General features: G+C 44.8%; 57 protein-coding genes (1 of these 57 running past the window's edge). 17 read left to right on the plus strand and 40 right to left on the minus strand.

What is annotated here, in order from left to right; genetic code table 11:
- Nucleotides 1-335: 335 nt before the first annotated feature.
- The gene (locus IR173_RS07355; RefSeq protein WP_237039011.1) at nucleotides 336-512 is read right to left on the minus strand and encodes a hypothetical protein; all 177 of its coding nucleotides are present in this window, start codon (nucleotides 510-512) and stop codon (nucleotides 336-338) included.
- 478 nt (nucleotides 513-990) lie between these two features.
- Between IR173_RS07355 and IR173_RS07360 the strand changes: the two genes are divergently transcribed.
- From IR173_RS07360 to IR173_RS07375, 4 genes are all read left to right on the plus strand, one after another.
- Nucleotides 991-1,239, plus strand: a complete 249-nt coding sequence (locus IR173_RS07360) for a 2TM domain-containing protein (protein ID WP_237039012.1) — start codon at nucleotides 991-993, stop codon at nucleotides 1,237-1,239.
- 28 nt (nucleotides 1,240-1,267) lie between these two features.
- Entirely contained in the window at nucleotides 1,268-1,897 is a 630-nt protein-coding gene (locus tag IR173_RS07365) for a hypothetical protein (protein ID WP_237039013.1), read from the plus strand.
- Nucleotides 1,898-1,972: 75 nt separating this feature from the next.
- Entirely contained in the window at nucleotides 1,973-2,560 is a 588-nt protein-coding gene (locus tag IR173_RS07370; RefSeq protein WP_237039014.1) for a hypothetical protein, read from the plus strand.
- A gap of 9 nt (nucleotides 2,561-2,569) precedes the next feature.
- Entirely contained in the window at nucleotides 2,570-2,863 is a 294-nt protein-coding gene (locus tag IR173_RS07375) for a winged helix-turn-helix domain-containing protein (RefSeq protein ID WP_237039015.1), read from the plus strand.
- 201 nt (nucleotides 2,864-3,064) lie between these two features.
- Here IR173_RS07375 and IR173_RS07380 read toward each other — a convergent pair whose 3' ends face one another.
- The 4 genes from IR173_RS07380 to IR173_RS07395 form a co-directional block, all read right to left on the minus strand.
- Nucleotides 3,065-3,835: a carboxylesterase family protein gene (locus tag IR173_RS07380; RefSeq protein ID WP_237039016.1), complete on the minus strand. Its 771-nt coding sequence runs from the start codon at nucleotides 3,833-3,835 to the stop codon at nucleotides 3,065-3,067.
- Entirely contained in the window at nucleotides 3,832-4,182 is a 351-nt protein-coding gene (locus IR173_RS07385) for a Spy/CpxP family protein refolding chaperone (protein WP_237039017.1), read from the minus strand. Before IR173_RS07385 ends, IR173_RS07380 begins: the two co-directional genes overlap by 4 nt.
- Before the next feature lie 59 nt (nucleotides 4,183-4,241).
- Nucleotides 4,242-5,909 (minus strand): SUMF1/EgtB/PvdO family nonheme iron enzyme, encoded by a 1,668-nt coding sequence (locus tag IR173_RS07390; RefSeq protein ID WP_237039018.1) that lies wholly within the window; start codon nucleotides 5,907-5,909, stop codon nucleotides 4,242-4,244.
- Between the two features lie 73 nt (nucleotides 5,910-5,982).
- Nucleotides 5,983-6,186 carry a hypothetical protein gene (locus IR173_RS07395; RefSeq protein WP_237039019.1) on the minus strand — a complete coding sequence of 68 codons (204 nt, stop codon included), beginning with the start codon at nucleotides 6,184-6,186 and terminating at the stop codon, nucleotides 5,983-5,985.
- Between the two features lie 307 nt (nucleotides 6,187-6,493).
- Between IR173_RS07395 and IR173_RS07400 the strand changes: the two genes are divergently transcribed.
- Nucleotides 6,494-7,495, plus strand: coding sequence for a malate dehydrogenase (locus IR173_RS07400; protein ID WP_237039020.1), 1,002 nt, complete (start codon nucleotides 6,494-6,496; stop codon nucleotides 7,493-7,495).
- A gap of 78 nt (nucleotides 7,496-7,573) precedes the next feature.
- On the plus strand, nucleotides 7,574-9,634 hold the full coding sequence (gene dnaG, locus IR173_RS07405; protein ID WP_237039021.1) for a DNA primase: 2,061 nt from the start codon (nucleotides 7,574-7,576) through the stop codon (nucleotides 9,632-9,634).
- A 188-nt stretch (nucleotides 9,635-9,822) separates the two neighbouring features.
- Here the strand turns inward: dnaG and folE are convergent, their stop codons facing one another.
- The 14 genes from folE to IR173_RS07475 form a co-directional block, all read right to left on the minus strand.
- Nucleotides 9,823-10,416, minus strand: a complete 594-nt coding sequence (gene folE / locus IR173_RS07410) for a GTP cyclohydrolase I FolE (RefSeq protein WP_237039022.1) — start codon at nucleotides 10,414-10,416, stop codon at nucleotides 9,823-9,825.
- A gap of 1 nt (nucleotide 10,417) precedes the next feature.
- On the minus strand, nucleotides 10,418-10,876 hold the full coding sequence (locus tag IR173_RS07415) for an SPOR domain-containing protein (protein ID WP_237039023.1): 459 nt from the start codon (nucleotides 10,874-10,876) through the stop codon (nucleotides 10,418-10,420).
- Nucleotides 10,877-11,041: 165 nt separating this feature from the next.
- Nucleotides 11,042-11,797: a triose-phosphate isomerase gene (gene tpiA, locus IR173_RS07420; protein WP_237039024.1), complete on the minus strand. Its 756-nt coding sequence runs from the start codon at nucleotides 11,795-11,797 to the stop codon at nucleotides 11,042-11,044.
- A 29-nt stretch (nucleotides 11,798-11,826) separates the two neighbouring features.
- A complete protein-coding gene (locus tag IR173_RS07425; protein ID WP_237039025.1) occupies nucleotides 11,827-13,134 on the minus strand; it encodes a BT_3928 family protein in 1,308 nt (435 codons plus the stop codon).
- Complete coding sequence (locus tag IR173_RS07430; RefSeq protein ID WP_237039135.1) at nucleotides 13,124-13,666, minus strand: DUF1599 domain-containing protein; 543 nt, start codon at nucleotides 13,664-13,666, stop codon at nucleotides 13,124-13,126. The genes IR173_RS07425 and IR173_RS07430 overlap by 11 nt, the downstream gene beginning before the upstream one ends.
- A 113-nt stretch (nucleotides 13,667-13,779) precedes the next feature.
- Nucleotides 13,780-14,670 carry a M23 family metallopeptidase gene (locus tag IR173_RS07435; RefSeq protein WP_237039026.1) on the minus strand — a complete coding sequence of 297 codons (891 nt, stop codon included), beginning with the start codon at nucleotides 14,668-14,670 and terminating at the stop codon, nucleotides 13,780-13,782.
- A gap of 20 nt (nucleotides 14,671-14,690) precedes the next feature.
- A complete protein-coding gene (gene ndk / locus IR173_RS07440; RefSeq protein ID WP_237039027.1) occupies nucleotides 14,691-15,155 on the minus strand; it encodes a nucleoside-diphosphate kinase in 465 nt (154 codons plus the stop codon).
- A 221-nt stretch (nucleotides 15,156-15,376) separates the two neighbouring features.
- Complete coding sequence (gene recG, locus IR173_RS07445) at nucleotides 15,377-17,473, minus strand: ATP-dependent DNA helicase RecG (protein WP_237039028.1); 2,097 nt, start codon at nucleotides 17,471-17,473, stop codon at nucleotides 15,377-15,379.
- 1 nt (nucleotide 17,474) lies between these two features.
- Complete coding sequence (locus tag IR173_RS07450; RefSeq protein WP_237039029.1) at nucleotides 17,475-18,134, minus strand: 2-C-methyl-D-erythritol 4-phosphate cytidylyltransferase; 660 nt, start codon at nucleotides 18,132-18,134, stop codon at nucleotides 17,475-17,477.
- A gap of 98 nt (nucleotides 18,135-18,232) precedes the next feature.
- The gene (locus tag IR173_RS07455) at nucleotides 18,233-18,784 is read right to left on the minus strand and encodes a DJ-1 family glyoxalase III (protein ID WP_237039030.1); all 552 of its coding nucleotides are present in this window, start codon (nucleotides 18,782-18,784) and stop codon (nucleotides 18,233-18,235) included.
- A 3-nt stretch (nucleotides 18,785-18,787) separates the two neighbouring features.
- Entirely contained in the window at nucleotides 18,788-19,681 is an 894-nt protein-coding gene (locus IR173_RS07460; RefSeq protein WP_237039031.1) for a TonB family protein, read from the minus strand.
- A gap of 63 nt (nucleotides 19,682-19,744) precedes the next feature.
- Nucleotides 19,745-20,164, minus strand: a complete 420-nt coding sequence (locus IR173_RS07465; RefSeq protein ID WP_005941395.1) for an ExbD/TolR family protein — start codon at nucleotides 20,162-20,164, stop codon at nucleotides 19,745-19,747.
- A 6-nt stretch (nucleotides 20,165-20,170) separates the two neighbouring features.
- On the minus strand, nucleotides 20,171-20,887 hold the full coding sequence (locus IR173_RS07470) for a MotA/TolQ/ExbB proton channel family protein (RefSeq protein ID WP_005941398.1): 717 nt from the start codon (nucleotides 20,885-20,887) through the stop codon (nucleotides 20,171-20,173).
- Entirely contained in the window at nucleotides 20,887-21,600 is a 714-nt protein-coding gene (locus tag IR173_RS07475) for a pyridoxine 5'-phosphate synthase (protein WP_237039032.1), read from the minus strand. The genes IR173_RS07470 and IR173_RS07475 overlap by 1 nt, the downstream gene beginning before the upstream one ends.
- Nucleotides 21,601-21,718: 118 nt before the next feature.
- Here IR173_RS07475 and IR173_RS07480 point away from each other — a divergent pair, with 118 nt between their 5' ends.
- The gene (locus tag IR173_RS07480; protein WP_237039033.1) at nucleotides 21,719-22,591 is read left to right on the plus strand and encodes an NAD kinase; all 873 of its coding nucleotides are present in this window, start codon (nucleotides 21,719-21,721) and stop codon (nucleotides 22,589-22,591) included.
- A 238-nt stretch (nucleotides 22,592-22,829) separates the two neighbouring features.
- Here IR173_RS07480 and IR173_RS18215 read toward each other — a convergent pair whose 3' ends face one another.
- Nucleotides 22,830-22,970 (minus strand): hypothetical protein, encoded by a 141-nt coding sequence (locus tag IR173_RS18215; RefSeq protein WP_394800649.1) that lies wholly within the window; start codon nucleotides 22,968-22,970, stop codon nucleotides 22,830-22,832.
- 242 nt (nucleotides 22,971-23,212) lie between these two features.
- Between IR173_RS18215 and IR173_RS07485 the strand changes: the two genes are divergently transcribed.
- Together IR173_RS07485 and IR173_RS07490 are read left to right on the plus strand one after the other, a co-directional pair.
- Nucleotides 23,213-23,842 (plus strand): HU family DNA-binding protein, encoded by a 630-nt coding sequence (locus tag IR173_RS07485; RefSeq protein ID WP_237039034.1) that lies wholly within the window; start codon nucleotides 23,213-23,215, stop codon nucleotides 23,840-23,842.
- A gap of 45 nt (nucleotides 23,843-23,887) precedes the next feature.
- A complete protein-coding gene (locus tag IR173_RS07490; protein ID WP_237039035.1) occupies nucleotides 23,888-25,219 on the plus strand; it encodes a M64 family metallopeptidase in 1,332 nt (443 codons plus the stop codon).
- 4 nt (nucleotides 25,220-25,223) lie between these two features.
- Here IR173_RS07490 and IR173_RS07495 read toward each other — a convergent pair whose 3' ends face one another.
- The 7 genes from IR173_RS07495 to folP form a co-directional block, all read right to left on the minus strand.
- Complete coding sequence (locus tag IR173_RS07495) at nucleotides 25,224-28,307, minus strand: AAA family ATPase (protein WP_237039036.1); 3,084 nt, start codon at nucleotides 28,305-28,307, stop codon at nucleotides 25,224-25,226.
- A gap of 18 nt (nucleotides 28,308-28,325) precedes the next feature.
- Nucleotides 28,326-29,564 (minus strand): exonuclease SbcCD subunit D, encoded by a 1,239-nt coding sequence (locus IR173_RS07500; protein WP_237039037.1) that lies wholly within the window; start codon nucleotides 29,562-29,564, stop codon nucleotides 28,326-28,328.
- A gap of 64 nt (nucleotides 29,565-29,628) precedes the next feature.
- The gene (locus tag IR173_RS07505) at nucleotides 29,629-31,977 is read right to left on the minus strand and encodes a beta-galactosidase (protein WP_237039038.1); all 2,349 of its coding nucleotides are present in this window, start codon (nucleotides 31,975-31,977) and stop codon (nucleotides 29,629-29,631) included.
- Between the two features lie 79 nt (nucleotides 31,978-32,056).
- Entirely contained in the window at nucleotides 32,057-33,187 is a 1,131-nt protein-coding gene (locus tag IR173_RS07510; protein WP_237039039.1) for a glycoside hydrolase family 43 protein, read from the minus strand.
- A 398-nt stretch (nucleotides 33,188-33,585) separates the two neighbouring features.
- Nucleotides 33,586-34,674, minus strand: coding sequence for a DUF3810 domain-containing protein (locus IR173_RS07515; RefSeq protein ID WP_237039040.1), 1,089 nt, complete (start codon nucleotides 34,672-34,674; stop codon nucleotides 33,586-33,588).
- A gap of 6 nt (nucleotides 34,675-34,680) precedes the next feature.
- On the minus strand, nucleotides 34,681-35,445 hold the full coding sequence (gene cdaA / locus IR173_RS07520) for a diadenylate cyclase CdaA (protein ID WP_237039041.1): 765 nt from the start codon (nucleotides 35,443-35,445) through the stop codon (nucleotides 34,681-34,683).
- A 32-nt stretch (nucleotides 35,446-35,477) separates the two neighbouring features.
- Nucleotides 35,478-36,335 carry a dihydropteroate synthase gene (folP, locus tag IR173_RS07525; protein ID WP_262914280.1) on the minus strand — a complete coding sequence of 286 codons (858 nt, stop codon included), beginning with the start codon at nucleotides 36,333-36,335 and terminating at the stop codon, nucleotides 35,478-35,480.
- Between the two features lie 118 nt (nucleotides 36,336-36,453).
- Here folP and IR173_RS07530 point away from each other — a divergent pair, with 118 nt between their 5' ends.
- The gene (locus IR173_RS07530) at nucleotides 36,454-37,749 is read left to right on the plus strand and encodes a UDP-N-acetylmuramoyl-tripeptide--D-alanyl-D-alanine ligase (protein WP_237039042.1); all 1,296 of its coding nucleotides are present in this window, start codon (nucleotides 36,454-36,456) and stop codon (nucleotides 37,747-37,749) included.
- 240 nt (nucleotides 37,750-37,989) lie between these two features.
- Here IR173_RS07530 and IR173_RS07535 read toward each other — a convergent pair whose 3' ends face one another.
- From IR173_RS07535 to IR173_RS07550, 4 genes are read right to left on the minus strand one after another with little or no spacing between them, the layout of a single operon-like run.
- Nucleotides 37,990-39,021, minus strand: coding sequence for a GNAT family N-acetyltransferase (locus IR173_RS07535; protein ID WP_237039043.1), 1,032 nt, complete (start codon nucleotides 39,019-39,021; stop codon nucleotides 37,990-37,992).
- Nucleotides 39,005-39,907, minus strand: coding sequence for a DUF2156 domain-containing protein (locus tag IR173_RS07540; RefSeq protein WP_237039044.1), 903 nt, complete (start codon nucleotides 39,905-39,907; stop codon nucleotides 39,005-39,007). The genes IR173_RS07535 and IR173_RS07540 overlap by 17 nt, the downstream gene beginning before the upstream one ends.
- 42 nt (nucleotides 39,908-39,949) lie before the next feature.
- Nucleotides 39,950-40,645 carry an LrgB family protein gene (locus tag IR173_RS07545; protein WP_237039045.1) on the minus strand — a complete coding sequence of 232 codons (696 nt, stop codon included), beginning with the start codon at nucleotides 40,643-40,645 and terminating at the stop codon, nucleotides 39,950-39,952.
- Entirely contained in the window at nucleotides 40,626-40,979 is a 354-nt protein-coding gene (locus IR173_RS07550) for a CidA/LrgA family protein (protein WP_237039046.1), read from the minus strand. The genes IR173_RS07545 and IR173_RS07550 overlap by 20 nt, the downstream gene beginning before the upstream one ends.
- 201 nt (nucleotides 40,980-41,180) lie before the next feature.
- On the opposite strand from IR173_RS07550, the gene pta reads away from it, so the two are divergent.
- Together pta and IR173_RS07560 are read left to right on the plus strand one after the other, a co-directional pair.
- Complete coding sequence (gene pta / locus IR173_RS07555) at nucleotides 41,181-42,194, plus strand: phosphate acetyltransferase (protein ID WP_237039047.1); 1,014 nt, start codon at nucleotides 41,181-41,183, stop codon at nucleotides 42,192-42,194.
- Nucleotides 42,195-42,214: 20 nt separating this feature from the next.
- Nucleotides 42,215-43,414: an acetate kinase gene (locus IR173_RS07560; protein ID WP_237039048.1), complete on the plus strand. Its 1,200-nt coding sequence runs from the start codon at nucleotides 42,215-42,217 to the stop codon at nucleotides 43,412-43,414.
- 79 nt (nucleotides 43,415-43,493) lie between these two features.
- Here the strand turns inward: IR173_RS07560 and IR173_RS07565 are convergent, their stop codons facing one another.
- From IR173_RS07565 to IR173_RS07575, 3 genes are read right to left on the minus strand one after another with little or no spacing between them, the layout of a single operon-like run.
- Nucleotides 43,494-45,671: an alpha-galactosidase gene (locus IR173_RS07565; RefSeq protein WP_237039049.1), complete on the minus strand. Its 2,178-nt coding sequence runs from the start codon at nucleotides 45,669-45,671 to the stop codon at nucleotides 43,494-43,496.
- A 34-nt stretch (nucleotides 45,672-45,705) separates the two neighbouring features.
- Complete coding sequence (locus IR173_RS07570; protein ID WP_237039050.1) at nucleotides 45,706-46,473, minus strand: UDP-2,3-diacylglucosamine diphosphatase; 768 nt, start codon at nucleotides 46,471-46,473, stop codon at nucleotides 45,706-45,708.
- A gap of 4 nt (nucleotides 46,474-46,477) precedes the next feature.
- Nucleotides 46,478-46,798 (minus strand): iron-sulfur cluster assembly protein, encoded by a 321-nt coding sequence (locus IR173_RS07575; protein WP_237039051.1) that lies wholly within the window; start codon nucleotides 46,796-46,798, stop codon nucleotides 46,478-46,480.
- Between the two features lie 177 nt (nucleotides 46,799-46,975).
- Here IR173_RS07575 and IR173_RS07580 point away from each other — a divergent pair, with 177 nt between their 5' ends.
- The 4 genes from IR173_RS07580 (at nucleotide 46,976) to IR173_RS07595 (ending at nucleotide 49,771) form a co-directional block, all read left to right on the plus strand.
- A complete protein-coding gene (locus IR173_RS07580) occupies nucleotides 46,976-47,176 on the plus strand; it encodes a hypothetical protein (RefSeq protein WP_237039052.1) in 201 nt (66 codons plus the stop codon).
- 12 nt (nucleotides 47,177-47,188) lie between these two features.
- Nucleotides 47,189-47,755 carry a 6-pyruvoyl trahydropterin synthase family protein gene (locus IR173_RS07585; RefSeq protein WP_237039053.1) on the plus strand — a complete coding sequence of 189 codons (567 nt, stop codon included), beginning with the start codon at nucleotides 47,189-47,191 and terminating at the stop codon, nucleotides 47,753-47,755.
- Between the two features lie 143 nt (nucleotides 47,756-47,898).
- Nucleotides 47,899-48,447, plus strand: coding sequence for a cupin domain-containing protein (locus IR173_RS07590; protein WP_237039054.1), 549 nt, complete (start codon nucleotides 47,899-47,901; stop codon nucleotides 48,445-48,447).
- Nucleotides 48,448-48,568: 121 nt separating this feature from the next.
- Nucleotides 48,569-49,771 (plus strand): glycoside hydrolase family 88 protein, encoded by a 1,203-nt coding sequence (locus IR173_RS07595; RefSeq protein WP_237039055.1) that lies wholly within the window; start codon nucleotides 48,569-48,571, stop codon nucleotides 49,769-49,771.
- A 74-nt stretch (nucleotides 49,772-49,845) separates the two neighbouring features.
- Here the strand turns inward: IR173_RS07595 and radC are convergent, their stop codons facing one another.
- The 3 genes from radC to efp form a co-directional block, all read right to left on the minus strand.
- Entirely contained in the window at nucleotides 49,846-50,535 is a 690-nt protein-coding gene (gene radC, locus IR173_RS07600) for a RadC family protein (protein WP_237039056.1), read from the minus strand.
- Complete coding sequence (locus IR173_RS07605; protein WP_237039057.1) at nucleotides 50,535-51,524, minus strand: glycosyltransferase; 990 nt, start codon at nucleotides 51,522-51,524, stop codon at nucleotides 50,535-50,537. The genes radC and IR173_RS07605 overlap by 1 nt, the downstream gene beginning before the upstream one ends.
- 88 nt (nucleotides 51,525-51,612) lie before the next feature.
- Nucleotides 51,613-52,179, minus strand: a complete 567-nt coding sequence (gene efp / locus IR173_RS07610) for an elongation factor P (protein ID WP_237039058.1) — start codon at nucleotides 52,177-52,179, stop codon at nucleotides 51,613-51,615.
- A 201-nt stretch (nucleotides 52,180-52,380) separates the two neighbouring features.
- Between efp and rpmH the strand changes: the two genes are divergently transcribed.
- Entirely contained in the window at nucleotides 52,381-52,536 is a 156-nt protein-coding gene (gene rpmH / locus IR173_RS07615; RefSeq protein ID WP_005840676.1) for a 50S ribosomal protein L34, read from the plus strand.
- Nucleotides 52,537-52,594: 58 nt separating this feature from the next.
- Here the strand turns inward: rpmH and IR173_RS07620 are convergent, their stop codons facing one another.
- The 3 genes from IR173_RS07620 to IR173_RS07630 form a co-directional block, all read right to left on the minus strand.
- Entirely contained in the window at nucleotides 52,595-53,824 is a 1,230-nt protein-coding gene (locus IR173_RS07620) for an anaerobic sulfatase-maturation protein (protein ID WP_237039059.1), read from the minus strand.
- A 1,070-nt stretch (nucleotides 53,825-54,894) separates the two neighbouring features.
- Complete coding sequence (locus IR173_RS07625) at nucleotides 54,895-56,802, minus strand: alpha-L-fucosidase (protein ID WP_237039060.1); 1,908 nt, start codon at nucleotides 56,800-56,802, stop codon at nucleotides 54,895-54,897.
- A 440-nt stretch (nucleotides 56,803-57,242) separates the two neighbouring features.
- Nucleotides 57,243-57,671: the final stretch of an alpha-L-fucosidase gene (locus IR173_RS07630; RefSeq protein WP_237039061.1), read on the minus strand. Its footprint extends 1,437 nt past the window's final position; 429 of the gene's 1,866 nt are visible here — the last part of the coding sequence; its start codon lies off the right edge, out of view — the gene reads right to left on this strand; the stop codon is at nucleotides 57,243-57,245.

Here is a 57,671-nt window from a genome sequence, read left to right on the forward strand (position 1 = left end):
GTCAAAACGTGGATAATGCTGTCGTTTCGTTCGTAGGGGCGAGGTTCGCTCGCCCGAAAACAGTTTGCTTTGTGTCTTCGGGCAGGCAAACCCTGCCCCTACGGAAAACGGTAGGCTAAAAAGATGTGTAACACTATGGGAATTACTGAAGGCAGATTGTGAAGGGACGTGAAAAGCACGGCTGAAAGGAGGATGAGGGGATGTGTTGTCATTATTAACCATCTGATTGACAGTGCAATTTGATTAAAATGTAAGGATGAAGGGAGAAGAAGGAAGACCGGCTTAATGAGGGGATAATCCCACCCGCCACTGCATAAAAAACATACCCAGCTTTCTTAAAAGGTGCTGAGGTTTTTTGAAAACATAAAGAGCTCTTTAAAAAACACACCGAACTCTTTAAAAAACACACCGAGTTCTTTCGAAAACACACCGAGCTTTTTAAAAAACATACTGGCCGCTTTAAAAAACACACCGAGCTTTTTTGAAAACACACCGAGCTTTTTCGAAAACATCAAGGTCTTTTTTCAGCACTCTGTGTGGAATGCCTGTTCTTTTTTAATGTACATGTCGCATCGGTCTACACATACGGTGGCGTGAGCCTGCACGTACGTACGCATGAGCCTACACGTATATACGCATCGGCCTACACGGACGTACGCATAAGACTACACATATATATGTCATTATGACAGGCTCCGTCATATCCCGTATCCAGATTGGATTCATTTGTCCCCCCTCAGGTTCCGCAATATCTCATTCCAAAATTCGCCCCATTTGTCTCCCCTTTACAACTGAGGCCTTCTATCAATAAAAATTTTGCAAACAGCCAAATAAACTAAAGACCATTTACAAACAAGCACTTATATAAAATGTGAGAAACAACAAAAAAAGTTCTCTTAGAATTTGGTTTATATTATAAACTAGATTATATTTGCAAAGTAGTCATTAAAGATAAACTTTTATCACTCAGCATATAAATCATAAAAAAAAATGAAAACAAACCAGAGCAATGAGAAATCCGTTCCAACCGAAGAACAAATTGAAGCGGTATGCCAACAAAGAGCCCGTTATTTTTGGAATTGGCTCACTTGGTCATTAGTCTATTATGTCGTGATAAACCTGTTTTTGGTAGCCGTAAACTGGTTTACAAGTCCACATTACTGGTGGGTATTATGGGTTATAGCAGGTTGGGGAATCAGCCTGCTGATAACAGCCATAGAGAAAAGCATCAAATATTAATCAATCACAAACTAAAAAGAAAAACATTATGGAAGAAAGAAAATTAAATGAGAAAGAGAGTTTGGAACTCATCGCTCAAATGATTCAGAATAGCAAGAAAAACCTCCAAACAGGCAACGGAAACATACTTTTACTATGGGGGTATCTATGCACTGTTACTGCCCTTGTCGTATACATTTTAACCCTCTCTACCGACAATCCTACATGGAATTGGCTGTGGTTTGCCATTCCGGTCATCGGATATCCCATCACGTATTGGCAATTAAAAAAAGAAGTGAAACCTGTATTAACCTATACTGACAAAGTATTAAAAAATATCTGGAAAATTATTGGTGAATACGGTATCTGTGTCAGCATCATCTGTGCTCTTTACTTCAATACGATGGTTTTCATTTTACCGATGATTTTAATACTGGTCTCATTGGGAATGTGCATCACCGGAAGTATTATCAATGACAAGTTCACATATAACTGTTCAGGATGCGGCCTGGCAATAGGGGTAATGACATTGGCCCAGATTCTGAACCCAAGCCTACTTGACCTGAAATACCCTGCATTTGCCTTCGCATTTATCATCATGATGATTATCCCGGGGCATCGTCTCAACAAAGAAGCATCAAAAACTTCTTCCGAAAACACGTCTGCACCATCCAAATAAAAACAGACCGCGCGCCCTGTAAAAACAGAAAATGATAAGAAACAAACAAATGGTTTTATTAAAAACAAATAAATTATGGAAGAAAGAAAATTAAATGAGAAAGAGAGTTTGGAACTCATCGCTCAAATGATTCAGAATACGAAAAGCAGAATGGAGACAAATTGTGGAATGCCTTTCCTGCTATGGGGATATACCACCGTGTTTGTCAGCCTGTTAGTCTGGCTTCTGGTAACCAACACACAGAATAATTACTGGCAGTATCTATGGTTTATACTCCCTATTATAGGAGGAACAGGAACCTACCTCTCCGCACGCAATCAGCAGCCGACTGTCAAAAGTCATTTAGACAAAGTCATCAGTTACATTTGGCTAGTATTCGGCACGGCAGGCTTCTTGGTATCCCTACTCGCCATGTTCTTCTGGAAACTTCCCATCCTGTTCCTTGTTCTTCTGTTGATGGGCATGGGCACTACATTGACAGGACTGGTGATAAATTATAAAACTGTGACAATTTGTGGCACACTGGGAGCATTAAGTTCCATCGGATGCCTTTTCTATCAGGGTTTTAACCAAATATTGATATTCGCACCCGTGTTTATTTTCATGATGATTATCCCGGGACATGTACTGAACCATGCCGCCCGTAAACAAAAAAAATTATAACCTGCACCTATGTTCAAAGAATTAAATCCATTGCTACACTCCGAGCTTCGACTCGCCATTATGTCAATACTGGTTTCGGTGGAAGAAGCCGAATTCAGCTATCTGAAACAACAGACAGGAGCAACGGCAGGCAATCTGAGTGTACAGATAGACAAACTGAACAAGGCAGAATATGTGGAAGTCATTAAGACCTTCAAAGGCAAAATGCCTTGTACGATTTGTAAGATTACTCCGAAAGGCGTTGAAGCCTTTGAAGAATATGTAGACGCACTTAAAAGCTATATCACCCTTCCCGGAGGCTAACAAATGTGCTGCCACTGCTACATTCCCATCAATAGGGAGATACAGAAGCGATGGCAGCACAATATTATAAAATATATAGAATTTAAAAGATACAGATAACGATTTGGTAACAATTCTATGTTTCAGATTTATCTACCTGTTTATAAGCAACTTCCGCATAGAGTAAAACGGAATAGGTAACGGATTTGCAACGAGCGAAGTTCAGTAATACTCTCCATGTTTCAGGCGTTTATGCCCGAAAATCCAATCGAGACGTGTGTCAGTATAGCTGCCGGTGCAGGTCTTCACATGTGACCAACCTTGTTCAATATCAAACAATACCTCTCCACCCCGTTCTTGCAATTGTTTCACGAATGTACTGACACGCGGAATGGTCATCAGATTATCATCGCTTCCCATTACCGTACAAACAGGAGTATATGCCACAAGCCCGGCATCAGCGGTTTCAGGATTGCCCGCCACAGGCATCACAGCTGCAAATAAATGAGGATAGGCTGCTGCCATCAACCATGTTCCCGTTCCTCCCATTGAACCTCCAAGCAGATAGATACGGTTCACATCAACCTTATCCTCTTCCACATATTTATCTATAAGGGCTTTGATAGCCTCGTTTGTCCTGGCTCCCCATGTAAGGGAGTCAGGACATTGAGGAACAATCATTACGGAATGAATACGGTTTCTACGAAGATAGTCGGCAATTATATAAATCGCTTCTTCTGTCATTTGACTGACATTGTCGCTGCCCCGCTTGGGACTACCATGCAAGTAAACCACCAATGCCGGCTTTTGCTGCGTATCAACAACTGTTATTATAGTTTTCCTATAAGGAAAGACGGTATTATCGTAAATCCATTTGTCAAAACCAAAACCGGAATCTGTCATTTGATTTTGCGATGCAGCAGAAAGAATACTCATACAAAGAACTGCGGCAAAGACGGCTGTTCTTTGAAACCATACTTTACTAATTTTCATTCTTGGGGCTTATTACGTTTTCCGTTCTTCTTTTCAGCAATCGCCTGCTCCACCATTTGTTTGTAAATGGTCTGTTGTTCGGTTGTCAGTAGAAGAGCAATGTCGCTCGTCAGCTTTTCCATCGCCTCTTTACGTTTCTCACGTGGATATTTCTGTTTGTTGAAATCTGAATAAAGCTCACGGAGCTTTGTCTTCTGTTCTTCAGTCAAACTAAGTTTCTCGTCCAGCAATTTGATGCGCTGCTCTGTTCGTTGTTGTGCTGTCATTTGTTGGTTATTATTCTTTTGTGCAGACACTTGAAGGCTTGCAGCAATGGCGATAGCCATTATTAAAAATAATCTTTTCATACGTAAATTCTCCTTTTTTATTTGGTTATTCATAAGTTGATATTTATAAAATTGTGAATCTATCGTGCATTGGAGGCATCAGTCCTTACCACTCGGAAACCGACATTGGCATAACCTTGTGTGCCTGTTCTTACGACATCCGATTTCTCGCTACGGCAATCGTCGCGTTCTGAATCCCAACTGCCTCCTTTGATGATATACTGTCCGTTTGCATAGGTCGAGGAAGTCCATTCCCAGCAGTTACCCCAAAAGTCAATACCTCCACATGCACCTGTCGTCTGGCTATAGGCATCCACCGGTGTCAATCCCGTTTCCACGCGACCGGAGTTCATTGTAACATCCTTCGGCATGTGTCCGGCACCGAGAATCCATTCTTCATCGGTCGGAAGCCGATATACATGGGCGTTATCTTGAGCCGTAAGCCAGTCGCAATAAGCCGTAGCTTCGGCAATCGTAATGTTCACTACCGGATAATTATCCTTTCCTGCATCATACATGAATCCCTTTTCGAAGGCTGCGTATTCAGCATTGGTCACAGGTGCATAGCCGATGTAAGCATTCGGAGCCGATGCACCGCGCAGCACCATCCAGGCATCCTTCGGGTTTTCGTCATTTCGAGGGTCAATGAGTCGCAGGAACTGTTGCTCCAGCCGAATGTCGCGATTTTCAACCATTTCATCCACAATACCCTGCATTTCCGCTACGAGGTCGGAAGTCTTTGCTTCCCTCTCCAATTCACGAAGCTTGGCCTTCTTTCGTGCGACAACTTTATCATACCGTAATCCCATCTGATTCAAAAGAGCCAGCTTGTTGTCCTCTGTCTGGTTTTGCTGGTACTGGCGAAGAAGGGCTGTGGTCGTGGCATCCAGTTCCGGACGTTCTTCTTCCACAAGCGGTGCATCCGGGTCGTCAAACTCCAACTCGCTTTCCACCAAGTCGTCCGGGGTTATATAATCGGCTCGCTCTATCGTTTGATGTACACTGAAATAATGAGCTACCAAGCCGTCCTTGTAAATGGAAAGTCTATAACCTCCATAAACGTCACAAGGCAGGGTCGAGATATAATAATCCTTTCCGGGGATGAAACCGGACTCATTTGGAGCATTGAAGGTAATGATGGAATGGGCGTTTTCTATTTTATCAACTGTCGGTTTTCCCTGTTCATCCCATTTGATTCCGACCGTACCGGAAAGTGCATAGCCGTCAACGCTTTCAAGTTCAATACCTGTTACGCCCGACATCTGGAAGTTAAGCTTGATGCCACCGCAAACAGTCTGGAAATTCAAAGAATCAGATGTGGTACGGGCCACTGCCACTACCGACTTTTCATCATATCCATTCTCATTTCCGGTTTGAGTGGCAGGTATGGTTACAGTTAAACTTTCATCGTCTGAAGATACCCTGTTATCTGCCGGATAGATACCAAACAAAGGATTGTCATCAGTGAAAGTTCCTTCAATAGTACCTGACAGAATGGATGAACTGCCGGATTCTTGCGCTTCTGCAATAATAGTCTGTCCGTTATGAACCAGCATGATGGGGTCGCCTTCGCTCCAATTACTGTGAAGCCCGTCGGAAATAACAGCAGTAAGACTCTCGGAATTTGATTCCTGTTCTTGTTCCTGTTCATCGATAGATGCCACATCGTCATTCTGACATGCATTCATTGCAGCCAAAAAGAGGAATGAAAGGCAATACAAACTGAAAGTTTTCAAAATCTTCTTCATAATTGTTTATTGTTTTTGTTTTTTTCCCTTTTGAGAACGATGATACAGACGCTCCATCATCTTCCTTTCCAATTCAATTTCCATAAACGACAGGTTCTGATGCCGCAGGGCATTCTACTAAAGGACGGTTAAACAAGGTCGTGCCCGTTATCAACTGCGCAACGACAAAACGATGCTTGTGATGGTGACGATGGCGGGGTGAACGCACTGTTACACACGATTGCATCAGGAATATAACAGTTACTCCTAAAGCTAATAACTTACAAATCGGTTTCATACGCTATCATTTTTTTTGTTATACACATACCAGTTTATCTTATTTCGTTATATATTCATGTTTCACGTACCTCTTTGTGAGCCCTTCCAAATGGACGTTCTATATATAAGACCCGGTAAAGAAATAAAAGTAAAATAGAGCAAGCTGTTTTTTTTGATTAGATTCACTAATAACATTCTATTATCCGATATAATATTTTAGAATAAACACCCTATCGAAAACTTTCGTACCTTTGTACTCGGAAAGAGAAAACATACTCTCCTGCGAAAACGTTTATATTATACAAACTTTAAAATATAAAAGAATTATGGAATTTGTAACAAACGAAAAACTAACAATCGTAGGCGCTGCTGGAATGATCGGTTCCAATATGGCTCAAACCGCTATTATGATGGGCCTTACTCCTAATATTTGTTTATACGACCCTTATGCTCCGGGCTTGGAGGGTGTGGCAGAAGAACTGTTCCACTGTGGCTTTGAAGGCATGAACATTACGTTCACTTCCGATATAAAAGAAGCCCTGACCGGTGCTAAATATATTGTAAACTCGGGAGGTGCTGCCCGCAAAGCAGGCATGACCCGTGAAGACTTATTAAAAGGAAATGCTGCCATCGCCGAAGAATTCGGCAAAAATGTAAAAGCTTATTGTCCGGATGTAAAACATATCGTAGTCATCTTTAACCCGGCCGATATCACCGGTCTGATTACCTTATTATATTCAGGCCTGAAGCCTTCACAGGTCACTACTCTTGCCGCCCTTGACTCTACCCGCCTGCGTAGCGAACTGTCCAAGCATTTCGGTATCGCTATGGACCAAGTAGAAAACTGCCGCACTTATGGCGGTCACGGTGAGCAGATGGCAGTCTACGCTTCCACCGCAAAAGTGAACGGAAAGCCTTTATCCGATATCATCGGCACTCCCGAACTGACTAAAGAACAATGGGCTGAGATTCAGCAAAAAGTAACCAAAGGCGGTGCAAATATCATCAACCTGCGCGGACGTTCTTCTTTCCAAAGTCCTTCATACGTTTCAATCGAAATGATTGCTGCCGCCATGGGAGGAAAACCATTCCGCTGGCCGGCAGGTACTTATGTATCAAATGGCAAGTTTGACCACATCATGATGGCTTGGGAAACCTCAATAACCAAAGACGGCTGTCATTTGAAAGACGTAAAAGGTAGCCCTGAAGAAGAAGCCGCACTGGAAAAAAGTTATGAACACCTCTGCGCATTGCGTGACGAAGTCATTGCGATGGGTGTTCTTCCGCCTGTTTCCGAATGGAACAAGCTGAATCCGAATATCAAATAATCCCTGATTATAATATTCCGTTAAAAACGCCATCGGGCTCACCTCCGACGGCGTTTTTTTATTATCTTCGCATTCGCAATGATAGACCAACCCACCATAGACCGAATATTGGACGCTGCACAGATAGTAGATGTGGTATCCGAATTTGTCACCCTACGCAAGCGAGGTGTGAACTTTGTAGGGCTTTGCCCGTTTCATGATGACAAGACTCCATCGTTCTACGTGTCACCGGCCAAAGGATTATGCAAATGTTTTGCCTGTGGTAAAGGAGGAAACGTGGTTCACTTTGTGATGGAACACGAGCAGATGACCTACCCCGAAGCACTGCGCTGGCTGGCAAAAAAATACAATATAGAAATAAAAGAGCGTGAGCTTACCGATGAGGAGAAAGAAGTACAAAATGTACGTGAAAGCCTCTTCGTGGTAAATGAATTCGCACGTGATTATTTTCAAAATATCCTCTATAACCATGCTGATGGCAAAGCCATTGGTATGACCTATTTCCGCCAACGTGGTATTCGCGACGACATCGTGAAAAAATTCCAGTTGGGCTACAGCACCACGGCACACGATGCATTGGCACAGGAAGCCTTACGCAAAGGATATAAAAAAGAATTCCTGATAAAGACCGGCCTGTGTTACGAAAAAGAAGACGGCAGTCTGCGCGACCGTTTTTGGGGGCGCGTTATTTTTCCATGGTTCAACATCAGCGGAAAAGTATTAGGCTTCGGCGGACGCGTGTTGGACAGCCGCACCAAAGGAGTCAATCAAAAATACGTCAATTCACCCGAATCGGAAATATTCAGCAAACGAAAAGAGCTATATGGCATCTTCCAAGCAAAAGCAGCCATTGTTAAAGCTGATTGCGTTTACATGGTAGAAGGATACACCGATGTGATAGCCATGCATCAATGTGGATTGGAGAATGTGGTAGCCAACTCGGGAACTTCGTTGAGTGAACAACAAATCCGCCTGCTCCATCGTTTTACTGCAAATATCACGTTATTATATGACGGTGATGAAGCCGGTATAAAAGCCAGCATCCGAGGCATAGACATGCTGCTCGCAGAAGGGATGAATATCAAAGTCCTGCTCCTTCCTGACGGAGATGACCCTGACAGTTTTTCCCGAAAACACAATGCTACAGAGTTTAAGCAATACATTGCCGATCACGAAGAAAATTTCATTCGTTTTAAAACCAACTTATTACTAAAGGATGCTCAAAAAGATCCTGTCAAGCGAGCCGGTCTGATAGCTGATATGGCAAGAAGCATCGGACTGATTCCCAATGATGTGATTCGTTATGCCTGTGTAAAGGAATGTGCTACCATTCTGAATGTAAACGAACAGATTATCCTGAATGAGATAAAGAAGCATCTACTGCAACGTGATGATAACTATTTGGAACAAATCAAGAAAGAGAAAGATGCGACCGACAACAACCTTATGCTTTCTCCTTCCGCTGATATGGTCCCGCCTCCCATGGGAGCAGAGGACAACGTTCCCCCTCCTCCTTTCCCACCCGAGGAAGTAGAAGCACAATACCAGTCCTACATTCCCGAAGAAGGAAGGGAAAAGTATGTATTCTATGCCAAAGAACAACTACTGATAAAAACTCTAATCCGCTATGGAGAAAGGATTATGTGTTATGTAGAGACAGAAGAGAATGCAGAAACGCCACTTACAGTGATAGAATATATTTCAATGGACTTGAAACAGGATGAGTTGCAGTTTCACAACCCATTACATAGAAAAATATTGGCAGAAGCAGAGAGTCATCTGCATGACCAGAACTTTACGGCAGAGCGTTATTTCCTGGCACATCCCGATCCTACCATCAGCAGATTGGCTGCAGAGATGATAAATGACCGTTACCAACTAAGTAAATATCATTCTAAATCTCAAAAGATAATAACGGATGAAGAGCGTTTACATGAACTGGTTCCGCATCAAATCATCGATTTTAAACTGGCCATACTGGAAGAAGAAATGAAACATACATTGCAAGCATTAGGCAGGCCCGAAGTGGCTCAAGACGCCAACAAATGCTTGGAAATTATGGCTCACTACAAAGACTTGAGCGAACTATTGAAAGAGATGGCCAAACGTGCAGGCGACCGGGTGGTACTCAAAGCATAGGATTTCATTTATCACAGGAAGATTGTGCCAACATGAAATGCCTATCATTTGACCGGAGGGACAGATTGAATCCACACGAAAATGATTTACCGCATGCGTTCGGGCAGATTTAATCTGCCCTACAGCAACAATATGACATTACTTGGAAGTTTTGACACATTGTCCACAGTTGGTAGAGTTATAATAGGTCAGCGTTGATGACGAATAAGATTCATAAACTCCTCCCGAGTCTTAGCCTGATTGAATGCTCCGGTAAAATCAGAAGTAGTAGTGATGGCATTCTGTTTTTCCACCCCACGCATTTGCATACACATGTGCTTCGCTTCCACTACCACCATTACGCCTAATGGATTTAATGTTTCCTGAATGCATTCTTTAATTTGCAACGTCATACGTTCTTGCACCTGAAGACGGTGTGAAAAGACATCAACCACACGGGCTATCTTGCTCAAACCCGTAATATAACCGTTAGGGATATAAGCCACATGCGCTTTGCCATAGAACGGCAACATGTGATGCTCACACAAAGAGAAGAAATCAATATCTTTCACTATAACCATCTGGCTATATTCTTCTTTAAACTTAGCTCCCAACAAAATAGCATGGGGGTCTTGTTCATAACCGCGCGTCAGCGTCAGCATTGCTTTTGCCACACGTTCGGGCGTTTTCAGCAATCCTTCTCTTTCTACATCTTCGCCCAACAGCGATAAAATACTCTCATAATGGCCTTTCAACTGCGCAATCTTCTCTGCAGACCATTCGGGGTGCAATAGTTCTTCCATGTTAGTCTAGGGGGATATTAATTTGTTCACGAACAATAGATACTTCTTTAAAAGCACCGGTAGTCTTCAAACGACGCATGGCTGCGTCAGCTTCTTCGATACTGCGGAAATCACCTACACGGCATAGCCAACGAGGAGGCTGGAAATAAGCATAAACGGGCATATCCGGAAATTCCTCTTTTACCTTATTAGCCATATTGTTGGCTTCGTTGCGAGCCACGCGAGAATTGTTCCCGGCATAAACCTGAACCCGATATCCTCTGGCCTTCAATGTCTTTTGCTCACTTCCGACAGCACTCTTGGTATGGATTGTACCTATCAGACCTGTTATCTTAGAATCTTGATGAATGGTCACTGTACCCTCTCCGGCGCGACTATGCTGGAGACTTTCTACAATATTCTGCTGTGCAAAAGCAGAAAGACCAAAGGCTAAGAAGAATATGATAAAAATGTATCTCATGTCGTTTAATGAATTTAGAATATTGGAGGTGTGTCAAAATTCCAAAGTCACCGCCACATTGTTATTGCAGGAGCGGATTCAATCTATCCCTACAGCAAAATGACAGGTTGTTTTCATTTTGACACACCCGGGAAAGGCTACACCGGGCAGCCTTTAATTAACCAATTATTTGAATGCATCGATAATGCCCTTGAAGTCAGCGACCTTCAAAGCAGCGCCACCAATCAAGCCACCATCCACATCAGGATTAGCAAACAATTCTTTTGCGTTAGAAGGCTTGCAGCTACCACCATAAAGGATAGAAGTATTGTCTGCAACTTCTTTGCCATACTTGTCAGCAATTAAAGAACGAATAAATGCATGGATTTCCTGAGCCTGCTCAGCTGTAGCAGTCTTACCTGTACCAATAGCCCAAACCGGTTCGTATGCCAAGATAATCTTGCCAAAGTCTTCAGCAGACAAAGAGAATACTGATGCCAACTGAGCAGCAACTACTTCATTCTGTTTGTTAGCTTCGCGTTCTTCCAAAACTTCACCGATACAGAAGATAGGTTTCAGGTTGTTAGCCAAAGCCAGTTTTACCTTTTCTTCCAGAATAGCTACAGTTTCGCCATAGTAAGCACGACGTTCAGAGTGACCCAAGATTACGTATTCTGCACCGGTAGAAGCTACCATCTCTGCAGAAACTTCACCTGTATATGCACCTGATACTTTGTCTGCACAGTTTTCTGCACCGACACCGATAACAGCTTTATCAACAATAGGAGTAACCGAAGCCAAGTGAATAAACGGAGTACAGATTACTACGTCACAATTAGGTTTGTCAGCAGCCAATGCTTCGTTCAATTCTTTTGCAAGAGCAATACCTTCCTGAAGGTTCTTGTTCATTTTCCAGTTTCCTGCAACAATGTTCTTTCTCATTTTGTTTTTTTGTTAAAGGGTTAATGAAATTATTTTGTTTGATTCTCTTTCAATTTTATTCTCTTTTTCTTGTGATATTGTTCCCAAACGGCATCTACCATACTGAAGAACAGCAACGGAAATATAAACCATGCAAATACCAGAACCACCTTGTGGCTGAATGTCTTAGCATTCATCTGTGCCAACGGAAGCTTTTCCAAACGGTCGGTCAGCATATATTCGTCAGGCAGACTGTTCACACTCCATTTATTGATTACTACACCATTCTTCAACAACATCAATCCGGGATTAGACCGAATCATGGTCTTCAATGTAATATTATCCATCAAGCAGAAAGGATACTCCGCTCCGGTACGTTCTTGCCAGTCTTCAATGTCTTTATCGGGAGACGAAGTGAGACAGTAGAACTTATAATTATTTTCCACACTATAATCATAAAGCTCGTTTATCAAATCGATAGTGCTGTCGTCAGCTTGATTCAACTGGTGGGCTATCAACAGAAAAGTATACCCCTTATCGTCCAACACTTCTTCAGTGATATCCTCGCCATCCTCTTGCCTAATCATGGAAAAATCATGAATAGGCGGTTCATAACCCTGCTCCTTAACAACTGTTTTAGAGTCGACGAATGCCCATGTGCTATCAGGATAGTTTTCAAGTGAAAACTCTTTCTCCACGCCATCCTTTTTCAAGATAAAACGAGTTTCATAGACAGTGGGCTGAGCGCCTTCCGGAATTTCCATTCCTTTACGAATATCAGCACCGATATGGTAAGGTCTGAAATCGAAAACCGGCAATTCACGATAACAGTATAAAGTCATTCCCAATATATAAAGGAACGTATAAAGCGCAACAAGCCAGTCAAAACGTTTAGTTACCAATGGAGTAATGCAGGTTCGCCATTTGAACACCGACACCGCAGCCAACAACAAGACAATATTCTTCCAGAAAGTTTGCCAATTGGTCAACACCACCGCATCGCCGAAACAGCCGCAATCCGATATCGGATTATCAATTGCCAACCACAGAGTAAGCGGCGTCATCACTCCCATGATAATCAGCATAAACAAAGTTGTTGTCCGTCTGCGAATGCCAAATAACAGGTATACACCCAGACAGAACTCAATCATTGCCTGCAATACCGATGCCAAGAACGGAAGAAATGCCGGAACCAATGCAGCCCAACCGAAAGCCTCCAGATAATCCTGAATTTTATATTGAGTACCTAAAGGGTCTACCGCCTTGACAAAGCCGGAAAATATAAATACAATGGCCAAAAAGAAACGGCATGCATTTGTCCAAAGTCCAATAATGCTATGTAAACGCTTACTCTCCAAATTCTAATTTTATCAATCCAAATACCGAATAATTAATCATATCCATATAATTGGCATCAATTCCCTCGGATACCAAGGTAGCCCCATCATGCCCCTCGATTTGCTTGGTGCGGTAAATCTTCATCAAAATCAAATCGGTATAAGAACTTATGCGCATGCTACGCCATGCCTCATCATAGTCATGGTTCTTGGCAAGCATTAACTCCAATGCCTGTCGTGCATACTGGTCGTATAATTCCAAAGCACGCGCTTCTGTCATGTCATCCGTCTCGGCATATCCCAATTCCAACTGGATTAAACCGATAATCCCATAATTAACGATAGCCATAAACTCCGAACGGATACCTTCGTCCACCATCGTTACCCCTTTGGTCTCAATGCTTCGAATGCGGTTGGCTTTTATAAAAATCTGGTCGGTAACAGATGAAGGGCGCATGATACGCCATGCAGCACCGTAATCATGCAGTTTCTTCGCAAACAAATCACGGCAAATAGCTATCACATGTTCAAATTGTTGTTTAGTATCTTTCATCATTCTCTATGAATAGGCGACAAAGTTACACATTTTTCTGCTTAAGCGTAAACAAAAAGGCGGAAAAGAATACTCCTTCCCGCCCTATTTTATATTTCTTAATTAACTATTACTTAAGAACATCTTAACACTTGTCCCGGACGAAGTATCGTTCTGCGAGTAATGTGGTTCAATTTACACAGCGCATCGATAGATGTACCTGTCTTTTGTGCAATCCGGCTCAACGTATCGCCACTGCGTACTTTATGATAACGAATCGTTCCATCCGAAGATGCCATCAGACTGACATTCTTACTGCTGGTATTATTACGCTGATATCTGTTACTGCCTTTTCTGAACAGATAAGAATCGGCAACAATATCCTGTTTTTCAAAATCAAACAAATAAGCCGGATTAATGGCTTGTCCCAAGAAGCGAGTTTCGAAATGAAGATGAGAACCTGTAGAACGACCTGTGTTACCACCCAATCCGATGGGCTCGCCCGCTTCTACATATTGGTCTTCATTTACAATCTGCTTGGACAAGTGCCCATAGACAGTTTCCAAACCATTCTCATGACGGATTACCACGTATTTTCCATAACCGCGACGTTCGTACTTCACCATACGCACTTTTCCACTGAAAGCGGCACGAATCGTATCGCCAATGTAGACTTTAATATCTAATCCATTGTGCATACGGCGACGGCGGGGACCAAATTTTGAAGTAATCTTTGTATGTTCAGTCGGCATGTGGAAGCCGGTCATATCAATACGGAAAGTATCAGGGATAGTAACGGTATTACCGTAAGCGTGTACACGTTCATTGCTCCAGTTAGGATAAAGAGTGTATGCAGGATAAGCAGCTTTCTCCGCTTTAATCTGGCGAATCAATGCAACAGAATCTACTGCCTTCAACTTTCTGTCGATTGGCGCCTGGCGTGCCAACAAGTCCTGTCCTGACACATTCAGGCTGACTAAGGCGAAAGCTGCCGCTGCGACTACTTTAATACATTTCAAAATCATCCGTTTCTTTTGTTTTTCTTTTAATATTCGTCATTAGCATAAAGAGAGCCAAACACGGCTTGCTCGTACTCGAATATCTCTTCTGGTTTAAAAAATCTTTTTAGTTCTACTTCGGCAGCTTCAGGCGAATCGGATGCATGGACAATGTTTTCCTGGAAACTCATACTGTAATCTCCACGGATAGTTCCGGGTGCAGCCAAGCGACCGTTAGTAGGACCGGTTAATGTTCTCACCACTTGAATAGCATCTACACCTTCAAAGCAACAAACAATAACGGGACAAGCCATCATTGAGTCCTTTACGCGCTGAAAGAACGGCTTTGAACTTAAATGAGCATAATGTTCACTAAGCACCTCATCTGTCAATTGAACCATTTTCATTCCGGCCAAACGTAATCCCTTGCGTTCAAATCTGCTTGTTATCTCACCGACCAGTGCTCTTTGAAGAGTACAGGGCTTCAAAATGACTAACGTTTTTTCCATCATAATATTGGTTCTTTTTAAGGTTATCGAGATACTTCTATTCAAAAATTCTCCCAAAGATAGACTTTTTCTTCGAAACAACGGGTCTATCTTTAACTCTTTTTTTATGTAGAATATATGCAAAAGTATTATAGAACGAACGAAAACCATTATAAACAGGGAAGATAAAGGTCTTTTATGTTATGCAACATATATCCTCTATTTTAACAGTAGTACAGGGTAAACTAAGATATTGCCGCCCAATTTATATTAGTTTTACGCAAGGCCTGAAGTTGCTGCCACAACACGGCATTCTCGGACCGGGTGCATGCCGGGTCTTCATCCACCACGCGGCTTGCTATTTCACGTACATACTGAAGCAACTGTCCGTCGCGAGCTATATCTGCTATCTTCAAGTCAAAAGCCACACCGCTTTGCTGAGTTCCTTCCAAATCACCGGGACCACGAAGTTTCAAGTCTGCTTCGGCTATCTCAAAACCATCATTCGTCTGCACCATAATTTCCAAACGTTTTCGGGTTTCCTCGGTAAGCTTATAAGTGGTCACTAAAATACAATAAGACTGGTCGGCGCCACGGCCAACACGCCCTCGAAGCTGATGCAACTGAGAGAGTCCGAAACGTTCTGCATTTTCTATGACCATCACCGAGGCATTAGGAACGTTTACACCGACCTCAATCACAGTAGTAGCCACCATTATCTGCGTCTCTCCACAAACAAACCGTTGCATCTCGGCATCTTTCTCGGCAGGTTTCATTTTGCCATGTACTTTACTCACCCGGCAATCGGGAAACTCTGCACATATATGTTCATACCCCTCTTCCAAATTTTTAATATCCATCTTTTCACTTTCCTTTATCAAAGGATAAACAATGTATACCTGACGCCCTTCTTCTATCTGCTTACGGATAGAAGCGTAAAGGCTGGCACGACGATTGTCAAACTGATGGACAGTTTGAATAGGTTTACGTCCGGGAGGAAGCTCGTCAATCACCGATACATCCAAGTCACCATAAAGTGTCATAGCCAATGTTCGCGGGATAGGAGTAGCTGTCATGACAAGCACATGAGGGGGACAAGTATTTTTCATCCACAGTTTGGCACGCTGAGCTACTCCAAAACGATGTTGCTCATCAATCACCACCATCCCCAAAGAAGAAAAGCCCACCGTGTCTTCGAGTACGGCATGTGTCCCAATCAAAATCTGAATATCTCCGGTAAGCAAATCCTTTAAAATCTTTTCGCGCTTCTTTCCTTTAACGGAGCCCATCAACAATTCCACCCGGACATTCATGCCGAATAGGAATTTCTGAATTGTCTCATAATGCTGTGCTGCAAGAATTTCAGTCGGTGCCATCATACAAGCCTGAAAACCATTGTCCAGTGCTATCAACATCGACATCAAGGCAACCAATGTTTTCCCGCTTCCCACATCACCCTGCAACAAGCGGTTCATTTGCCGCCCACTACCCATATCTTTCCTTATCTCCTTTATTACCCGTTTCTGTGCTCCGGTCAATTCAAAAGGAAGGTTTTGGGAATAGAAGGTATTGAATATCTCCCCTACCTTATCAAAAGACAGACCGCGATATTTACGCTGTCGGTCTTTGCTGTAACGCAAAATATTGAGTTGCACATAGAATAGTTCTTCAAATTTAAGGCGGTATTGAGCCTTACGAAGCAGTTCCGGATTTTGAGGGAAATGAATATTATGCAGCGCATCATCCAAAGACATCAGGTGATGCTCTTCTATGATTTGCGGGCTCAATGTCTCCGCAAGGGGGTCCTGCAATAAAGCAAGAGCGTTTTTCATCAGCTTTTCCAACCCATGCGAATTGAGGAAACCGCGTTTCATCCTTTCGGTAGTATTATAATAAGGTTGCAAGCCCATCGTGGAAAGGGTAAGTTCGCCCGATAAGTCCATATCGGGATGGGCTACGTTGATACGGCCGTTGAATACAGTCGGCTTGCCGAAGATAATATACTCTGTTCGAGTTTTATAATGTTCCAGCAAATATTTGATTCCCTGAAACCAAACCAAGTCAATAATCCCTGTCCCATCCGAGAAATGGCCGACAAGTCTGCGCTGTCTTCCTTCGCCAAAAGTCTCAAAACTGAGGATTTCACCTTTCAGTTGGATATAGGGCATATTTCCGTCTATCTCATGGATATAGTAAAGACGACTGCGGTCTACATATTTATAAGGGAAGTAGTACAACAAGTCATGCAAGGAAAAGATATTCAGTTCCTTGTTCAGGATAGTTGCACGCTGAGGGCCTACTCCCTGCAAATACTTTATGTCACGAGTGGTAATATCAAACATATCAGAGCAATATCTCTGCTACCTTTAAATCAAACGGGGTTGTTAACTTTATATTTTCTCTATTTCCTTCTACCAACCATACCTCTTTACCCATTGCTTCCACTACAGAAGCATCATCGGTAAAAGCATCGGTATATTCTTGCCGATAAGCATCTTTCAACAATTGTACATCAAATACCTGTGGAGTCTGAACCAATTTATATTGATTGCGTGGGACGGTCTCGCTCCCCTTTTCCGTGAGATGCCGCACAGTCTCCACCACATCAATTACAGGAATAACAGCTTTTTTCTTTTGCGCTGTATTATAGCACCCGGCAATCACCTGTTGGGACACAAAAGGACGGACACCATCGTGAACGCCTACCAAGCCTTCCCCTTCTACGAGTGACAAACCATTCTTTACGGAATGAAAGCGGGTTTCTCCTCCATCGGCAATATCATGAGGCAGCACAAAATGATATGTTGCACAAAGTTCCTTCCAGTAGGCCTGTTGTGCCAAGGGAAGAACCAATATAATATGTATAGAGGAATCGTAAGTATAAAAAGTCTCAATAGTACGCATCAACACAGGTTTCCCCCCTATTGGAAGAAACTGTTTAGGAATATCCCCTCCCATGCGCAAGCCTTTGCCGCCGGCCACTATGATGATGTGTTTCTTCATGTTGGTTTTATATTATAATAACCGAAGATGCGCCTAAAAGCCTGATAATCCACTTTCGACACATCTTCCTTTGATATTCATAAAATAGTCATCTATTGTTATTCAGCAATCATCATAGCCTGTTTCAGTTCCTTCACCTTAGCTGCACCGACATACTTTTCTGCGATTGCAAATGAAAAGTCCATTGCAGCGCCGGGGCCCTTTCCTGTAATAAAGTTGCCGTCATTCTGTACCAGAGCGGCTGTATAGTCAGCACCGTCCAGATATTTATCAAAACCCGGATAGCAAGTTGCCTTCTTTCCTTTCAACAAACCACGCTTTCCATATACCAACGGAGCGGCACAAATGGCAGACAACGGTTTACCGGCTTCTGCAAAGGCCATAATCAAATCACTCAATCCTTGGTGTGCATCCAGATTTGTCGCTCCGGGCAGACCGCCGGGCAATACAATCATTTCCGCATCCGCTTCTTTCACTTCTTCAAACACCATATCGGCTATAACCGGAACTCCGTGTGCACCATTTACGGTCAGCACACCGGTTACAGAGACCGTCTTCACAGGCAAACCTGCACGTCTCAACACATCCACCGGGGTCAGCGCTTCCACTTCCTCGAAGCCTTCTGCCAAAAATACATAAATTGTTTTCATAAGCTACTTCAGTTTAAAGTAATATGTAATAGTACCTGTCTGGTTATTTACTCCGTCCACCTGGTTAAAGCGAGCTTTACGCGCCGCCTCTTCCGCAGCTTTCCGCAACGCAGCATTTACCGTATTGGTACGTTTGTTGATACTTGTACTTATCACCTGTCCTGCCGGGTTCACGGTGATGGTCACCACCACACGGCCCTCATCCTGAACATTATAAACAGGCATCGGCAAACCGCCGCTACCCAAAGAACGTCCATTAAGGTCAAATGTTCCGTAACCGCCTGTACCTGTCGATTTTCCTTCAGCAGCATTACCTGTCGGGCTGCCTTCAAGTCCACTTCCTGTCGTGCCGGTCCCTTTGTTCCCCATCTGAGTACCTTTGCCAAATGCACCGGCTATCTTCTTTGCCGCTGCTTCCGCCGCTGCTTTTTCGGCTGCCGCTTTCTTTTCCGCAGCAGCTTTTTCGGCTTCAGCACGCTTCTCGGCTTCAGTCTTTTCCTTTGGCTTTACCGTATCTTTCTTGGGTACATCCTTTTTAGGGGTTTCCTTCTTGGGCTTTTCTTTTTTAGGAGTCTCTTTTTTAGGTTCCTTTTTGGGGACCGCCACTGTTTCCTCTTCCGTTTGAGTAATAATTTCCTCTTTTATTTCGACAGGAGGAACCACCTCCGGCTCCGGCACATCGGGGGCCGGTGCTTCGGGTTCATTCATTATATCGACATCCGTCAGCGTATAAGGGTCGGCATTCCCTTGAGAGAGTTCCGTATTTCCCAGCATAACAGGGACACCTCCCTCTTCCTGCACCTGAGGGCGGCGAATAGCAATCACCAGCAGCAGGATAAGGAGAAGGATATGCAGTACAGCCGTACCGACCAGTCCTGTTATCTTATTTTTCTTCATGCTTATAATCTAATGGTTTCAGATTCTTCACTTCGTTCAGTGTAACAACAGTCAAGAATCAGCTTATCGTTTCTTCTCAGGCGGGCGTGTAGCCAGCACCATTTTGAAGTGATTTTCATTAGCAATATTCAGTACCCTCACTATTTCACGATAAGGTACTGCCTCGTCAGCATAGAGCGCCACATACATATCGGGCTCTTTCTGAGCGCACTCTTGCAAAAAAGCCGGCAATTCCTCCAGTTCAATCGGCATTTCATCCTGATTGCCGAAAGCAGTATAGAAATTCAGGTTCTTATCAATGATTACCCGCGTGAGCGGCTTTGCCGAGGTTTGCTGCTTACCTTGCGGAAGCAACACCTTGATGGCATTAGGCGACACCATGGTGGAGGTAATCATAAAAAATATCAGCAACAGAAATATGATGTCCGTCATAGACGCCATACTAAAGTTGGGTGATATTTTATGTCTTCTTTTCAGTGCCATACGCTTTTACTTTTGAACAGGTTCGTTCAGCAAATCCATAAATGCCATAGTGCGTGCTTCCATCTGGCTCACCACCTTATCTACACGGGTCACCAGATAGTTATAGGCAAACATAGCTGCAATACCCACTATCAAACCACCCACTGTAGTAATCATAGCCTCATAAATACCTCCCGAAAGCAACGTGATATCGATATTATTTCCTGCATTTGCCATTTCCCAGAAAGCCTGCACCATACCGGTAACAGTCCCCAAGAAACCAATCATAGGTGCGCCACCGGAAATGGTTGCAACAATAGGCAATCCGTTTTCCAGTTTGGCAACTTCAATATTACCTGTATTCTCAATAGCAGCCTGCACGTCGGCTACAGGACGCCCCATACGGGTAATTCCCTTTTCAATCATACGCGCCGAAGGCGTATTGGTAATGCGGCAATAGTTAATGGCCGACTTTATTTCGCCGGTGCGGATATAGTCACGGATACGCTCCATAAACATAGGGTCATCTTTGCCGGCTTTACGGATAACTGCCAGACGTTCAAAGAAAATGTAGAAACACACCACAGACAGCACAGCCAAAACAGCCATAATCCATCCGCCTTTCAGCGCCATGTCCCAAAGGTTCATCTGCGCCTCTCCCGAAACGGGTGTCAAAACAGGATTACCCCCTGCCAGGGTATCCCCAATGGCTGTTTGTGCAGCCAGTAAAGTCAAGTTCATCATTAACGGAGACAATTTTTGTATTCTTCAATTGTTTGTTTTAGCCCCAGATAAAGAGCATCACTTATCAAAGCATGACCGATGGAAACTTCGTCCAACCAAGGAATATTGTCATGCATATACTTCAAGTTTACCAAGCTCAAGTCATGTCCGGCATTCAAGCCCATGCCCAAACTGCGGGTTACTTTGGCAGCCTCCACAAAAGGAGCGACAGCCGCTTCGGGATTCTGAGGATAAAGAGTGGCATAAGGTTCGGTATAAAGCTCTACACGGTCGGCCCCGGCCTTAGCTGCATATTCTATCATTTCACGATTCGTATTCACAAAAATAGAAGTACGGATTCCTGCGTGGCCAAAGGTATCCATCAGTTCCGCCAAAAAAGAAAGATTCGTTTTGGTGTCCCATCCCGCATTGGAAGTAATCTGGTCGGGGGCATCCGGAACAAGAGTTACCTGATGCGGCTTTACCTTCAGCACCAAATCAATAAACTCGGGACTGGGATAGCCTTCTATATTAAACTCGGTGGTAAGTAAAGGACGCAGTGCATACACATCGCTACGACGGATATGGCGTTCATCGGGACGAGGATGAACGGTAATACCTTCAGCACCAAACGCCTCACAATCTAAAGCAACTTTTACCACGTCAGGGTTATTTCCCCCACGGGCATTACGCAAGGTAGCTACCTTGTTTATATTTACACTTAACTTTGTCATCTTAGCAATATATTATTATCTTTGCAGTTCTGATGTGCAAAGTTAGCAGGTTTTATCTAAACCTAGTCCATTTTGACAAACAAAAGATTTATAAAATTAACTAATGAATATGCGTCCCATGAAATTCGCCATTTTTGGAAACACCTATCAGGCTAAGAAATCCACGCATGTAGAGCGTTTGCTTTCTATTCTGAACAGACACCACGCCGAAGTCTATATTTGTCGGGAGTTCTATCAATTTCTGACGAATGACTTGAAATTGCATATCCGTCAAGCCGGTATCTTCGACGAAAACGATTTTGAAGCCGACATGGTGCTAAGTATCGGTGGCGACGGTACTTTTCTGAAAGCGGCCAGCCGGGTGGGAGCGCGCAACATTCCCATATTAGGTATCAATACCGGACGGCTGGGCTTTTTAGCAGATGTCTCACCGGAAGAAATGGAAGACACTTTTGACGATATTTACAGCAACAATTACAGAATAGAAGACCGTAGTGTCTTACAAGTCTATTGTAAAGAACAGGAATTGAAAGGCTATCCTTTCGGACTGAATGAAATAGCTGTATTGAAACGCGACAGCTCATCCATGATTTCCATTCATACGGCTATCAACGGTGCCTATCTTACCACTTATCAGGCGGATGGTCTTGTCATTGCCACCCCTACCGGTTCGACAGCATATTCACTAAGCATCGGCGGGCCGGTCATTGTCCCGCATAGCAATACAATCGCCATTACTCCGGTTGCGCCCCACAGTCTGAACGTACGCCCCATCGTAATAAACGACGACTGGGAAATAACGCTGGATGTGGAAAGCCGCAGCCACAACTTTCTGATTGCCATCGACGGACGCAGCGAGACTTGCCGGGAAGGAAGCCGGCTGACTATCCGAAAGGCCGACTATCAAATAAAGGTGGTGAAACGGCAGAATCATATCTTCTTTAATACCTTACGCAACAAAATGATGTGGGGAGCCGACGGAAGAGGATAGCTTCCGCACCGGTGTCTCATTAAATGGAGTTTATGACCAACAAGCAACTGGCATTGGAACTTTCGGGACGTACAAAGTAAATATCAAAAGATTATCATTCGATTATATAAGGAAGGGAAGTTCCTCTCTGAGCATATAACTAAAGGACTCGCACCAATCCGCCAGTATCGTAAGGTGATATTTCAGATTCCGCATTTCGGACACACCACATTTTTTTCTTCCGATTGGCCACAATCCCTTATCCACCCTGTGAATTTACATTTTCATGTCTCTTGCGTTCACGATAAACGCCCCACAACAGATATAGGGCAATCAAGGTATCCAATACATTATTCCATACATCCCTACCCAATTCTATCTTCAGGACAGGTTGGAACAAAAAAGCGATTAATTAAAAAATCCGGTAAAACAGTCACTTGTATTAGAAAGATTATGTATATTTGTACAGTCGAGAGAATCGTTTCACTTAAATAATAAAACTTCATCACTATGGTAATACAAAATGATTACCTGAGTAATGCATCTTCCTCACCGTAGTGAGACGTTCTTCCTGAAAGGAAGAGAACAGAAACTCTTCCGCACAATAACAAATGATATAACCGGGTAAAACAAAAAGCACGAATGGCCATCAAATTTGAATTTTACGAGTCACCCAATACGATAGGTACGCACAAGAAGCAGTATCATGCCCGTGTGGTGAACAGAGAACTAATCAGCACCGACTATCTGGCACGAGAGATACACCATGGCTCTACACTCACCGTGGCAGACATCAAGGCAACCATCATCTCGCTCAGCGAGAAATTGGCCGATCACCTGAAGGACGGTGCGCGGGTGCACATGGAGGGGATAGGCTATTTCCATGTATCCCTGAGCTGTTCTGAGACACAAAATCCCCAATCTACGCGAGCCTACGACGTGAAAATCAAGTCGGTGACATTCCGTGCGGACAAGGAACTGAAGAAACAGTTGGTGAACGTGAAGACGGAACGCTCAAAGTACAAGCCTCATTCCATCCCGGTGACGGACGAGAAGATAGACAAAGGGCTGACGGAATATTTCCAGACGCACAGCGTACTGACCCGCAGAGAGTTCGAACAGCTGTTCACGCTGACACGCGCCACGGCCGGACGTTATATTACCCGACTAGCGAAGGAGGGAAAACTGCTCAACATTTCTATTCCGCATAACCCTATTTATGAACCGATGCCGGGATTCTACGGAAAAGAGAAGCTACCCGAACTGAAATAGGCAACAGACAATGTCACATGACCAATAAAAACAAGAGATACAAGTATGATAAGCAAAATCTCAAGATTAACCTTCCTCCTCATTATTGGATTGACAGTTTTGTCATGCAGTAAGGAAGAATCTCCTCTGACACTTACAGTCGCGCCCCAATCACTGCTGTTCAAACCTGATGATACCAGCCACGAACTGACCATCACTTCAGATGCAAGCTGGGAAATCACAGAGAAGAGCTGGGCTGAATGGATAAGCATTTCACCTCTGTCGGGAAAAGGAAACGGAAGCATTCAAGTTATAGTGAACGACAATAACAAACGTAACAATTCATCTTTCACACTATCCATTAAGTATTCGGGACAACAAGTATCCATTCCGATTACCGTTGAGACCAAGAACTATGGAAACGGAGGTTATACCGTATATCAGACCAGCAAAAAAGCCCATCCGATAAAACTGATAATCACCGGAGACGGTTATCTTCCGTGCCATTTTAATCATGGAGGACTATTCGATCAAAACGCTGACGAAGCCATTGAAGCTTTATTCGCTGTTGAGCCTTATAAAACATACAGAGAATATTTTTCAGTTTATAAGATAGCGGCTTTTTCAGAAGAAACCGGAATGAGCAGTGAAGTTGATAATATCCGGCGAAACACTGTATTCTCTAGTACACTCACCGGTGGGACCGGTGTAGAATGCGATTATGACAAGGTGCTCTCTTATGCCCTTCTTCCTCCTGACATTACAGAGACAGACTTAACAAACACATCAGTCTGTGTGATTATCAATGAAAACACTTATGCAGGCACTTGCTATACGATAAGCAATGGAATAAGCATTGCAATGATACCGGTCTCCCATCCGGAAGATTCTTATTATACAATAGAATTTCCCAACATAGTCCGCCATGAATTCGGTGGCCACGGCTTTGGAAGACTTGCTGATGAATACATAGCTTATGATACTACCATTCCTGATGAAGAGAAGGGCGATTTGCTGGCTTGGCAGGAGTATAATTACTTTTTAAATGTCTCGCCTTATGACACGAAAGAGGAAGTGCCTTGGAGCAGGTTTATCGGCAAGCCGGAGTATCCACAAGTCGGCATTTTCGAAGGAGGATATTACTATCCCCAAGGCATCACACGCTCGGAAGACATCAGTTGCATGGATGATAACAGACCGTACTTCAACACACAAAGCCGGTATCTGATAGTAGAAAGGATACTTCAGGCCACCGGAGAGGGACAACTGACTTATCAAAAGTTCTTTGATAAAGATGTGCAGAAAACACCACCGCCATTTGCACGGAGTTTAATCAGGCCAAAGAATTTCAAGCCATTGGCGCCTCCTATCCGTGTAATGGACAAGTCACGTAAGTAGCCGGTCATCCGGCTACTTGCACCCTGCTCCGTCCATTGCCGGTTTTCACTATCTGTATCTGTGCGGATATCCGTTCCGTCATTTCCGCCACGTGTGAAATCACGCCAATCTTACGCCCCTGCATCTGCAGTCGTTCAAGCGCGTCCATGGCTATACGGAATGTCTCAGGGTCAAGTGAACCGAAGCCTTCATCTATAAACAATGACTCCACATTCATCCGGTTGGAAGAGAACGAAGACAGGCCGAGCGCCAATGCCAGCGACACCAAAAAAGACTCACCGCCCGAAAGGGAATGAACAGTGCGCACCTCTCCCATCATGTCGAGGTCGACAATTTGCAAGGCAAGCGTGTCCGAGATACGTTGTAACTCATAACGCGGGGCAAGATTCTGCAAATGCTTATTGGCATAAAGCAAAAGCACGTCTAATGTATATCCCTGAGCTATTTCTTTAAACTTCACCCCACTCTGCGACCCGAAGAGCTCATTCAGTTTTGACCAGTTCTCATAATCCGACTGCTTTTCGTCCAACTCCTTCCGAATGCCTGCCAATGCCTGCCTGTTCTTTTCCTGCCCCTCCAGCATCAGGCCAATTTGAGTCAGGCGGGTAGCTTGCTGCTCTTGGACTGACTTACAAGCCGACAATTTGAGCGACAAGGACTCTTCTGTTTCCCCTTCCGATGGCTTATGCGAATCCTCTTCATGTTTGACCAACAATTGGCAACGCTCCGCCAACACAGCCTGCGCAGTAGTGAGCCGCTCTTTCAAGGCACCCAGTTCTTTCTTCTCCCGGTTAACCCAAGCGACATCTTTCGATAACAGTTCTTCCAACTCGGCACGAGTCGTAATCTCCTCCCGGCCGGACAGCCATTCGGCAATGCGACGGTTCTCTTCTTGCGACAACACCTCCAGACGTTCCACCTCTTTTTCCAGTTGGACAGACTGCCCTTTATAAGATTCCAATGCACCTGATAAATCCTGATATTGCTTCATGGCTATATCCCAGTGCCGCTGTAACTCTTCCTGCCTCATCCTGTTCTGATTCTCCACCTCGTGAGTGGGACGTCCTTCCAACAGCAGTGCACGCTGCGAACGAAGAGCCGTCAAGTCGGTCTCCAAAGCAATAGTCTTTGACTGTTTATCCTTTATCTGCACAGCATACGTCTCCTGTTCATGCTGCTTGGCATCCAGTTCGGCCTGTTGCCGTGACAATGCCTCCTTCGTGTCAGCCTGTTGTTGCAAACGCTCTTTCCATTGCTTGTCAAAGTTCCGTAACACGCCCTTCAACTGTCCTTTATCCAGTAAATCCTTCCAACCCGGAAGAATAGAAACATACTCTTTCACCTTAGACAGACATTCTTCAGAGCGGTGGGCGTAATTCTTGACAATGGTATCAAGCGTATTGATTTCCATTGTCCTGTCGGCGAGAGAAGCGGCAAGACGTTCCACCTCCTGTGCCACCTTCTCTTTTGCCCGATTCAGTTCCGCCTCCTGCAAGGATTGCACTTCGGTGAGAGTAGCAGCCGGATGATGCACGCTGCCACACACCGGACAGGGTTCTCCTTCCTGCAGCTGCGAGCGCAACAGCACTACCTCGGCAGGCAGCAGCCGGTTCAGGCGTTCGGCCTCCTCTTGCATGGCTTTCAGCCTTTTCTGCTCTATTTCCTGTAAGCCGGCAATCTCCTTCAGTGTTTTTTGATTCGATGACAACTGAGTCTCAGCCGTCTCCCGGTCTGTAAGAAGATTAAGCACCAATGGAACAGCCGGTATCAAATCTGCATAAACCATATAATGCCCAAACCAATCCTCTATCTCCTTCCAAATCACCTGAAGCTTCTTTATTTGTTGGTGCAGTCCGGCCAGTTCTCTTTCCAGTTTCTCTTTCCGGCCGAGTTCCTTCTTTTCTTCCGCCTGTGCGTCCAACCATTGCTTTTGCTTCTCGGTTATCTGTACATCCAGTTCCTTAGCTTTGTTCAATTGGGGAGTCAGTCCGACAAGATATTCCTGCCAAGCTGTTTGCGCCTTCTTTGCCGTATCCAATTCCTGTTGCGTTTTAGAAAAGAGCACAGTGGTTTGCCGCACTTGTTCCCGACGTTCTTCCAGCGTTTTCCTGTTTGCCGCCAGTTGTACCGAGGTAGCGACTGACTGCATAAACACATCACGGATTTCCTGCGCCTGTTCCACACGTGCCAATAAAGCATAACGTGCAGCCGACACTTCCATTTCAGTCTGAATACCTTTCCATTCATTCTCCGCTTTCTCTTTGTTACGAATAAGCGAACGCTTCTCCTCCATCCACTTCAGACAGGCAGAAAATGTATCCTCTTCCCTCTTCGAAGCGGCAAGAGAGCCGGAGAGCAGAAGTTTTTCCTCGTCCAACGCAGCCAATACATCATCAGCCAGAAGTTCAACTCCTTTCATACGCTCCTGTAAAAGTCTGAATTCCATATCCGCATTCTTGGTCTTGGCATAGATGGAAGAAGAAACACGAGAGTAAATCTCCGTTCCTGTCAACTTTTCCAATATTTCAGCTTTCTCTGCCTGTTTAGCTTTCAGAAAAACGGCAAAATCGCCCTGCGCCAATAAGACCGACCGATTGAATTGCTCGAAAGACAGGCCGATGAGTTGGGATACTTTAGCAAGTAGTTCCTTCCTCGTGCCCTGCTCTTCAGTGTTCTTGGAAAGATTCATCAGGCGCAAACCGACACTGCGCAACACACCCGAAGGCTTACCTCCGGCACGACAGACTGTCCAGGTGGAGCGGTAGGTTTCTCCTGTCAAAGCGATGAAGTCCACTTCGGCATAACCTTCGGCTGTTCCGCGGCGCAAGACGGAACGGCTGTCACTTTGAGCAATCGTCTTATTACGAACATCGGCCAGCTCCACTTTCGCTTCTCTTGCTTTGGTCATACGCGGAGTGGAATCGAACAGTGCAAGACACAAAGCATCCAGCAAAGTAGACTTACCGGAACCGGTGCTACCGGTAATGGCAAAGATGCCGGCATTTTTCAATGGTTCGACTGTAAAATCCACCTCAAATTCTCCTGCCAAAGAAGCAAGATTCTTTCCACGAATAGCTAATATCTTCATAATGAACGGTTGTCTTAATTACTCTTTACCGGCCTCGCTGATGACTTCCTGCAATAACTCTTTCATAGCAGCAGGCATCTTCTGTCCTTCGTATCTCCTTTTATAATAATCGAGCGCCACATCCAACGGACGAATCCCCCGTAACTCTTCATAGCTCACAGCCCGGAGGCCACTCTCCTTTTGGACAGGCATCACCGCCACCACACGCGCCAACCTCACCGATTTGCCTTGCAGAGCCGATTCTATTTTATATTTATAAGAAGTATCGGGTTCTGTCATCTGTATTTTCACTTCCAGATAGGGCGAACGCGCACTTATCTCTCCATCGGGCAGTCCATGAATGGCTTCCAAAACTTCCTCCAACACCGCAGGCCGGTCAGGAATACTCAGCAGGCGGGCATAGGGCGGCACGTCAATCTGAAGAATCTTCGTTTTATCTTCTTCATAGTCCACCATCACCACACCGCTTCTGTTGCCTTTTTCAGAGAAAGACATGGGAATGGGAGCTCCTGAATAACGTACATTCTCTCTTCCGGAAACTCGCTGCGGACGGTGAAGGTGTCCCAACGCCGTATAAATAATCTGCGTATCAAAAGCCTCCGGCGAGATGCCTTCCACACCCCCGATAACGGTACGTTCGGAACGGTCTTCACCGGATATCTCCGAGCCTGTCGCCTGCAGATGCCCCATGGCAATAACAGGTTTACCTTCATCTTTCAATTCGGCAAACAGTTGTCGGTAGAGGCTCTGAACGCCTTGCGCATAATTTTCGGCAGGCGGATAATCTCCTTGCCGCAGAAAAGGAACGGCAAGGCAGAATGCAGCTATATCATTTATATTCATATCCTCTTGCGAACGTCCGGCACCGGGTTTGTAAATCGGTACAATGAGGTGTGCCAAGTCTATGTCACCGTCCGCATCCCGCTTCACCACTCCCCTCACAGTGATGTTCATCTCCTCCAGCAATGGGTTCGGCGCTTCCAACCGTGCTGCCGAATCATGATTACCGGCCGTAATAATGATTTGCAGCATAGGACACTCGGTTGTCACCCGGCGGAGAAAGGAGTAATACAGCCGTTGAGATTCGGCCGAAGGATTCGGCCCGTCAAATACATCTCCGGCAACGAGAAGAACGTCAATCTTACGTTCTTTGATTAGCCTGCACAACCAGTCAAGGAAACGGACATGCTCATCATGGCGGCTGTATTCATAAAAAGTCTGACCCAAATGCCAGTCTGCGGTATGTAGGATTTTCATATTTCTGATTATACATTCTTAGTGGCTTGTACTTTTGGCACGCATTCCAAATACAGGAGCTAATTTAATAACTGAAGTTTCCTGTTTTCACATATACCTTATAGTCTTTAATCATGCCCGGCGCTCCCTGTTCTGCACGTGGCAGGATACGGAAACCGGTGACATTGTATTCCTTTCCCAAATCAATAACCACCTGATGGGGATAGGCCACATTATCTACCGTCTGCCAGAAAGTGCTTTCCTGCAAATCATAAATCTTATCGGCTGTACGGTTACCGCTGCGGGTTTCCTCGCTGTCGGCATACACAATCTTCCAATTTTCGCGCGGAATCTTCTGTCCTTTTTCATCCAAGACATCAAACTCAGCCACTGCCGCCACATTTGTCCCATCGAAAGAAGACAAACCTTCCAAACAGAAATAACGTCCTTTGACAGCAGGTACTTTTACTTCCTGCCAACCGTTGCCTTTATTAAAACTGCCGGCAGCTGCAGGTGTCTCATTCATCAGCTTCAGGTTTTGTCCCTCTTTCCGATGAGTCTCGGGAACATCTACCCGAAGCATATCCAAAATCGGTTTATCCAGACCGCTGACAGTTGTTTCACGCGGACCTTTCAGGTCAAGGACAATAATCTCATTCACTCCCTTCTTGAGCCAGCATCCCGGCATATAGAGTGTCTGTTGAGGACCGATTTCCCAAAAACGTCCCATCGCATGACCGTTCACCCATACCATACCTTTTCCCCATGATTCCATATTGAAGAAAGTATCTGCCACTTTATCCAAAGTAAAAGTGGCACGGTAATAGGCAGGTACAGACTCATCGTTTTTCTCGATACCGCAGAAAGCAGAAGAGTTCATATCCTGATAATTCTTGGCTGCCACAAAATCATAGTTCACCGGGAAGTTATAGACTGTCCAGTTCTTCAGCACTTCCGTATCCTTACCTTTGACGAGTTCCACCTTTTCGGTAATACCTTTGCGGTCATGAATAGACTTGTCGAAGTTCACACGTCCCATCGCTTCTACCAGCAGGTCAAGCTGTGTACCAGCTTTCAGGTCGGGCAGAACGACTTCCTGTTCACCGGCACGGCGGTCGAGGCGTGCCAGCAGTTTACCATCGGCAAAGACTTGTGTCCAGTCATGCTGTTCCGTTATTCTCAATACTGTACCCGCTTTTACTTCCTCCGGCAGGCTAGTGCGATAAAGAATAGTTCCCCAGCCCTGATTGAATTTCTCCATCGGCTTGATATCTTCGGTCTGTTTCGGCGTCGGGAGATTATTGATTAACGGAGCAATCTGTGTAAACTTGATGGCAGGTACCTCCATAACAGGAAGTGCTTGGGGCACTTCGGGCAGTTTTTCACCCTCTTGCAAATAGTTCTTCAACATATCGCGAAGAGCAAAGTATTTGTCGGTAGTCCAACCGGCCTCACTGATGGGAGCATCATAATCATAACTGCTACACATGGCTGAGTATGCCGGATTATTGGCACCGCCCCACCAGCCGAAAGTAGTACCGCCATGAGTCATATACAGACTGAACGAAATACCCTTGTCGAGCATTTCTTTCAAACCTTCCACCATCACTTCTCCGGGACGAGTCTCGTGTTTGCGTCCCCAATGATCAAACCATCCACTCCAAAACTCACTGCACATTAGCGGAGCTTCGGGACGAACTTCACGCAACTTAGCAAATTGTTTGTCAATATTGGCTCCGGTTCCGAAGTTGACTGTCCAAATCAGGTCGTCAAGACCATTATTGAGGAAATTGGAACTCCAGTCACACTGGAAAAGAGGTACTTCGGTAAATCCTGCCGCACGGACTGTATCGCGGATAGCAGATACATAAGGCTTGTCTGTTGCATAAGAACCGTATTCATTTTCCACCTGCACCATGATAATGTTTCCGCCCCGAGTGATTTGCAAATCATCCAACTGCTTGCCCACTTCGTGCATAAACATACCGACACGTTCCATGTAGTACGGGTCAAGGGTGCGCAACTTAATACTATCGTTCTTCAACAACCACCAGGGAAGACCGCCCATTTCCCATTCGGCACACACATACGGTCCGGGACGAACGATTACATACATCCCATGCTTCTGCGCCAGTTTACAAAAAGCGGCAAGGTCTTTATTACCCGTAAAATCATAATTCCCGGGTGTTTCTTCATGCAGATTCCAAAAGACATAAAGACAAAGAGTATTCATGCCCAATGCCTTACACATTTCAATGCGGTGCTCCCAATATTCACGCGGAATGCGCGGGTAATGCACCTCGGCAGCCTTAACAATAAAAGGTTTTCCGTTCAACAGGAAGGTATTCTTTCCGGCTTCAAATGTACCGGGCTTATTGCCACTACATCCTGCCAACAGGAGCACCGCCAATAACAAAGTCAGTAATTTCTTCATATAATAGTTTTCTTTTTAATGTTTGTTTTTCCACTCTCATCATGACAAAAAATCAGGCTCGGTCAACTAGAAAACGCAGTCAATCCAATGTCCAACTGTCCTTCCATTCCACCACCGGTACACCATCCTTAAACTGAATAGGCAACCAAATATATCGGGCATCACTCGGATGTTCGGGACGCCAAATGTCTCCCATAAAGATAAAACAATCCTTGCGTCCCTCCACTTTCAGAATATAAGTGCTTTGACCGCCAAAAGTAATTTCCCGGTTCGGCCCCACACAAGGATTAGGGTGCTGTGTCCACGGTCCCCAAATGGATGGGGCGGAGAACATCCGGGCTTCATTGGGAGCCCAGCCGGTGCAACCGGAAGTTATCATCCAATACATGCCCTCCTTCTTAAAAATGGCAGGAGCCTCGTTCTGTCCGGCAGGTGCCACACGCGCATATTTCCCAGTGTGTGAAAGATAGTCGTCACTCAGTTCGGCAATGTGCAGGGTAAGATTCTCTTCTGAAGCAAAAATATGATAAGCCTTACCGTCATCATCCACATACACCGTCATGTCTCTTGCCATCTGTCCGCCTTCGAGGTCGCGTTTCAAGATAAGTCCCTTGCCGACAGCATCCACCCACTGCGGAGTCCACCACTTGGCATAGTGCAATTCATTCAGTGTATCCATTGTCGCCTGTGCCTGTTCGTCCATATCGAAAGGAAGTTTTCCGGCATTGACACGGCCGGAACGGATAAAGTGATAAGGGCCTGTGGGAGTGTCGCTCACCGCCACACCCGAACGAGCTGCTTCATAACCCTTGCCTTTCAGCTCAAGATGAAACCACATCACAAACTTCCTGGTCTTTGCATTATATACTACTTTAGGCCGCTCAAGGATACAGCCGCGTGCAATGTCGCTGCTGTCATTGTCTTCTACGGCAAGTGCTACACCTTCATTTTTCCAATCGGTAAGATTCTGGGATGAGTAACACATCACTCCCACCATGGCACTGCTGGTGGTGTCACATTTATTTTCGCCAAACCAATAATAAGTACCGTCGTGATACATCACTCCACCGCCATGAGCGTTGATATGTTCTCCGTTATTGTCTGGCCACAATTCACCTGAACGGATGGGAGACGGCTGTGTGCTACAACTGCACAGTAAAATTAATCCCCAAAGGATAACAGCCGAAAGAATCTTATTCATGCTATTCATAGTATATATGTTTTTTTCGTTTACGGATACAAATATAATGAGTTTTATGGAGAACGAGAGCCTAATATCCGGTCATTAAAGAATAAAAAACGGTCATTTTACAATTCAGCCGCCCCGGAACGCTATCCGAGACGGCTTAATCAGTTTCTCTCATTAACAAAAAATTTTTATTGCATAAATTACTGCCTTTACAGCTAAACAGCAGCGTATCACAGATGTACCTTGTTTATAATCTTAAATTTCCACCCTATTAAGATGGTATAAAGGTAGAAAAAAACAACCATATAAGCAAGAAATGTTATTGAAAAGAACTGAAAAATTTACTTTTCGGGAATCAAAACCAATAAATAAAGTCCCGGCGAACGCCTCATCGACGGTCGGAAGAAGGAGGGCGGCTGTTACGGAAGAGCAACGGATACTTCACGCCCCCAGTCCGCGAACTCTCCCTTCTCCCGATTATATGAAGCGGCAATGAGAAGCTCTACCACCTGACCATAATTTTTCTTTCCTCCCGAAACACGGTTCCCTTTCAGAAAAAGATTATAAGCAAAATCCTGTATCCCGCCGAGCAAAGGACTGTACTTCCCGCTCCAATATTTCTGTTTCATCTCGTAATTATGCCATATTTCAGGACGGACACTTTTTCCCCACTCCCGAAACCTGTCATCAGACAATAACTTTTTGGCACTGGTCGCCACATAAGGCAGCAGACTAAAGTATCCGCTATATTTCATTGCTTCAGAACCAGACTGTACACAGACCAGGAAAGCAAAATAATTCGCCTCTGCCTCACTGCCTATTCCCAACAAATGGGCAAACTCATGTGCCATCGTAAAGGGATATTGTTCGGGCAGTAACTCTTCATTCACTTGCGCCTCAGCAAAGAACGGCCCCATGGAACCCAATACGCCCACACTCGAATACAGCGGAGTAAATCCAAAATGCTTGACGTGCTGCCACGGCTGCGGCCGGGCCAACCCATAACAAGAAGGAATATCGGCATAGCTTCTTTTGACGACAGCCTCCACCTTCTCTCTTTCCATACCTGTGTCAGGTGTAAATGAAGCGTTCAGACCTTCCGTGTAGACATCCAGGAATTTCATGAATATCTCCTCTTCATATTCCACGGGCTTCAAATGGCAACGTACATAAAGACTCGGACGGAAGTAATTCAATCCCCATGCCATATAGAACCAGATGATTATCCACAGTACCAGCATAGCCAAACGCCGGAAAATGACACGCCAACCATCTCCACGCCTGCGTGCTGCGACGGGAATAAATATCATCAGGAACACCACAACTGCAGCCATTATCTCCTCCCAGGAAACAGGAATAACGGACGAAACGGCCGATAACACAAAGGATACAGCCGGATAGACATAATCGGCATATCCGCGTGCGCAACTGGGAAAGAAGCGGCAGAGCATCATATAAATTAATAACGCAACCGGAAGAATAACACCCCAACGACGCAACATACCCATACTAATTTACTCTTCTTTCGTCAAAATACGTTCCAATTCCTCGGCGGTGAGCCTGAGATGAAACTGCCCCTTATAGGCAACTGAGATACCTCCGGTTTCCTCAGATACGATTATGGCCAGCGCATCCGTCTCCTGCGACACTCCCATGGCTGCACGGTGCCGCAATCCCAACTCCTTGGGAATATTCAAATCATGAGACACGGGAAGAATACAACCGGCCGCCTCGATACGTTTGTGGCGGATAATCATTGCCCCATCGTGTAACGGACTGTTCTTGAAAAAGATATTTTCAATCAGCCTTTGGTTGACATTGGCATTAATTACCTCACCCGTGCGGATAATATCATTCAGCGGCATCGTCTTTTCGATAACAATCAACGCCCCCACCTTGCCTTTGCTCATACTCATACAAGCAAGCACTATCGGCATAATGTCCGCCTTCTCGGTCTTCTCCTGCTTATTTCCCGTCAGAAAACGGAAAAAGCTACCCAACCGCTTATGCGAACCCAGCGTAACAAGAAAACGGCGCAACTCGTCCTGAAATAAAATAATCAGAGCCAGCACACCCACGCTTACCAACTTATCAAAGATAGAGCCCAAAAGCTTCATCTCAAGAACTTGCGACACAATCAGCCAAATGCCGATGAAAACCAGAATCCCCGTAAAAATATTGATTGAGCCCGAATCCTTCATCAGCCGGTAAGTCTGATATAGCAAGTAAGCCACCAGCAGGATATCAATAAGGTCTTTTATACTAAAGTCGATAAACATCTTTCGCTATATTATTATTCAAGATTATACTATTAACAGTCGATAGCACATGACTTCATCTGCTGCACAATCCGCACAGTTTCCACAGCCTCCTTCACGTCGTGCACCCTCAAAATGTTAGCACCCTTCATGAGTGCAATGGTATTGAGTGCGGTCGTGCCGTTCAGCGCATCTTCGGGAGTAGCGTCCAAAAGTTTGTAAATCATCGACTTGCGCGATATCCCCACCAGTATCGGAAGGTCAAAAAGACTGAAGTCTTCCAGACATTCCATGAGCCCATAGTTATGTTCCAGTGTCTTGCCGAAACCGAAGCCGGGGTCAAGAATAAGGTCTTTCAGCCCCAACTCATGCAACTGATGTATCTTCCGTGCAAAATACTGGAATATTTCCTTTACCAAATTATCATAATGCGGAGCCTGCTGCATGGTTTGCGGAGTACCCTTCATGTGCATGATAATGTAAGGAACGCCCAACTTGGCTACGGTAGAAAACATCCTGGAATCCATCTCTCCGGCCGAGATATCATTAATGATGGCCGCACCGTATTCTTCGACACACATCCGTGCCGCATCCGCCCGGAAAGTATCTACCGAGATGGGAATCGAAGGACATACATCAGTAATCACTTCAAGCCCCATCCGCAGACGACTCATTTCTTCTTCCAATGAAACATGGTCGGCATTCGGACGAGAGGAGTATGCACCGATATCAATAAAGTCAGCGCCCTCATTTACTATTTCCACCACGCGTGCGGCAATCTTTTCCACTGTTTGAAGACGGCTTTCACTGTAAAAAGAGTCGGGCGTTACATTCAGAATCCCCATTACCCGCGGCTCTGACACGTCCATCAACTGCCCCTTTACATTAATATATTTGCTCTCTTTGTTCATTATCTCTACGAAGCGTTATTTACATCGTACAAAAGTACGCACAATTCTTGAGTTTTTGTTATTTCCTGAACTATTTTTCAGCTATCTTTGCCGCAACTAATATTAATAGAAAGGTAAAATGGATATTTCAACTTTATATAAATGTTTTACAGAGTGCAGTGGAGTAACCACCGACAGCCGTAACTGTCCCGAAGGCTCCATGTTCATAGCCTTGAAGGGAGAGACATTCAATGGAAACGCCTTCGCTGTACAAGCGCTGGAGAAAGGTTGCCGATATGCGGTAGTGGACGAAGAACAATACACCGGCGGAAGCCCGCATATACTTTTGGTAGACAACTGCCTGCAAGCCTTACAGGAACTGGCCAACTTCCACCGTCGTAAGTTAGGCACCTGCATTGTAGGCATCACCGGTACCAACGGAAAAACTACTACCAAAGAACTGATAGCCGCCGTACTTCAAAAAAAATACCGGGTACTTTACACATTGGGCAATCTGAACAACCACATCGGCGTGCCGCTCACCCTGTTGCGCCTCACCTCCAACGACGAACTTGCCGTGATAGAAATGGGTGCGAACCATCCGGGTGAAATTAAATCGCTCTCTGCCATTGTCGAGCCCGATTATGGTATCATCACCAATGTAGGCAAAGCACACCTCGAAGGATTCGGCTCTTTCGAAGGAGTGATAAAAACCAAAGGAGAGTTGTACGAACATTTGCGTTACGGAGGCAAGCACGTCATCTTTATTGACAGGGATAACGAGCATCTTAATAAAATTTCACAAGGACTGACCTGTATCACCTATGGCACAGAAAACGAAGCGGAACTCTACGTCAGTGGCCGGACGGGGGCATGTGCCCCATTCCTCACTTTCGAGTGGGAGCATGAAGGCAGACAGCACAAGGTAAGCACTCATCTGATAGGCTCTTACAATCTTAAAAATGCCCTTGCCGCCATCGCTATCGGACGTTTCTTCCATGTAACGGAAGAACTGATTTCGGAAGCACTGGAAGAATATGTTCCACACAACAACCGTTCGCAACTCACCCCGACAGCCGACAATAATCTGATTGTGGATGCCTACAATGCCAATCCTACCAGCATGATGGCGGCATTGGAGAATTTTCGTCGGATGGAAGTGCCGCACAAGATGGTCATTCTGGGCGATATGAAAGAATTGGGCAAGAGCAGCCATGAAGAACATCAAAAGATAGCCGGTTACCTGGGTGAATGTGAATTTGAACGCGTCATTCTGGTCGGAGAAGAATTCGGGCAAGCGACTTCCTCTTACGAGCATTATCAAGATGCCGGCCAATTGGCGGAAGTTTTGAAAAAGTCTAAACCAAAGGGATTCTACATTCTCATAAAAGGTTCGAACAGCATGAAACTCGCCCCGCTACAGGAGTTGCTTTAAAGCAGTTCAATATATCAGGAGGATGTTTCTAAAGTAACATATTTTGTAGTATTCGGGAGTGTGTCAAAACTAAACCAGTCTATCCAATCGTCAGCTGTAGGGGCAAGGTTTGCCTGCCCGAAGACACAAAGTAAACTGTTTTCGGGCGAGCGAACCTCGCCCCTACGAACGAAACGACAGCATTATCCACGTTTTGACACAACCCCCTACAGTAACTTTATAATCTTAATCCGCCTTTCTTCAATTAAGCATCAAACTCATGTAAGGGTGCTCCGTCTCAAGTAACTTGGCTGTGAGGCTTTCTATCGTATAACGATGATATTCCCTTCCTTCCCGATATCCATGATAACAATTACCATTTTCCACTATATAGTAACCATTATTTTCAGGAATAGCATCATCGTCCTCTATTTGAATGGAAAAACTCAGCACCGGATGTTTCCTTGCAAGTATGGACAGCATCTTTTCCACATGAATCAAACGTGCCATTCCCAACGTGGACGAATCCCCGGAGGAAGGATGGATATACTCGATAACAGCTTCAGGATATAAGATTGCAGCGGCCGACAACAAGGTATCTTTGACCGCCTCAAAGCCTGCCTGTCCGGGAATACCGTCTGCCAATAACTCTTTAACATACAAAATTCCGGTGTCCATTACCACAAAAGCCAGCCCTGCTATCCGGTCTGCCTTGCGCGCCACAAGCAATTTACCTCCTCCCAGCCGCAAGTCCGCCATAATCACCAGAAAATCTTCATAGCTATGTTGCACACAGCAGACGCGCTCGCGCATACGGCTATCAAAGTACTGATACAATTCAACCCAATCCCCATCTTCCTCTTTCACCCTGTAAGAACCGGAAGGAGTAAGTTCCTCTACGTTTATCCTTTCCATCACATAACCGAATCGCGGAGTATATCCCGACTTTGCATAATAGCCAAGCAACCATTTCTCTGCCGGTATAAGGGTGCTGAGCAAAATACCGTCATCATACATACGACGGTGAGTCAGCCCCAACAAGCGGCGCATGGCTCCATGCGACCTATAGTCGGGATGGGTGCACGCACCCGAAATGTAAGAAGTGGCAATCGTTTCCCCGCAAAAGGTCATCGGGTAGGGAATCATCTGCAAAGCGGAAATGATTTTCCCCTCTTCGCGAACAGCCATATTGATATCATCTCTATATCTCAGGTCGAAATACAGGTCAGTAAACTCCTCGCTGTCCGTAAAACAGAGTTTCCACAATGCTTTTACTTCATCCTTTGTGGTCATTGAGCTCAGCTATACATTTTTCGAGCAAGATAGTCGGCTGATAAGAAAGCTTCGCCTTACGCAGTCCCTCCAGTCCGAGGTCTTCCTCACGATTGATATACATATACTGTTCATCGATATGATTGGCATACTCATAGTTTATCATGGCGTAAGAGCCTTCGATATCGGTATTCGCTTTTTCCACACATGTATCCCATGTCTGATAGTTGATGGGAGCACCATAAGTGAATGCGGCTATCTTGCCGTTCACGTGTAATACTCCTCCGGTCAGTCCCAACTCTTCCAGGTGATGAAGGGCGAAAGTCATGGACTGCCGTTCGGCCCCCAAAGCCATTTGTTCATCACAATTATTGGCACGACACCACTCCTCTTCCATCTTCAGGCATTCAGGAACAAGCTCGGGAGTCAGAAATCTGTACTCGTAATCGGGATACTGTTTCTTGAACTTGTTAATATGATTACGTTTGGACTGATATTTCTTGCCCTTCAAGGTAGCCAGATCAGTGCGCAGATAAAGATAGTCAAAATAGTCACGGTCTTCGGTAAAGGTGAAACGGCCCGGCATCACTGCTTCAAGGTCTGCTTTCATTCCTACGCATACACCCAGCATACGAAACTTTGCCCCCAATGCTTCAGCATCCTCAATCAGTGCTTCCAACACCGGTTTTACGTCTCCCGTTCCTACCGGCATCATGTAGGCCAGCTCTTCACCGGCATAGAAGCGTAGCAACAAATAGCCGTCCAAAACGGCATACTTGGTCTGGTATAGGAATGTCCAACTACAGAGGTTGGCAAATGATAAGTCGCAATTGCGACGTTGGCTGTTCAGCGTAAATGACTGTATCAGCTCTTTATCCGCTAAAGTAATGTCTTTGAATTCTATCATAAAATGTTTGTTTCTCTAATAACAAAGATAGAAGCGTTTTTGTTAAATGACACCCAATAATTTGAGAATTGTTGGAGTGAAAATAGCTGTCATTATCCCATTCAATGTCAATCCCAGACTGGCATAAGCTCCGTATTTTCCACTGATTTCCATAGCCGTAGATGTTCCCACTGCATGAGTAGCCGTCCCCATAGACAACCCTTGAGCTATGGGGCTGCCTACATGTCCCACACGCAACACCTTAAAACCGAACACCGCTCCAAATAATCCCACAACAACGACAACGGCCGCTGTCAATGAAGGAATTCCTCCGGTGGTTTTCGACACCTCCATCGCAATAGGGGTAGTGACTGACTTCGGAGCCAACGAACAGATAATATCGGGTGTAGCTCCCAACAACTTGGCAATGACAACCACAGCCACCAATCCCACCAGGCATCCCGCCAACTGCGAAATGATAATCGGCAATAATTGCTTCTTTATCATCTCCAACTGCAAGTACAGAGGAACGCCCAATGCCACTACCGCCGGTTTCAGCCAAAATTCGATGAGCTGTCCGCCCTCATTATAAGTTTCATAACTGATGCCGGCAAATTTCAAAAATAGAATAAGCACGGCAATGGTAAGCAATATCGGGTTCAAGATAACCCAGCCTGTCTTCTTCTGAATGACGCGCGACAGAAAAAACACCCCAAAAGTGACCGCCAACAGAAAGAACTTATTTTCTAAATATTCCATTTGATTTACGAACTAATTGATGAACCCATCCGGTAACCACAAGCACCAGAACAGTACTGACTAAGGTAGCAATCGCAATCGGCCAAAACTGTGCCGCGATTACATCAAAATAAAGCATCAGCGCCACTCCGGGCGGCACAAAGAAGAAGCCAAGATTAGCAACCAGGAAATCGGACAACCCCTGCACCCATTGCAGTTTTATCCAACCCAATTTCAAGAAAAGGGTGAGAAGCAGCATCCCTATGATACTGGAAGGCAGCTTAATGCCTGTCAGAAAAACAATCAGTTCACCCAAAGCCAAACATCCGAAAAGGATAGCGCATTGACGTATCATACCTTATTAATTTAATAAAAACTTATTGAAAACTGCGCAAAGTTAAGGAAACATCCTGTTTGGTGTTCAATAACATACGTTTTTTGCATACTTTAAACCAAAAATAATACAGGTTTTGCAATGTAGATATTGCAAAATTACCTAATTTTGCATCGTGAAAAACAACACTCGTCTTTAGAACGTACATAATTAATATATATCATGGATTTAATATCTGAAATCGTAGAGCGCGCGAAAGCAAACAAACAGCGCATCGTTCTTCCTGAAGGAACAGAAGAACGTACATTAAAAGCTGCCAACCAAATATTGACAGACGGTGTTGCCGACCTTATTTTATTGGGTAATCCCGATGAAATCATGAGCCTGGCTAAAGAATGGGGTTTGGGAAACATCGGTAAAGCCACTATCATCGACCCCGAAAATCACCCTAAGAAAGAAGAATATGCACAACTGCTGTGCGAACTTCGTAAGAAAAAAGGTATGACTATCGAAGAAGCTCGCAAACTGGTAGTCGACCCGTTGTATTTGGGATGTTTGATAATCAAAGCCGGAGATGCCGACGGACAGTTGGCAGGTGCCCGCAACACTACCGGTAACGTGCTTCGTCCTGCATTACAGATTATCAAGACAGTACCGGGCATTACTTGTGTATCAGGCGCCATGCTGCTGTTGACCCATGCTCCCGAATATGGAAATAACGGCGTTTTAGTAATGGGTGATGTTGCAGTAACTCCGATGCCGGATGCCAACCAGTTGGCTCAGATTGCCGTTTGTACCGCCCAAACTGCCAAAGCAGTTGCAGGCATTGACCCGCGTGTTGCCCTGCTGAGTTTCTCAACCAAAGGTTCTGCCAAACATGAAGTAGTAGACAAAGTGGTTGAAGCCTTAGCCATCGCCAAAGAAATGGCCCCCGATTTAAAAATCGACGGTGAACTGCAGGCTGACGCCGCTTTAGTTCCACATATCGGTGCAAGCAAAGCTCCGGGTTCGGAAATTGCCGGAAAAGCCAATGTGCTGGTAGTTCCTTGTCTGGAAGTCGGTAACATCTCTTATAAACTGGTAGAACGTTTAGGACACGCTACAGCTATCGGTCCGATTCTGCAAGGTATCGCCCGCCCGGTGAACGACTTGTCACGCGGATGCTCTATCGACGATGTTTATAAGATGATTGCAATTACTGCAAATCAGGCTATTGCTGCCAAAGCAAACAATTAATATAATAAAGAAACAACATTATGAAAATATTAGTGCTTAATTGCGGTAGTTCTTCTATCAAATACAAGTTGTTTGATATGACTACCAAAGAAATCCTGGCACAGGGTGGTATTGAAAAAATCGGATTGGTAGGTTCTTTCCTGAAGTTGACTTTACCTAACGGTGAAAAGAAGATTCTCGAAAAAGATATTCCCGAACATACTGCAGGTATTGAATTTATCCTGAACACATTGGTCAGCCCTGAATATGGTGCAATCAAATCTTTGGAAGAAATCAATGCAGTAGGTCACCGTATGGTACACGGCGGTGAACGTTTCAGCGAATCTGTGAAACTGGATAAAGAAGTACTGGATGCATTTGCCGCTTGCAACGACCTCGCTCCGCTTCATAACCCGGCTAACTTGAAAGGTGTCAATGCCGTTTCAGCTATCTTGCCCAATGTACCTCAGGTAGGTGTATTCGACACTGCATTCCACCAAACAATGCCCGACTATGCATATATGTATGCCATCCCATACGAACTGTATGAAAAATACGGCGTACGTCGTTATGGCTTCCACGGAACCTCTCATCGCTATGTTTCAAAGCGTGTATGCGATTTTCTGGGCATCAACCCCGAAGGTTCTAAAATCATCACTTGCCACATTGGTAACGGTGGCTCCATCTCGGCCGTTAAAGACGGTAAATGTGTAGATACCAGCATGGGACTTACACCGCTTGAAGGACTTGTAATGGGAACCCGCAGCGGTGACATCGATGCAGGTGCTGTTACCTTCATTATGGAAAAAGAAGGTTTGACTCCGACAGGCGTTTCCAATTTGTTGAACAAGAAGAGCGGAGTACTCGGCGTATCAGGAGTATCCAGTGATATGCGTGAATTGGATGCAGCTTGCAAAGAAGGCAATCCGCGTGCTCTGCTGGCAGAAAAGATGTATTACTATCGCATCAAGAAATATATCGGTGCTTATGCTGCCGCTATGGGTGGTGTAGACGTTATCTTGTTCACCGGCGGTGTAGGCGAAAACCAATCACAATGCCGCGAAGCTGTGTGTGACGGCTTACAATTCATCGGTGTGGAATTGGATAAGGAAATGAACAACAAAATTCATGGTGACGAAGCCATCATCTCTACTCCCGAATCAAAAGTCAAGGTAGTAGTTATCCCGACAGACGAGGAATTAATGATTGCCAGTGACACACAAACAATCTTGGATAAGTAATTTTATTGTTTGGTTAAATAAATATCGAAGGCCGCTTGCGCGAGATGCGTAACGGCCTTCCTTTTTTTTTAACTGTTCTTTATTGAGCGATAAGCTCAACTACACGACTTTGTGTCTGTCCGCCGGTAAATACATTCAGTCCGACCTTCATCAGATAATCTCCTGAGAAAGTTCTACCATTGGCATCCAGTCTTGATTTCTTTCCGGGCATCAGATTAATCTCTTCCACCTTATACATCTTCGCCGGATCCAATCCCTGCAATTTCACAGGCAACAGTTTCTCGCCAAAACGGGGATGGATATCATAAGCATACAGCACTGCTTGCTTCCGTCCTTCGCCCACATACATCACAGACATGTGATTGCCTTCATACGGAGAAATCAAGCGATAAAGTTCTCCATCCAGAATAACGGGCTTCAAACGGTTAAAGTTGGCAACCGCATTCTGGCAGTAGGCCAATTCGTCTTCACTCAATTCTTTCAAGCCCATATCGAAACCGAGTTTACACATAGAGGCTACATCAGTACGGAATTTCACACTGGTCTTGCTATTCCAGCTAGTGACATGAGCACACATAGCCTTAGCCGGGAAGAATTGTGAGAATCCCCATTGGATATACAAACGTTCGATAGGATCGGTATTATCACTACACCAAAATTCAGTAAAATATTTCAGTGCCTCATAATCACAACGTGCACCACCGCCCGAACACAGCATCATCGGCACATTGGGATACTTGGCTTTCACTCTTTCCAAAACATTATAAACGCCACGCACATGGTTGATATAGAGTTGGTCTTGCTTCTCTTTCAGATAGGGAGAATAAACATTGGTAATAGGGCTGTTGCAGTCCCACTTAAAGAAAGCCACATCCGGATTCTCAGTCATGATATTATCTACTACACCAAATACAAAATCCTGCACTTTCGGATTGCTCAAATCGAGTACCAGCTGATTACGGTAATAGTATGTTTCACGATTAGGCAGATGGATAGCCCATTCGGGATGCTTCTCAAAGAGCTCACTCTTCGGGTTTACCATTTCCGGTTCAATCCAGATACCAAACTTCACACCGGCTTCTTTGGCAGCAGCCACCAACGCAGGCACTCCATTAGGCAGTTTACTTTTTGTAGCCTCCCAGTCTCCCAAACCGGTATGGTCATTGTTACGAGGATACTTATTGGCAAACCAACCGTCGTCCAGCAAGAACATATCCACGCCCAGATGCTTGGCTTCCTTCATCAGTTCCACCAAGACTTTCTCATCAAACTTGAAACCGGTATTTTCCCAGTTATTGAGCAATGTCATACGATCACCCTTACCATCTTTCAACTGATAGTTACGCGCCCATGCATGAATGTTCCGGCTCGCCTTACCCGTTCCCTCCTTACTCAGCGTAAAGACAAACTCGGGAGTCTTGAACACATCCTTCGGAGCCAGTTCATAATAAGAAGCGTAAGGATTAATGGCAGGAATCACTCTCAGATTGCCTTCATTATCCACTTCAAACGTAAAGCGGAAATTTCCGGTCCAACCGATAGTTCCCAACAGCACATCCCCCTGATGCTCATTGGCAGGCCGGTCAAAGCCCAACTCAAAGAAAGGCTGGACAAACATAGCCGCACGGCTTCCCAACTTGGTATCCAGGAGCTTTTTTCCGAATTGCAACTCTTGCGTACTCATCTGTACCTCTTTGGCCCAATCACTGCTGAACTCAGTCAGGAAATACTTCCCTGCAGAGAAATACAGCATAGTGGACGAATAACGTGAAAGCATCACCGGCTTTTTTTCCTGATGACTGATTTCACTCCAAGTCTTTATGACATCCTCTTTGGGATAAGCTACATAATGTAAGGTTACATCTACAGGATACTGATTATCGCGCAAGCGGATAATTGTTTCCGTCCCTCCCTCTACTGCCTTGCTTTCAGAAGACACATAACGCAATATGGTACACGGATTTCCATCGTTGTGAGTAATGGAAACGGCAGGTTCAAAATAATCTTCGGCACCCGAACCGGCATATACCTCCCAGCCATTGGCCGAAGCATCCTTGCCCGAAGCAGACGGAAGACTGACAATATCCTGTTCATTCAGCAGTTTACTGCCCAGATAAGATTGGTACAAACGTCCGTTAGGAGCCACTTTCAAGATTAAATCCGTATTGTCGGTCGACACACGAATCGTTTTTCGGTTTTCTGCATTCACTTGAAGATATGCAAAGAATACAATTAGTAATAGAAAGATTTTCTTCATGGTATAAATTAAAAGGGGGTTATATAATATTCAATCAAGAATACTGACTTTCTCCTTCTATAAACTGCTCTAGGAACATATTTTCACCGTCAAAAACGGCATAAGAGAAGTCTTGTATCCAGTCTCCCAAAATAAGCATGCGCGATGTACGGCTCAGCATCAGGTCAAGCATTATGTGGCGATGGCCGTAAATAAAATAATTAATATCAGGATGGTTCTTAAGGTACTTCTTGGTAAAAAGCACTAAAGGTTCTTTGTCCTCTCCCATATATTCGGGTTCTTTGCCTCCTTCGCGCTTCATGCGACTGTGTTTCGCCCACTCCAATCCCAAGTCCACACTCCAGCGAGGATGTAAAGTAGAAAAAAGACGCTGCAAAGTGGTACTATGAAACATGGAGCGCAACAACTTGAACTTACGGTCGCCATCTCCCAACCCATCACCATGGGCAAGAAAGAACTCTTTACCATAAATTTCACAGGTAAGCGGCTGGCGATGAATAGTCACGCCACATTCCTTTTCCAGATAATCTCCACACCAGATATCATGATTTCCGATAAAGAAGTGGACTTCCACTCCCATATCGGTCAGTTCGGAGATTTTTCCCAAGAAGCGGGTATAGCCTTTCGGCACTACCAACTTGAACTCATACCAAAAGTCGAACATATCTCCCAATAGATACACTGCTGCGGCATTATGCTTGATTCTGTCCAAAAAGTTCACCAAACGGCGTTCCTGTGTCCGTCCGTGCGCTATTGCACGCGACCCCAAATGTGCATCCGAAAGGAAATATATATTCTTCATAATCTTAAAGGAATCCTAATTCAAGTTTTGCTTCTTCACTCATCATGTCCTTATCCCATTCGGGTTCGAACACCAAATTAATGACGGAGGAGTTTACCCCTTCCACCGAATCCACCTTTTGACGCACATCCTCCATAATAAAGTCAGCGGCGGGACAGTTGGGAGCAGTAAGCGTCATATCAATACTTACCTCTCCATTGTCTTCCAGGTCAATCTTGTAGATTAATCCTAAATCGTATATATTAACCGGAATCTCAGGGTCATATACGGTCTTCAACATCGCTATTATTCTCTCTTCTATTTTCAAACGGGTCTCTGCATCCATAATTCTCGTTATTTTAATTGCAAATTTAATGATTTTACAACAGTATACCAAACGTTTCTACATATATCTACAGCAGGCGTTCCGGAAGGCATGCAAACGATGTTCCGCCGCAGTCCAACCCTGAAGAAACGGAATGAAAGAACCAACATGAAGAACCGGGTCAAAGCATAAAAAAACATGGCAGTACAAACATGTATCCATGAGCTGATAAAAGCCTGTTTCAACCTTCGCCAACCGGAAAGCCCAAAGCCGCCCGACAGCTATACGGCTCTTTCTTTCAACGTGATAGACCAAATCTATGAGCTAATAGACAAATCCGATTGCAACAGTCTTGAAAAAGATATAACTTTGCCCACGACAAACAAATTAATTCATTAAAAACACAGTAACATGAGAAGTATTACTACATTTGATTTACAGTATGCCCACAGATTCTACGGTTTCCAGGGCGAGGCACAGTACCTTCACGGACATACAGGTGTCCTGACCATTGAAGTTGAGGATACGGTGAATGCCGGTGTGAACATGGTCTATCCGTGTAATGAAATCCAAAAGGTAGCATGGGATGTTTTAAAAAACTTCGACCACGCTCTGGTTCTTAGAGAAGACGACCCGCTGCTTCCGGCTGTACTTGAGGTATACGAGAAACAGGGAATCAAAAACGGACACCCCCAAAACAAGATGAAGGGAGAGGCGTTCAAGACCACTCTTGCCACCGCATATCCGGATTGTCGCCTGGTAGTGACCAAGGAGACCATGACGGTGGAAGGCATGATCAAGATTGTATATGAGCTGTTGAAGGACAAACTGAACATTGCCAAGATTACCTTTACCAGCGGAGTAAACGCAGGATCGGCTGAGTTTGACACACACAACGACATTGAGCGTTGCCCATTGTGCGGTATCTCGCTGAACGAAGAGGGTGTATGTCCCAAGTGCGGATATAAAAAGAAATAAGTAGTCCGGGACCTGTTCCATCGGAGGGAGTATTCTGAAAAAGGATACCCCCTTTTGACATATGAGCCACACAACCCAGTATTGAATATACCGTTGCAAACGGAACTGAAAACAATAAAAACACACTTAAATCCTGATTGTATATGACAACGACCAACCTTCTTTTTCGTACCGGTACACTGGCCGCCTTTCTTTCCGTGGCAGTGTCTTGCGGACAAAAGCAGACCGAAGCCGGAGCTCCGGCTGCCGAAAACAAAACAGAAAGTACAACTGAAATTGTACTGAAAGATTATGGCAATGCGCCATGCGTGCTGGATATCGAAGCCTATACCGTAGGCAACGACAATTTCCGCACCACCCTGTGGACAGGATTGAACCTGCAAGTGACAGTGATGAGCATTCCGGCGGGCGGAGATATCGGCCTGGAACTCCACTCCGAGATTGACCAGTTCCTCCGCATCGAGCAGGGACAAGGACAAGTGGTTATGGGTGATAGCCGCGACAAGCTTGATTTCGTTCAGGAGGTAAAGGCGGATGAGGCGGTATTTGTTCCCGCCGGCAAATGGCATAACCTGATCAATACAGGCAGCGAACCTATTAAACTATATTCGATTTATGCGCCCGCCGAACATCCGCACGGCACCATTCACCAGACACAGGCCGAGGCAATGGAAGATGAGCACCATCACTGATTTGCCGAATCAGGTTATATAAAAAAACTGAAAGGCAGGAAGTATTCATAACCGAATACTTTTTGCCTTTTAAATTAAAACCGGTATATTTGTCACAAAAACCTAATAATCTATCTCTATTATGAACAAATTATCGTATGGTGTATTATGGGCCGTTACCGTCTTATTGGCCGCCTGTGATGCACAACCCAAACAAGAACCTATCGAAGAGATCATCGACCGCGGCTTGAAGGCTTCGACCGAACAGGCCCTATTAATGGCAAAAGAACTGGAAACACAGGAAGGTCGTCTGCCGAAAACAATCAATAAAGAAGGCAAGCTGGAAACCAGCGATTACAGTTGGTGGTGCAGCGGTTTCTTCCCGGGTGAATTGTGGTATTTATATGAATACAATCCGACCCCGGAAATGAAAAAATATGCAGAAATGTACACCGACCGTGTAGAAGAGGTAAAACATATCACTTACAGCCACGACGTCGGTTTCATGCTATATTGCAGCTACGGCAACGGTTACCGCCTGACCGGAAAACCGGAGTATAAAGACGTGATGCTGACCGGAGTCAATTCACTGGCTACCCGTTATGACGAACGGGTGGGAGCCATCCGTTCCTGGGACTTCAATAAAAAAATCTGGCAGTTCCCGGTCATCATTGACAATATGATGAATCTGGAATTCTTCAGTTGGGCTTCGAAGGCATCCGGTGACGACCGTTTCCGCAAAATGGCCATTTCTCATGCAGACAAGACCATGCTTCACCATTTTCGTGATGACTATAGCTGTTATCATGTAGTTTCCTATGATACGATAACCGGCATGCCGCATAAAAAGCAGACCCATCAGGGAGCGGCTGACGAATCAGCCTGGGCCCGCGGACAGGCTTGGGCTTTGTATGGCTTCACTATGATGTATCGTGAGACAGGCAAAGCAGAGTATTTGACGCATGCCAAACATATTGCCTCATTTATTATGAACCATCCGAATATGCCGGCCGATAAAGTTCCTTATTGGGATTTTGACGCTCCGGGCATTCCCGATGTACCCCGTGATGCCTCCGCCGCTGCAATCATGGCCTCTGCCCTAATAGAACTGAGCCAACTGGACAAGAGTACGGAGGCAAAGAGTTACCTGGACTTTGCAGAACAACAGATTCGTTCGTTAACAAGTCCCGACTATCTGGCTGCAAAAGGTACGAACTGCAATTTTGCCCTGATGCATTCCACCGGCCATTTTCCCGGAAACAGTGAAGTTGATGTTCCCTTGAGCTATGCCGATTATTATTATGTAGAAGCTCTGATGCGTTTAAGAAACCAGCTGAAGAAATAAATTCTTATCACCAACCCGCCTCCATCCGGCCTATGCGCTTGCTGAACCTTCACAAGGCACAGGCCGAGGCGGTTCTATATTCTTCCCTCATCGGCATAACTATAATATTTGCCGTCTGTTAAAATAACATGGTCAATCAACCTTATATTCATTATTTTGGCAGCTTTATCCAACTGTTCGGTCAGGCAATCATCTTCCCTGCTGGGACGCAGACTTCCCGAAGGATGATTATGGCAAAGCGCCATCGACACAGCACGCTTCATCAATGCCTCTCGCAAGATACAACGAATATCCACAGCAGTGGCAGCCAGTCCACCGGCACTTATTTTCACCCTGTCTATTACTTTTGAGGCTTGATTGAGCAACAACACCCAACATTCTTCCGTAGGCAAATCGCACATCAAAGGATAAAAATATTGATAAACATCACAAGAACTGAGTATCCTTTTCCGCTCCTTCACCTCTTCTTCCTTACGTCGCTTCCCCAGTTCGGAAGCAGCAAGAATACTGATGGCTTTAGCCGGACCTATTCCCTTATAATGGCACAAATCATCAATACTGCATTTGCCCAACTCGTTCAAATTATTATGATAGTCACCCAATATCTTCCGCATCAGTTCCACGGCCGAGTCTTCCGTATTTCCCGAACCTATCAGAATAGCCAATAATTCGGCATTGGAAAGCGCAGCCACCCCATGATGAGCCATCTTTTCACGCGGCCGGTCCTCCTCCGCCCAACGGTTTATAGCCAGTTTCTCCCCCATTATTTATAAAAGTTCTTTTCAAACGCCGCAAACTCGTCTTTCTTCAGCACACAACGCTTCCACCATGCCCGTAAAAAACCCGTTCCGTATCCAGTCAACTGAATGAACGAAGCCACAATAGAAAGCAATCCTATTTTCAAGCTCCTATTTTGCAATGTCGAGTCAATACATATAATGACAGCAAAGAGCAAAAGTAACGACAAACTCCATGCACAGACCAACGAACCCAATAATAAAAACAGTACCCCCAATGTAAAGACTGCCGGTAACAAATGTACTATTTTCAATGATTCCGGATATTTTTTATACAGATTGATGCGTGCAATACCCGAGTTATGCACCTGTTTGAAGAATTTCTTCAAGTCCGTACGGCGTTTGTGCCACACCCATGCCTCGGGAAACAACCGGCAGGCATAACCTCCCTTGAATATCCGGATGCTGAAATCAATATCCTCTCCAAAACGCATTTTGGAGAAGCCGCCCAACGCTTTATATACTTCCGCCCGCACTCCCATATTGAAACTGCGCGGATAGAACTTGTCCATTTTCTTTTTGCCACCGCGAATACCTCCGGTCGTAAAGAATGAAGTCATGGCATAGTTGATAGCCTTCTGCACATCGGAAAACGACTCATGTGCACGGTCGGGTCCCCCGAAAGCATCCGCCCTTTCCCTTTGCAACTCTGCTCCGACCGCCGCCAGATAACCTTCGGGCAATATACAATCGGAATCCAGAATAATAAGATATTCCCCATTACTGCGCTCGGAGCCATAATTACGAGTTTGTCCCGGCCCGGAATTAGGCTTATTATAATAATGTATATCCAAACAATCGGCATAACGCTCCACCACCTCTTTACAAGGAACAGACGAGCCGTCCTCCACCACTATCACTTCAAAGTCCTTCTCCGTCTGCCGCGTGAGACTTTCCAGCAACTCATCCACTTCATCCGGACGATTATAAACCGGTATAATAAAAGAATATCTCATAAACTGCTATCATTTTGTCGTACAAAGGAACACAAAAAAGGCGGAGCTTGCAACAAGTTCCGCCTTTTTATATACTGGTTTACAGAGATTATGCTTTCACACGACCCACGTATGAACCGTCACGAGTATCGATTTCGATTGTTTCACCTTCATTGATGAACAAAGGAACGCGAACCGTTGCACCCGATTCCACTGTAGCAGGTTTCAATGTATTTGTAGCTGTATCACCCTTCAATCCCGGTTCTGTATAAGTAATCTTCATCTGTACTTTAACAGGAACATCAGCAAAAAGAACCGTTTCGGTAGAAGCGTCAGAAACTACATCTACCACCATTCCTTCCAGCAGGAAGTCCACACCGTTAATCAAATCGTGAGCGATAGGAATTTGGTCGAATGTTTCCTGATTCATAAACTGATAGTTGTCCCCATCATGATAAAGAAACTGATGCGGACGACGTTCCACACGTACATCTTCCAGTTTTTCACCGATATTGAAACGACGTTCCAGGACGTAACCATTAACTACATCTTTCAATTTAGTACGCATGAACGTATTACCTTTTCCCGGTTTTACATGCAGGAAGTCAATACAGAAATACAACTTGCCGTCCATACGGATAGCAGTTCCGATTTTAATGTCTTGAGCATTAATCATACTTTTCTTTGCTTATATTTGATTATTATTTCAGATTATATTCACTTACGGTCGTGATTTCGGGTGCAAAAGTAATGTAAATCAAGAAAAAACGCAAAAAGAAATCACTAAAAATGAGTTATCTCTTTGTTTATTTCAAAAAAGTCACTAATTTTGCAGCCCGTTACAGCGTGAATAATAACATAAAAATAAGTATATACAATGAAAAGAACATTCCAACCCTCTAACAGAAAGAGAAAAAACAAACACGGATTCCGTGAAAGAATGGCAACTGCTAATGGCCGTCGCGTATTGGCGAGCCGTCGTGCAAAAGGTCGTAAGAAATTAACTGTATCTGATGAATACAACGGAAAATAATTCATCTGACCGGAGAAAATAAAAGGAGTAAAGTGAATCACTTTACTCCTTTTATTTTTTATTCATTCTCGCGTATCCAGTCCATCACGTTTGCCGGGGCACGCTCTGCCAACAGTTCTTTTTTCATGAAATCCATATAGGGAGCTACATGGTCAAAGAATTTATAATATCCTTTGCACAGATAGTTCAGTCCCGGTTCTCCGTCCTCCGTCACAGCAAAGCGGTTCTTGGGACATTCGCCGTGGCAGGCAAACTCATATTGGCAATTCAGACATTGCTGCGGCAGGCTGTTGTGCTTCATGGCCCCAAATGCTTCCTGTTCCTTGCTATACATCATCTCTACCAACGTCTTTTGATAGATATTTCCCAATTTATATTCAGGAAATACAAAATGGTCGCACGAATAAACATCCCCATTAAATTCCATCACGGCAGCATGGCCGCAATATTTTGCCATCGAACAGACCCCCGGCTGCTGTCCTACCCAGTTGGCCAGTGTGGAATCAAATATCTGAATAAAGTAATTTCCTACATCCTTCTTCACCCATTCATCAAAAATGGTACAGAGAAATGTCCCCCATTGCTCGGGCGAGACAGTGAAAGGCGCCAATTCTCCGTCTTTTTGTTTCAAAGAAGAGAGTTTCAGTCCGTCCGTACGTTTGGAGAGACGCTCCACGATAGGAGTAAACTGAATATAATGACAATCAAGCTCATCGCGGAAAAAGCGATAGAACTCCAAAGGGTAATCGGCGTTGTAGTCATTCACTACCGCCATGGCATTCCATTCCACCCCATGTTTTTTCAACAAGTTAATGCCACGCATCACCTTCACAAAAGAAGGCTGTCCCATCTTATTCTTCCGATATTCGTCATGAAACTCTTGCGGACCATCAATAGAGATGCCTACCAGAAAATTGTTCTCGCGAAAGAACTCACACCATTCATCGGTCAGCAGTGTACCGTTGGTCTGGATGCAATTATCAATCGTACGGCCTCCGGCATATTTCTTTTGAAGCTCCATCGCCTTTTTATAAAAGGACAAAGGACGCATCAGGGTTTCCCCTCCATGCCAAGTAAACAGCACTTGAGGCATGGTTTGCGATTCAATATATTCCTTTATGAACTTCTCAAGCAGCTCGTCACTCATCACATGGCGAGGTTGTTCTTCATATAACTTTGCTTTTTCCAGGTAATAACAATAGTCGCAAGCCAGATTGCAGACTGCGCCCACAGGCTTGGTCATCACATAAAGCGGCTTTGCAAAAGGGGTTATGGTTGCTTCTTTCATCAGTCTTTCATTTATATCTTAGCGTTCATGTTACAAAGATAAATCTATTTTTCAATCAACAGAGGAGAAAATGCAATTTTCGACATGAAATTCATAACGACCTTCCATCTACTCATATTACATAAAAGTCTTTGAGATAGTGCTAAAGTCTGCCTATAGCATATACAACTCTATATTTTTTTCACCCTACAAGCAGAAATATGTTTCTTCCTTCCTCCTTTCATTAGTCGTTGAAACGCCCTGTTGATGAGGCTTCCGGTAGTGAAGGGACATCCCGTCACCGTCCTTTCAGCCTCCTTTCACTTGTGAAACTTCTTCCAGCTTTTTAACTTTTTCGATAACGCTTTCATTTTCTGTAGGGGCAGACTGAAAAGATGTATAGAAAATACACAGGGAATCGCTGAAGGCAGATTGTGAAGGGACTTGGAAAGCACGGCTGAAGGGAGGATGAAGGGATGTGCTGTCATCTTTAACCATCTGATAGCCAGCGCACTTTGATTAAAATGTAAGGATGAACGGAGAAGAGGGAATGACCGGTCTAATGAGGGACTACTCCCATCTGCCCCTACATGAAAAACACACCGAGCTTTTTGAAAAAGATGGTGAAGTTTAAAAAAAACACACCGAGCTTTTCTGAAAACTTCAAGGTCTTTTTGTATCCTTCAGCATGTACGTATGCATCGGGCTACACATACGGTGGCATAGGCCTGCACGTATATACGCATAAGCTCACACGTATATACGTATCGGGCTACACGGACGTACGCATCAGCCTACACATATATCGCTGCTGCCGACGACAAAAAAGGAGAAGGATGGGACGTTTGTTTTCCAATATGCCGGCTAGATTATGAGGGGCCATCGCCAGATACTCGATGCGTAAACCAAAACAAAATGAGAGCATAAGAATATATGATACACCAACCCTATATTCTCCACAAAATTCGGAATAAAACTTCTCTCCCTCTTAGTGGAAGGTTAGAATAATACCTGTTGATGCCTGTATTTTGTGTTACTGTATACGACTGGGTATTCAGCAAGTTAGTGACCGAACTCTCATAATTAAATACTTATTCTTGTTCCAACACCAAGCGGACAGGACGCATAAATTCCTTTCCCTGATGCGAAATGCCGTGCAATGAAATGGTATGTTGACCGGCTTTTAACGAAACGGTCCCTAACCGGAGCCTAGCCACTTTATTTGCGGAGCAACCCTCATACTCAAAAGGATAATTCTTTCCCGCAATTCTCAATTCCATCTTTCCTGCATCTCCGCTTCCTGTACCCGTGTACTCCAACGTAAGATTATAATTGGCGGAACGAAGGCTCTTTATCTCCCATGACAGTGTTTCATCCGATTTTGTCCAGTTGGAGATATAGTTACGCAACACTTTACCATCGCCATGCTGAAAGTTGCCACTATTCATATCGGCCTCAAAAGCAGGCAGTTCATTCACCATTCCCGGATGAAGCAATCGCTGTGACGAAGGACGTATATCACCCGACTTGCGAAGCACTACTACCGTATCCATACAGGCCACCTCCGCTTCCGGCAGTTTTATTTTCCACTCGGATGCACTCATGCGGTGCACCTTGACCGGATGTCCCGAAGCCAGGAAACGAGCCTCATTCAAACGGACACCTTCCAGACCGTTTACCAACAGGATGCCATCTTTAGGATAGTGAAAGATATGCAAAAAGAGCGAGTCACCTTTCAGGGTAGTTTCTCCCCATGACTGGGAAGGCAAGCCCGAAGCAACCGTACCATATAAGCTTGAACCACTATGCTGCATCCATCGACCAATACCCTTCAATATCTGTATATCCACATCGTCAATCGCTCCATCACCTTTCGGCCCGACATTCATTAATAAGTTTCCTCCTCGTGCAGCAGCAGATGCCAACAGACGGATGAAATGACTCACCGGTTTGTGCGAACGGTCGTTGGCATTGTATCCATACGAATCGTTGGTAGTCGGAATCGATTCCCATGCACCGGGAGTAGGGAAAAAGTAAGCAGCCCGGTCACCGGTATTGGTATAATCCCCATACTGACGGTCGCCATTGCGTGCCAACCGTCCGTTAATGACTACATCGGGGGCTATTTTGCGCAGATACTGCAATATGCGTAAGTTCTCAGCCAACGGCAACTTATGAGGAGTATCAAACCAAAGGATATCAGGATGATAGCGGTGCACCAATTCTGCCAATTGGGGCAAACACTTTTCATTGACATATCTGCGGGCCACCGGTAAGAACTGGGGATAATTAATCCACCATTCCGCGCCGTGGAGCAGCTTGTCTCCACCCGGATTATCATACATCCAATCGTTTCCCGGAGCATCCTGATGTTCCCAATCAAACGCATGCGAGTAATAAAATCCGAATTTAATGCCATAACGCCGCGCCGCATCCGCCAACTCCTTCATCGGGTCACCTTTCATTTTTGTCATTCGGATATCATAAGGATACACATCGCTCGGAAACATGGCAAATCCATCATGGTGCTTGGCGGTAATTATGAAATAACGCATTCCGGCTTCATAAGCTAACCGCATCCATTCGTCCGCATCAAAAGAAACCGGGTCAAACGGACGGACCAGTGAATCGGTATACTCTTCAAGTGTTATTTTTTCACGGCGCATTAAATGTTCCGAATATCCCAGCAGTTTCTTTCCTTTCCATGTGCCTCCGGCCTTTGCATATACCCCCCAATGCACAAAACAACCAAACTTGGCTTCATTGAACCATTTCATACGTTCGGCACGTGTGGAATCGCCAAGGCGCCACCAACCGTTCAGTGCCTCTTCCTCCGCACGCTCGTTCAGACCGACCGCCGAATAGACACTCTCCAAACCTTGTTCATCACCCGAATTATTTTGCGCACTGACTGTTTGCAATCCTACCCCGAAACACATAGTCACCATCCATGTAAAGACACAGGCTGCCTGTTTCACGTATTGTTTATTCCGATTCATAAATTCCATTATCAGATATAAGGTTATTATAAGTAACTCACATTAACGAGAGCAAAGTTATGCCCCTTTCTGATAATATATAGTATAAAATCATCCGAAATAAAAAGAATATTTTCCACATTTAGTGTGTAAGGAATTACCGACGGAGGGGATAAGCAGCTAATAATAAAACATTTGGGGAGATAATGAGGCCAACGTAGTTGCCAAATCGTCTGCCGTGGGAGTGTGTCAAAACTAAACCAGCCTATCCAATCGTCAGCTGTAGGGGCAGGGTTTGCCTGCCCGAAGACACAAAACAAACTGTTTTCGGGCGAGCGAACCTCGCCCCTACAAACTAAACGACAGCATTATCCACGTTTTGACACAACCCCCACTGCAAAACGATAATGAGAATCACTTTCGGCCACAGCCAAAAGGATATAAAGAAGTTATGTTTCCGTTTATTTCAACAAGACTCCAACCTCGCCAACGGTTGTTGCCGGCTTGTTGTTTATCTCGGCAGTCGGCTCCAGTTTAAAGTAGCGTGCCGGATATTTCTTACCGAACCGGACAAAATAAGGAACAGGATTGTGCATGATGTTGCTGAATTCTCCACTGGCATCACACTTCGTCCAGTTCTTTCCATCGGTACTGACATAGAAGTTATACTTATAAATCGTTCCCGTAAGGTCTTCTTTTTGTGCAGGTGCATAGCTGAAACCGATTATCTCCGATTCTTTACCCATATCCACTACCAAAGGAGTTAGAGCATTGGCAGTCCATGCTGTTTGGGAATCTCCGTCGATAGCATTAGCCGCTTCCGCCGGCATTCCCACCGTTTTCCAATCTTTCACCGAGACATCACTTAATTTCACTTTCGCATTCTTTTC

This window comes from Phocaeicola faecalis (assembly GCF_021730445.1).
GTDB lineage: Bacteria > Bacteroidota > Bacteroidia > Bacteroidales > Bacteroidaceae > Phocaeicola > Phocaeicola faecalis.

Coding starts and splice junctions, on each gene's coding strand:
- IR173_RS07355 (WP_237039011.1), bottom strand. CDS start 512: ATGTTTTCGAAAAAGCTCGGTGTGTTTTCAAAAAAGCTCGGTGTGTTT.
- IR173_RS07360 (WP_237039012.1), top strand. CDS start 991: ATGAAAACAAACCAGAGCAATGAGAAATCCGTTCCAACCGAAGAACAA.
- IR173_RS07365 (WP_237039013.1), top strand. CDS start 1,268: ATGGAAGAAAGAAAATTAAATGAGAAAGAGAGTTTGGAACTCATCGCT.
- IR173_RS07370 (WP_237039014.1), top strand. CDS start 1,973: ATGGAAGAAAGAAAATTAAATGAGAAAGAGAGTTTGGAACTCATCGCT.
- IR173_RS07375 (WP_237039015.1), top strand. CDS start 2,570: ATGTTCAAAGAATTAAATCCATTGCTACACTCCGAGCTTCGACTCGCC.
- IR173_RS07380 (WP_237039016.1), bottom strand. CDS start 3,835: ATGAAAATTAGTAAAGTATGGTTTCAAAGAACAGCCGTCTTTGCCGCA.
- IR173_RS07385 (WP_237039017.1), bottom strand. CDS start 4,182: ATGAAAAGATTATTTTTAATAATGGCTATCGCCATTGCTGCAAGCCTT.
- IR173_RS07390 (WP_237039018.1), bottom strand. CDS start 5,909: ATGAAGAAGATTTTGAAAACTTTCAGTTTGTATTGCCTTTCATTCCTC.
- IR173_RS07395 (WP_237039019.1), bottom strand. CDS start 6,186: ATGAAACCGATTTGTAAGTTATTAGCTTTAGGAGTAACTGTTATATTC.
- IR173_RS07400 (WP_237039020.1), top strand. CDS start 6,494: ATGGAATTTGTAACAAACGAAAAACTAACAATCGTAGGCGCTGCTGGA.
- dnaG (WP_237039021.1), top strand. CDS start 7,574: ATGATAGACCAACCCACCATAGACCGAATATTGGACGCTGCACAGATA.
- folE (WP_237039022.1), bottom strand. CDS start 10,416: ATGGAAGAACTATTGCACCCCGAATGGTCTGCAGAGAAGATTGCGCAG.
- IR173_RS07415 (WP_237039023.1), bottom strand. CDS start 10,876: ATGAGATACATTTTTATCATATTCTTCTTAGCCTTTGGTCTTTCTGCT.
- tpiA (WP_237039024.1), bottom strand. CDS start 11,797: ATGAGAAAGAACATTGTTGCAGGAAACTGGAAAATGAACAAGAACCTT.
- IR173_RS07430 (WP_237039135.1), bottom strand. CDS start 13,666: ATGAAAGATACTAAACAACAATTTGAACATGTGATAGCTATTTGCCGT.
- IR173_RS07435 (WP_237039026.1), bottom strand. CDS start 14,670: ATGATTTTGAAATGTATTAAAGTAGTCGCAGCGGCAGCTTTCGCCTTA.
- ndk (WP_237039027.1), bottom strand. CDS start 15,155: ATGATGGAAAAAACGTTAGTCATTTTGAAGCCCTGTACTCTTCAAAGA.
- recG (WP_237039028.1), bottom strand. CDS start 17,473: ATGTTTGATATTACCACTCGTGACATAAAGTATTTGCAGGGAGTAGGC.
- IR173_RS07450 (WP_237039029.1), bottom strand. CDS start 18,134: ATGAAGAAACACATCATCATAGTGGCCGGCGGCAAAGGCTTGCGCATG.
- IR173_RS07455 (WP_237039030.1), bottom strand. CDS start 18,784: ATGAAAACAATTTATGTATTTTTGGCAGAAGGCTTCGAGGAAGTGGAA.
- IR173_RS07460 (WP_237039031.1), bottom strand. CDS start 19,681: ATGAAGAAAAATAAGATAACAGGACTGGTCGGTACGGCTGTACTGCAT.
- IR173_RS07465 (WP_005941395.1), bottom strand. CDS start 20,164: ATGGCACTGAAAAGAAGACATAAAATATCACCCAACTTTAGTATGGCG.
- IR173_RS07470 (WP_005941398.1), bottom strand. CDS start 20,887: ATGATGAACTTGACTTTACTGGCTGCACAAACAGCCATTGGGGATACC.
- IR173_RS07475 (WP_237039032.1), bottom strand. CDS start 21,600: ATGACAAAGTTAAGTGTAAATATAAACAAGGTAGCTACCTTGCGTAAT.
- IR173_RS07480 (WP_237039033.1), top strand. CDS start 21,719: ATGAAATTCGCCATTTTTGGAAACACCTATCAGGCTAAGAAATCCACG.
- IR173_RS07485 (WP_237039034.1), top strand. CDS start 23,213: ATGGCCATCAAATTTGAATTTTACGAGTCACCCAATACGATAGGTACG.
- IR173_RS07490 (WP_237039035.1), top strand. CDS start 23,888: ATGATAAGCAAAATCTCAAGATTAACCTTCCTCCTCATTATTGGATTG.
- IR173_RS07495 (WP_237039036.1), bottom strand. CDS start 28,307: ATGAAGATATTAGCTATTCGTGGAAAGAATCTTGCTTCTTTGGCAGGA.
- IR173_RS07500 (WP_237039037.1), bottom strand. CDS start 29,564: ATGAAAATCCTACATACCGCAGACTGGCATTTGGGTCAGACTTTTTAT.
- IR173_RS07505 (WP_237039038.1), bottom strand. CDS start 31,977: ATGAAGAAATTACTGACTTTGTTATTGGCGGTGCTCCTGTTGGCAGGA.
- IR173_RS07510 (WP_237039039.1), bottom strand. CDS start 33,187: ATGAATAGCATGAATAAGATTCTTTCGGCTGTTATCCTTTGGGGATTA.
- IR173_RS07515 (WP_237039040.1), bottom strand. CDS start 34,674: ATGGGTATGTTGCGTCGTTGGGGTGTTATTCTTCCGGTTGCGTTATTA.
- cdaA (WP_237039041.1), bottom strand. CDS start 35,445: ATGTTTATCGACTTTAGTATAAAAGACCTTATTGATATCCTGCTGGTG.
- folP (WP_262914280.1), bottom strand. CDS start 36,335: ATGAACAAAGAGAGCAAATATATTAATGTAAAGGGGCAGTTGATGGAC.
- IR173_RS07530 (WP_237039042.1), top strand. CDS start 36,454: ATGGATATTTCAACTTTATATAAATGTTTTACAGAGTGCAGTGGAGTA.
- IR173_RS07535 (WP_237039043.1), bottom strand. CDS start 39,021: ATGACCACAAAGGATGAAGTAAAAGCATTGTGGAAACTCTGTTTTACG.
- IR173_RS07540 (WP_237039044.1), bottom strand. CDS start 39,907: ATGATAGAATTCAAAGACATTACTTTAGCGGATAAAGAGCTGATACAG.
- IR173_RS07545 (WP_237039045.1), bottom strand. CDS start 40,645: ATGGAATATTTAGAAAATAAGTTCTTTCTGTTGGCGGTCACTTTTGGG.
- IR173_RS07550 (WP_237039046.1), bottom strand. CDS start 40,979: ATGATACGTCAATGCGCTATCCTTTTCGGATGTTTGGCTTTGGGTGAA.
- pta (WP_237039047.1), top strand. CDS start 41,181: ATGGATTTAATATCTGAAATCGTAGAGCGCGCGAAAGCAAACAAACAG.
- IR173_RS07560 (WP_237039048.1), top strand. CDS start 42,215: ATGAAAATATTAGTGCTTAATTGCGGTAGTTCTTCTATCAAATACAAG.
- IR173_RS07565 (WP_237039049.1), bottom strand. CDS start 45,671: ATGAAGAAAATCTTTCTATTACTAATTGTATTCTTTGCATATCTTCAA.
- IR173_RS07570 (WP_237039050.1), bottom strand. CDS start 46,473: ATGAAGAATATATATTTCCTTTCGGATGCACATTTGGGGTCGCGTGCA.
- IR173_RS07575 (WP_237039051.1), bottom strand. CDS start 46,798: ATGGATGCAGAGACCCGTTTGAAAATAGAAGAGAGAATAATAGCGATG.
- IR173_RS07580 (WP_237039052.1), top strand. CDS start 46,976: ATGGCAGTACAAACATGTATCCATGAGCTGATAAAAGCCTGTTTCAAC.
- IR173_RS07585 (WP_237039053.1), top strand. CDS start 47,189: ATGAGAAGTATTACTACATTTGATTTACAGTATGCCCACAGATTCTAC.
- IR173_RS07590 (WP_237039054.1), top strand. CDS start 47,899: ATGACAACGACCAACCTTCTTTTTCGTACCGGTACACTGGCCGCCTTT.
- IR173_RS07595 (WP_237039055.1), top strand. CDS start 48,569: ATGAACAAATTATCGTATGGTGTATTATGGGCCGTTACCGTCTTATTG.
- radC (WP_237039056.1), bottom strand. CDS start 50,535: ATGGGGGAGAAACTGGCTATAAACCGTTGGGCGGAGGAGGACCGGCCG.
- IR173_RS07605 (WP_237039057.1), bottom strand. CDS start 51,524: ATGAGATATTCTTTTATTATACCGGTTTATAATCGTCCGGATGAAGTG.
- efp (WP_237039058.1), bottom strand. CDS start 52,179: ATGATTAATGCTCAAGACATTAAAATCGGAACTGCTATCCGTATGGAC.
- rpmH (WP_005840676.1), top strand. CDS start 52,381: ATGAAAAGAACATTCCAACCCTCTAACAGAAAGAGAAAAAACAAACAC.
- IR173_RS07620 (WP_237039059.1), bottom strand. CDS start 53,824: ATGAAAGAAGCAACCATAACCCCTTTTGCAAAGCCGCTTTATGTGATG.
- IR173_RS07625 (WP_237039060.1), bottom strand. CDS start 56,802: ATGAATCGGAATAAACAATACGTGAAACAGGCAGCCTGTGTCTTTACA.